Genomic DNA, 57671 nt, shown 5'->3' with positions numbered 1-57671 from the left:
GAATTACCATTTTGATAAAAGCAAAATTGATGAAGCTTTTCACCCGGTAACGATGACGGTTACAAGAGGACAACTGGATTATGAAATGAAACACCTCTTAAAGAAGCTGGAAACAAGAGACCGGAACCGGTTTGAACAATTACGTCAGCTTAAAATTGTAGAACCTGTATTATTCTTTAGCGTAATAGAGGGCCCGGTAGCGCATTGGGAAATTCAGGCCCCTGGAAAATAAAAGAATGAACGGGGAAGTAACATACCGCAAAATCATTCACATTGATATGGATGCTTTTTATGCTTCCGTTGAGCAAAGGGATTTCCCCGAATATCGCGGCAGGCCGCTGATCGTAGGTGGTTCTCCCGAAGGAAGGGGCGGTGTAGTAGCTACGGCCAGCTATGAAGCCAGGAAGTTCGGGGTGCGTTCTGCAATGCCTTCCAAAACAGCGCAGCGTTTATGCCCTGGCGCCATATTTGTGTTTCCAAGATTTGATGCCTATAAAGCTGTTTCCAAACACATCCATGAAATATTCCATCGTTATACGGATGTTATTGAGCCGCTTTCATTAGACGAAGCCTACTTAGATGTAACAACAGATAAACAGGCCATTGGTTCTGCAATGGAAATAGCTAAGTTTATTAAACAGGCCATTAAAGAAGAATTGCAACTTACTGCTTCTGCCGGTATCTCCGTTAATAAATTTGTGGCCAAAATTGCTTCTGATATGGGCAAACCAAATGGATTGACCTTCATCGGGCCGTCGAAAATCGAGGCGTTTATGGAAAAATTAGCTGTTGAAAAATTTCATGGAGTAGGCAAAGTAACGGCAGCGAAGATGAAGGCAATGGGATTGCATACCGGAGCCGATTTGAGAAAATTGTCTGAAGCAGAAATGACACAACATTTCGGGAAGCCGGGTAAGTTTTATTACCAGATTGTGCGGGGTATTGATGACCGGCCGGTACAACCCGGCAGGGAAACCAAATCGGTTAGTGTGGAAGATACTTACCAGGAAGACTTAATCAGTAAGGAAACTATGCTTGATGAACTGGAAATACTTTCCGAACGGCTTGCTATACGCCTGCAACGCACGGGCCTGAAAGGAAGAACAGTTACCGTCAAGTTCAAATTTCATGACTTTACCATAATAACACGCAGTTATTCACTTTCGGAACTGACCAATGATAAAACAGGTATTATCAACACAGTAAAAACCATATTGGATAAAACCGACTTAACCGGAAAGAAAATAAGATTATTAGGCGTGGGTCTTTCCAATTTTGAAATACCTGCTGACAGAAAAAAGGGCACTATTAAAGGCCAACTGAAATTATTTTGAATTAACCTCTAATGTACAAGAGGGATATTACATTTAAAAAGGAGGGCAGACTTAAAGGGTTGTACGCTGAAGCCCGATTGTATGATGTTGTAATTCTATTCTATTGTCCGATATGTTTTAAGGTTTAAATTATCTGACACAGTTTTTTTGCTGATAACGTAACACCAGCTTCACTATCTATCGTCAGTAAAATAAAGATGCGGCTCTGTTGGTTCTGCGTTCTTCGTGCGAAAAAATTTAAACATAGCAGCCTCTAAGAATTTTAATGCATTTACCCTGCAGTTACCGGGCTTCTGCCATAATTTTCTCACCGGGCTTTACCACCGTATCTATATAAGAGATGGTTTGCCCGTTGTTGTCCTTATCTGCAGCAGCTTTTTTATTTTTTCCATTTACAGCCACCTGTTTATGCAAACCATAAAATGCAGCCCTCCATGTAACCGTTTGCTTGCCATGGTTTACAAATGCTGTTTTCCCCTGTTCATGATGCACATCAATTAAATTTCCCAATACCGGAACATTTTTTACAGACGAGGTAGCTGTGTTATTATCCCGGTAAACAGTAGTTACCCGGTTATAGCGGGCATCGGGCTCAATGCCCATTAAGCCATTTACAAAACCAAGGATAACGCCGTAAGAAACTTCGGGGTATTCACGGCGCTTTGTGCCGGGATTGGTAAGCAGCAGCATATAATCTTTCGCTTCGTTCCAATACCCATTCCTGTAAAAAATACAGGGGAAATAAGACATGTTCTCCACATTCCACTGCCTGCCTAACAAATGTTCTATTGTTTTCTTTTTACGAACGCTATCCTTTAATGCATCAAACCACAGCAGGAACGTCTCCCCTTCATTTTTTCCAAACACGTCTTTATCACTGTAATACGTATTGTACACCCCTGAGGCTTCATCCCACCAGTATGTATCAATATGGCGCTGGTAAGCAACGGCCCTTCCCCTGTATAGGTTTGCACCAACCGCATTTCCGTTTGCGGCCAGTATGTCAGCATACGATAAAAGCCCCCTGTACAAAGCCGCTACCAGGTCAATGCCCAGCTTCAGGCCAGGCACGCCTTCAGAATAAGAGGGCAGGCCGCGGCAGCGCTGAAGGTTATCCCGTATATTGAATGACGCCGCTGCATTAGGGTGAGCCGGCCTGGTTAAAAGCGAGTCTGCCTGCAGCACCCAGCTATCTATATATTCATTAGCCGACTTATCGTGGAAGTTTTTAAATACAGGGCTGTTGATGTAATCTTTGTCGCCTGTCCACAAATAGAGTTTCCAGCAGGCAGTTAATATATCGAAATTTGCGTTCAGGTTATACCAGAAAGCGCTGTCGCTCCTGTAGTCTTCGGGAGCAGGCTTGCCATACTTATTGATCTCCCAATAGGAACACCAGTCTTTTGATGCAGATATGTTTTTTATGAAAGCAGTGAACATATTTCTATTGGCAGCGCTTAAACCCAGTATTTCGGCGGGTATGCTTTGGTGGGCTACATCCCGCATACAAAATGCGGAGCGCGGCGGCAGCGCCGATTCATACCATGCGCCCACCGGGTCGTCCGGCCTGCCCTTATAGCTTAGCGCCATTTCTTTTGCACGATAAAAAGCGGTTTGCAAGGCTGTATCGGATGAAGAAAACGATACATCGTTTTGCTGTGAAAAAACAGGGCTGACAGCATAGATAGCTAAACCAATGAGAAGGATCTTTTTCATATCTGAAGAATTATATTCGATGTTTATAAAAATGTGCAATGCCTTAATGTAAAACCACATAGATAACCAAGCCTAACAGTTGTGCAGGAATGTTCAAATTGTAAACATTGGTAAAATGAATATTGAGCATTCAATGTCGTTTAGTTTAACCTTGTTTGACCTCACCCTAAATCCCTCCCGAATGGCCGGGACAAGTTCTCCAAAGGAGAGGGACTTTACAAACGTTCCTTAACTAAACGACATTGATTGAGCATTGACTATTGAATATTTTAAAAATCAAGCCTTAACTAAACGCTATTGATTTCTATATGGTTAAAAACAGTTTCTGCATTTATCCGGCTCATTATTAAGGCCGCAAGGCTTCCGCGTTATTTAAGATTAACCTGTATGGGCTTAAGACCGGGCCAGGTGAATTTTTGCACCGCTCCCCCATCCTGTGCCACCTTCACTTCGTATTGTTTTCCCTTTCGTTCCACATAAATATCGAAATTTCCCTGAAAGGCGCGGATGTGCTTTAATGACATCTTTGTCCAGTTTTCCGGCATCAGCGGCTGCATCTCAAAGCTGTTAAAACCCGTTGCATGCATGCCGAATAAACCTTCTGTTATAGCGCGGCAGTATAAGCCGCTTTCCGCAGCAAGGTGTTGCTGGTTGCCTTCGGGCCAGGCTTCTATGGCATAAGGCACATGCTCGCCCAGCAGCCTTTTGCGGGAATATTCCTCCAGGTATTTTGCCGTGCTGTCTGTATAACCCGCATAAAAAGTGCCGCGCAGGGCATATAACAACGCACGGTCCCAATAGGTGGCCGATCCGGCTTCGGTGAGCATGCCGTTTTTAGTCCACAGATAGGGTGAATACAAAGCTTTTAACGTTTCTTCCTTCCGGTCAAAAATACCCATAGCCAGGGGCAGGCCTATCCAGGAGCGAAGCTTATCATTGCCATCATAATACCGGTAGGTTTTATATCCCTGCACGGTACTGCCAAAGTATTTTTCAATACTTTGTTTCAGCGCTGCCGCTTCTGATAATAAGAATGATGATGTGGAAGAATCTTTTAACGCCAGCGCCAGGCTGGCGGCATTGGTTAATGCGCCATACGCCAGCGTATTGGTTGATAAATTAATTTTCCCTGCCGGGAAACGGCCTTCCAGTTCATCGGCGTCAGATTGTATAACGCCTTCGGCTGTTTTCTTTCTTCTTAAAAACTCCAGGCACCATTCAATTAAAGGCCATAATTTTTTGGCTTCATCCCTGTCGGCATAAGCCAGTGCAAATGTGGAAGCGCCGTAAGCAATCATAGCCTGGTCGCCCCTGTCACCGGCCCCATCCCAGAAACCGGCACCTTCCGCAATAATGGAACTGGGTATAGGCTTATAATCTTTATTCATATATTTTGCAAACAGGCGGAAGCTGTTCATGGCAGATTCATTTCCTTCGGCATTGCCTAAAAACGGGAAAAAAGGGTTTGCATATTCCGCCTGGTCATTTGCCCAGATGGCTGCATAATAAGAACCGCCGCCGGGGCCATGCATCAGCCCGTTCTTTGTGTCGTATATGCTTTCCGTAACCCTTATTTTGGCAAACCCGAACATACTGTTTACAACCTCATCCGGCGTTTCAAGCACCAGGTTATTATTTGTATCGAACAGAAAAGCTTTCCGTTTTTCATATTCATACAGGGCTGAATACGTATATGGCTGGTCGCAGGATTTTCGCGCCGACCAAACGACTGAATAGCTTAGCTCATCGCCGGGCTTCAGCTCGAAGCTGCCGCCGTCATATACCGTTGTATTTAAAAAATAGCTGCCGTAAACGCCTTTACCGGGATTGGTGCTGTCTGAAAGGTTCAACTGCGGGATATTTATTTTAACCGTTGATGAACTGTTATTGATAACCTGGCATTTGTCCACCAGTGCGGCTTTGTCGGTTGACGGAAATACATGATGAACAAGCACAACATCCTTCGCCAGCTCCGAATTGATATTCAGCATGCCATTAAGGTTAAATGACAGCACGGTTTCCTCTGCCGGTTTATCGTTAATGGTTATGGATGCGCCGGCCTGTTCATCAACATTCCATTGAAGGCTTCCCCGCGTATCATTGGGAATGGTGCGCAGCATGGGAAAGATCAGCTTCTTTTTCAACAATAACCGCCGGCCTTCCTGTATTCCATACGTAATGATGGCCGACAACTGCTTTCCACTCATTTCAATATGGTCTGCGTGGGCCGTGTCTCTTGTTTTTACAACCCAGTCAATTGAACCATCTCTGCCCAATGCCCACCGGTTTTGCTGGCTAAACCCGCAACTGACTGTGCACGTGAACAGGAACAACATTACAATTCTTGTCATAGTATTATTTAAAGCTTAAAAAATTAATTATACCCGGGATTCTGCTCAATATTCGGGTTTATCTGTATCTCGCTTCTTGGAATGGGATAATAATAAAAGCTGGAAGCCCATGTTCTTTCTTCTATTGTGCTCACCTCATAAGTAAATGCGGTATCAGAAGAGTTGGTTGGGGTTATGGTAATGCCCAGCGCATCGCCGGCTCCTTCATCTGCAATGCCCCATCTTCTTAAATCAAAAAAGCGGTGCCCTTCAAAACATAATTCTATTCTTCGCTCCTGCTGTATTTTTTCAATAAGGTCTGTGGTGCCCGAAGCCGTAATATCCGGCATGCCGGCCCTTTGCCTGATCAGGTTCACATATTCCAAAGCTTCGGTGGTATTGCCCAGGTTAGCTTCTGCTTCCGCATAGTTCAGGTATATTTCGGCAAGCCGGAATACCACCCATTGCGAAGGCGCATACGGCACAGAAGAAAAGTCGTACGATGAATCAACCATCTTTAAAATGGTATATCCTGTTTCGGAAGCGTTCCATGAAGCGTAAGCACTTTGTTTGGAATCCAATCCGCCCACGTAAAACTCTGCTGCGCGCCCATGAAAAGAGGCGCCGTTATACAGGATGTCTGCATAAAAGCGGGGATCCCTGTTTTCGTAAGGGTTTGCCGCTTCTTCCGCATTATCCCAGCTAAAATCAGTGCCATCAGCCATTTGAAACGCATCTACCATCTGCTGCAGCGGATCATAGGCGCTGTACCCGTTTCCGTTATCATATCCATTCGGGCTTAAATCCCTGTTTACCGTATTATACCTGTCGTCATACACATTGCCATATACCCTGGCAAAGATCACTTCTGAATTAAAAAAGTCTGTGAATATCGTACCATACGTGGCAGAACTGCCATACAGCGAATAAAGGCCGAGGTCAATCACGGCTTTGGCCGCATCGGCCGCATCCTGCCATTTGGTGGCATCGCCTGCCGTATTGAAATAAGGGCTTGCAGCATACAATAACAGCCTCGACTTTAAGGCCAGTGCGGCGCCAATGGTTGCCTTGCCATAATCATCGCTGGAGACCGTTTCCGGCAGCATGGAGACGGCCTGCTCAATATCGCTCAATATAAATGCTTCCGTTTCGTCCCAGGTGGCCCTTGTTTCACTAAACTCCGTATCATCAATCGTATAAGCCTTGTCAACCAATATAACGCCGCCAAACCTTTTCAGCAGTTCGAAATAGCACAATGCCCGCAGAAAATATACCTGGCCGGTTATATTTTGTATAAAATCTTCATTGCCTTCTGTACTGAGCCTGTCTATATTTTCAAAGAATACGTTGATCTTGTTTATGGTGTTGTACAATGTTGTCCAGAAATTAAGCGTGCTGCTGTAATTTAAAGGAAAAGAGCTTGTTTGATTGTCGGCGGTTGCATCTCCCTGCACATACTGCTTTTCGCTGCACCAGTCAAAATTGCTGAACAATTCATCCGTTTGTGCGCCCCAGCCAAAACCGGCATCTTTATAGGCAAATACGCTTTCTGCGTATATCTCATTCACATATACCTGAACCAGGTCGGCGCTGGCCCACACCGTTTCATCATTATACGAGCTTGTGGGGGTTACATCCAACACCTTTTTGCAGGAAGAAAAGCAGGCAGTTAAGCCAATTATGGCGACTATCCGAAATATATTTTTCATTTTAATTATTTTATTTCGCTTAAAAAGAAACGTTTAATCCAAAGTTGATAACCCTTTGCACGGGATATCCCGTACCGGTGCTGCCGGAAGCGGCCGATTCCGGATCAAATGACGGCCCGTAATTATCTATGGTGAATACATTATTGGCGCTTACAATTATTCTCAGGTTTTGTATCCTGGCTTTTTCCGATATTTTTTGGGGCAGCGTATAACCCAGCTGAATATTCTTTAGCCTGAGAAAAGCGTTATTCCGGAGCCAGAAAGTTGACGACCATGTATTTGAACCATACGAAGCCCCGGTAGGGCCGTTAAAACTGATTGGGTATTTATTGTCGCCCTCTTTTTGCCACCGGCCTGTAAAAAATTCTTCGGCCATGTTCAGCCCGCCCGGCATTAAAAGAGTTTTAGCCCTTGCCTGCCCGCTGAAAAAGACCGTGAGATCGAAATTTTTATACGTGGCGCCAAAGCTGGTTCCAAACATTATCTGGGGAATGGCAGATTCCGTCATCCGCACTTCATCCAGTGCATCAATGCTGCCATCATTGTTTACATCTTTATAGCAGATATCTCCCGGCACAGCCCCGCTGTAATGGGCGGTTTTGTCAATTTCTTCCTGCGTTTGATATATGCCTTCGGCCTGGTATAAGAGGTAAGAAGCGGTAGGATAACCCGTGCTTTTTTGATAGGAAAGCACGGATGCAGCTTCGGCTATATCAATTACTTTATTAACGGCATACGTAAAATTTCCTGACCAGAAATAGGAGAAGGCTTTATTAACAGGCTTGCGGTACTGAAAGGAAAATTCAATGCCCCTGTTTAACACCTTTCCATAATTCACATCCGGCAAATCCAGCCCGGTATAATCAGGCACCACGGCCGTATTCTCCCTTAAAATATCAGACCGCATTGACCTGAATACGTCCAGGTTAATTGTAAGCCGTTGCAAAATCTGCATGTCCAATCCCAGGTTTGCATTCTTTGATCTTTCCCACGTAATGTTTGGGTTGGGAATGGGGCCAAGATCAAAGCCCGCATATTGCGTATAATCAGCGCCATAAAAATACCCGTTGGCCAGGTAAGTGCCGTTTTGCCCGGCCACCAGCGTATAGGTCTGCAAATATTGGTAAGCGTCAACCCGGTCATTTCCCAGCGTTCCGTAGGAAGCGCGCAGTTTAAGATCGGTTATTACAGAAGATTTAAAGAAGTCTTCCTTAGACAGCCGCCATGCGCCGGACAAACCGGGGAAGAAACCAAAGCGGTGGCCGGGCGCAAAGATGGAAGAACCGTCATAGCGGAGATTAATATCCAATAAATATTTCTCCCTGTAGCCGTATGAAACCCTGCCTATGTAATTCTGCCGGGAGAATTGATATGTGCTGGAACTGTTGGTTTCCCCATCGGTGCTGCCGGCATCTAATTCCTGCACTGTATTTCCAATAAAGCCTGTGCGGTATGCCGTGAGCGTTGTTGTTTTCTCGCTCATTTGTTCATACGCAGCAAAAACGTCCACAGAATGATATCCAAACTTTTTAGTGTAGGAGAGTTTAATATTATACAGCTGGCTGGGCTCTTTTTCCTCTGCCAGGCTGAGATTGGGTGTTTTGGTAGAACTGATCATGGTAAGGGAGTCGCCCGTTTTATCGTAGGCGTAGGCAGGAGGCGGGGTAGCATTAAATGTTTTGCTGTTATAATTATACAGGTCATACGCCATATACCCCTCCAGCTTCAGCCCTTTTGCAAGCGATGATAAATCCCAGCTAAAGGAAGTTTTTGTTTGCAGATAATCATACGCATTGTTTACATAGCCCAATGCGCCGTTTACCGTATATATGATTGAATTATCCGGGGTGCCGGAAATGCCAACTCCCACTTTACCATCGGCATATCTGGCCGTTAAATACGGGTACGCAAGCCACAGCTCCCGGAATATGCCGCCCGTGCCATAGGAATTACCCTGTTTGTATTCGTGCCTGTACAAGGCATCCACACCTATTTTAAAACTGCGGGTTGCCTGTATATCAAGATTTACCCTTCCGTTTTTATTTTCGTAATAGTCGGCACCGCCTTTATACATGCTGTTCTGGCGCAGGTATTGCCCTGAAATGAAATAATTCACTTTATCAGAACCGCCACTCAGCGATATATTGTTATTGGTTTGAAAAGTCCAGTTCCGCATTACTGCAGCCCACCAGTCGGTATTAGGATGGCCCAGCGGGTCTGAGCCGTCTTTGTAGGCTGCTATGTCCTCATCAGAAAAATAATGCTGCTGGCCTATATAATCGTAGTACTCATTTGTTGCCACGGCATATTGATACGAGTTCAGCATCTTCGGCACACGCGTTGGCTGCGTAATGGATTCATTCGTATTGAATGTTAGAGATGTTTTGCCGGCGCTGCCTCTTTTTGTAGTAATTAATATTACGCCGTTTGCAGCCCTTGCCCCGTATATGGCAGCGCTTGCATCTTTAAGAACCGTGAGGGAAGCTATATCATTGGGGTTTATCCGGTCGAGGCCGCCTTCCCTGTCGGGCACGCCGTCAATTACAATTAAAGGAGAATTATCGCCGAGCGTGCCTATGCCGCGAATGTATATGGAGGCCTGATCGGCGCCGGGCTCGCCGCTTGTGGTATTAACGATTAAACCGGTAACTGCGCCCCCCAGGCTGTTTGAAAGGGCTGCTGCAGGCGATTTAGCCAGCTCACTGCCTGATATGCTGGCTACAGAACCCGTTAATTCCGCCCTTTTCCTGGTGCCGTACCCTACCACAATTACATCGCCCAGGTTATCTGCAACATCTGCGGCAAGCGCTACCTTTATATTATCTGCGCCGGCTTTCAGATCAACTTCTTTTACAAAATAACCTACATGGGAAAAAACCAAAACATTGCTTTTGGGCGATACATGAATAATAAAATTCCCAAGCATATCCGACAGGGTTCCGCGGCTTTCCCCTTTAATGGTTATGGAAACGTTCGGCAGTGGCTCATTCTTTTCATTCATTACAATGCCATGCACGGTACGGGATTGAGCCATTAAAGAAGCAGGACAATGTGCAACCAGCAGGGCAAAGGCAATAGCAGCCATAACGCAGCCGGAGCCGCAGCGTTTTGTTTTCATTTTTTTATTTTTTATTTATTTAACAAGCAATCAACCATGAGCATGCCCGGCAAGCTTCACCCTGTAGTACAAGCAACTGTTTCATATTTTCTCATCTGCTGGCAAGCATCGCTGATTGTTTTAGGTCTATTCTATTCTATTCCAAAAATAGAAATTTGTTTTATTTAAAAAAATATTTTTTTATTTTTTTATTTTTTAAAATAGACCAGAACGAACTTATATTTGTTCTTACTTCTGAAAAACAGAAACAACCTAACATATACATGCAGGAAATATTAAAAAAGATAAACGATCTGAAGCTTATACCCGCTTATTCCAAACACGACCAGCTGGTGCAGGGGATTATAAACGCCATAGACGAAAAGATGGTAACCGCCGGCGGCCGCCTGCCCACTATTAACGAGGTTATTGGCAAACTGGGCTTTGCGAGGGAGACCGTGGTTAAAGGCTACAAAGACCTTATACGGCGGGGCATTGTTGAATCAAAGGGAAGAAAGGGGTATTTTGTAACAAACGGCGATACGGGCCAGATTGCAAAAGTAGCCTTGCTGATGTACCTGATGGATTCTTTCCAGGAACAGTTTTATCAATCATTCAGAACAGAATTAGGGCAAAAAGTGCATATTGATATTTTTTTCCACCATGGCAACATAAACATATTTGAGACGATCATGAATATGGTTAAAGGCAAATACTCCATGTATGTCATCTCGCCCATACCGCATCCCAAAACCAGAGAATTGCTGAACAGCATCCCGAGGGCCAGGCTTATTATGTTCGACAGGTTTGAGCAGCTGGACGGTGAATTTAACTATGTATGCCAGGAATTTGAAAAAGCTTCTTACAAGGCTTTTGCCGAACTTGCCGATAACATTAAGAAGTTTGATGAGATCATCTTTTTTCATACAAAAGATTCCCTTGACCCTGTAGAGATTATTAAATCGTATAAAAAGTTTGCAAAAGACTTTGGCGTAAAAGCGAGTATAAAACCCAGGTATATTTCAGGTTCGGTAAGCAACCGAAAAGTGTATTTTTCTTTAAACAACGCTGAGCTATGGGAAATACTGAACGATTGCAAAGCCGCCAAACTTAAGCCTGGCAGGGATATAGGCATTTTGTCGCATAACGATGAACCGGTGAAAAAACTCGTAGCAGACGGCATTACCACCTACTCCACCGATTTTAAGCTGATGGGCAAAAAAGCTGCACAGGCTATTTTAATGCGGGAGCCCATACATGAGATAATTCCCACCACGCTTGCAAAAAGAAAATCGCTTTAAGCTTTAAATTATGAGTGCGGCTGCTTTAATAAGTTTTGCGGGATTTATTGCAACGGTTATTTTAATCTCCTGGTTAAAAAGGCAGAAAAACAAAACCGCTATTAATCTTTTTTTTGCCGGCAGACGCCTTGGCTTTCTTTCAATAGGATGTGCGCTCTATTTTACCAATATAAGCGCCACGGAGTTTATTGGCGGCAGCCAAAGCGCTTACATAAATAATATGTCGGTAATGGCCTGGGGTGTTAGCTCGGTTTTTGCCATGCTGATTGTATCGGAATTCATCATACCTGTTTACCTGCGCGGGAAAATGCTGACTACGCCTGACTTTTTGCAGCAGCGTTACGATGCATCTACAAAAAAAATAGCCTCCTGCATGTTTCTTGTAAGCTACACAGGCAACATACTTCCTGTTATATTATATGGAGGCGCCGTGGCCCTGAACGGCATTTTTAATTTTTCAGGCACCCTTCACGCAGGGCATTTCAACACAATCTGCATCCTTATATTTTTTACCGCTTTTATCGGCCTCATTTATTCTGCCGGCGGAGGGCTGCACGCCATTGTTACATTGGATATGCTGCTTGCCCTGGGGCTTTTTACCGGAGGGTTCCTGTTTCTTTTTTTTGCTTTTAAACATTTAGGCAACGGCAGTCTTCAGCAGGGTTTACACACCTTATCATTATTGCATAAAGAGCACCTCAGTTCCATTGGCGCATCAAAAGATGCGGTGCCTTTCTCCACCATTTTTACCGGTATGATTATCATTAACCTGTTTTACTGGGGCACGGAACAGGTCATTGTGCAGCAGGCATTGTCAGGCAAAAACCTTGCTGAAATACAGAAAGGAATAGCGGTGGCCTGTATGGGTAAATTATTAAACCCAATGCTGTTTGTATTGCCCGGCGTGCTTGCCGTTCATCTTATGCCGGGCATTGAAAACTCGGTAGAGGTTTTTCCAAGAATGATAAGTTTGGTAACCCCGCCTGTTGTAACAGGCATTATCGGGGCTGTAATGTTTGGTTCAGTTATCACGGCATTCTCGGCCACTTTAAACAGTGCAGCCACCTTGTTCATCCTGAACATATATGTACCGTACAAAGAGCGGAATAAAATTCATTATACCGAAACAAACATAAAAAGCGTAACCAGACGTTTTGAGATATATGCCTGCCTGCTGGCCATGTTTATAGCCCCGCTGCTTTTCTTTATGAAAGAGGGTTTTTATACATATATTCAGAAAGTGAGTGGTTGTTTCAGCGTGCCCGTTTTTACCATCATGTTTATAGGATTTGCCACAAAATGGATTACTGCTTTTGCTGCAAAGGCCGGGCTTGTATTTTGCGCTGTTGCTTATGTATTAATGGAGTTTGTTTTAAACATCCCCATCCATTATCTGCATAAGCTTTTTATACTTTTTATTTTAACCATACTGATAATGATGATTGTAAGCAAACTATATCCTGGCAAAGCGCATGCAGAGGCTGCCGGGCATGGGCTTACATTACAAAACAACCGTTTGGAATACTGGAGGCACAGGCATATAGCAACGGCCGTATTATTATGTTTAATGATTGCTTTGTTTGTATTCTTTTCTCCTGCGGGCATTGCACATTAACCATTCGGTATTGAACATAAAAATATTAATGTCGTTTACTTAGGGGTTTACGAGTTTACAGGTTCACGAGTTGTTTGGGCAGGTTAATCCTTTTTTACGCATATAATAATTGGCACGGAATGATTAATTTATTTTGTCGCAACATTTTAAGCATTTGCCGTTTCTTCCTTAATTAAAAATAATCCTGTTATTAATATTGTTAACACTAAAAGCTTGCATAATGAAATCAACTAACATCATCTTCTTCTGCATTTGTTTTTTTACTTCCATCATTGCAAAAGCACAGCGGTACACGCTTGCATCGCCAGACAGCAAAACGAAAATCACGGTTGATGTGGGATCAAACATCGAATGGTCTGTAGCGTATAATAACAATGTGGTTTTACAGCCATCAGCCCTGTCGCTTGAGCTCGCTTCGGGCAAAACCCCGGGCGTGCATGCTGCTGTAAAGAAGGCTGTACATTCATCTGTGAATGAAACAATCACCTCTCCCGTTCCTGTAAAAAATAAAATAATACCCAACCTGTATAATCAACTGCAAATACAATTCAAAGGCGATTACAATGTAACATTTCGCGCTTATAACGATGGCGTGGCTTACCGGTTTGAAACCATGTTTAAAGACAGCCAGACAGTAAAGCATGAAACTGCAGCATTTAATTTTGCAGCCGGTTATGAAACCGCCTGGCCTTATGATGAACCTTTCGGCTTTGGCCGCAACAGCGGGCAAACCGCCAAAGAGCCGGGATTTGGCAGCAAAAACCCTCAAACGGGCAGGGGCGCATTTGGCGGCCCGCCGCCTTCCGGTACTGACAGCAGCAAAAAGCAGTCGCCGCCCAGAAGGATGACAATGCCGGCATCCAACCCTTTCAACATTTCTTATGAATATCTTTTCAGAGACAGTACGCTAAATGCTGTAACGGACACAGTAGGATTGCCGGTATATATGTCGGCAGGCAATGGCGTAAAGCTTGTATTGCTGGAAGCGGATTTATACGACTACCCCAACCTTTTCGTGAAAGGCACAGGCTCCAACAGCCTTACAGCCGTATTCCCGCCGGTGGTGCTGAAACAGCAATCAGGCATGGGCGGCATGGCAGGCATAGCCGAAACGGCAGATTATATAGCTAAAACAAAGGGCACGCGCACCTATCCCTGGCGTGCCATAGCGATTAGTGATGATGATAAAAAATTACTGGAAAACGAATTGGTGTATAAGCTTTCTTCTCCGCCGGTTATACCAACGGACTGGATAAGGCCGGGCCAGGTTGTTTGGGAATGGTGGCATGCCAGCAACCTGTACAATGTGAATTTTGAAGCCGGCATAAACACGGCCTCTTATAAATACTATATTGATTTTGCTTCAAAATACAATGTGCCATACATGCTGATAGATGCAGGCTGGCGCAATAACCCGCAGGTTAATATTCCGGAGATAGCCGATTACGCCAAACAAAAAAATGTGGGTGTAATGCTGTGGATGTCGTGGACCGATCTTACATCGGATATGGAAGGCATTCTTGACACGTTTAAAATATGGGGCATAAAAGGCGTGAAGATGGATTATATGAACCGGGCAGACCAGGCGATGGTAAATGTATTTGAAAAGGTGGCCGCCGAAACAGCCAAACGCAATATGCTCATAGATTTTCATGGCGCCTACAAGCCTTCGGGGCTGAACCGAAAATACCCCAACGTGGTAAATTATGAAGGCGTAAAAGGGCTTGAGCACGATAAACTGGGCAGCGTTAATATCACGCCATCCCATGATGTAACCATCATGTTCACAAGGATGGTTGCCGGCCCAATGGACTATACGCCCGGTGCGCTGAATAATGCGGCCTTTGGTAATTTCAGGAATATATCCTCCCAGCCCATGAGCCAGGGCACACGCGCACACCAGGCCGCCATGTATGTTTTGTACGATGCGCCTATACAGATGCTTGTTGACAATCCTTCCACTTACCTGAAAGAAGATGATTATACAAAATTTATTACATCATTGCCAACCGTTTGGGATACAACCATTGCCATAGACGGCAAAATAGGCCAGTATGCAATCGTGGCGCGCCGGAAAGATGAAAACTGGTATATAGGCGCTATGACAGACTGGAGTAAAAGGGAAATAGAAATACCACTCTCGTTTATTGGCAATAAAAAATACAAGCTCACCGCTGTGGCAGATGGCTTAAATGCGGATAAATATGGTTCGGATTATACAATTGAAACGAAAGATGTAAGCGGGAGTGATCTTTTGAAAATAAATATGAATAACGGCGGTGGATGGGTAGCAAAATTGGTTCCGGCAGATTGAGGTTGAATAATCCGGACTGCTAAACAGCAGGATGGATATGAATTTACCTGCTTTTTAAGGCGTGGCTCAAAGCAGAAGCGAATTGATTGTTCATTTGCTGCTTTGGGCTTCTTTTTTACAGGCGTAATACTGAAAAATATCAAACCAGGATAAGCATACATAATGCTGCATAATCGTTCCTCTGCCAAAATGTTGTAACAGTGGGCAACAAAACCTCAGAACTGCTAAACCGCTGCCAATCCCAATACTTCAGTGGAATGCTCCCTTACCCGCTTTAACAGGTCGCTGTCGTTTTTCAGGGATTTTCCATAAGAAGGAATCATTTCTTTCAGCTTTTGCTGCCAGCTATCCTGCTTTAGTTTTTCGGGAAAGCAACGCGCCAATAATTCAAGCATAATGGAAACCGCTGTTGATGCGCCGGGCGAAGCGCCCAATAATGCGGCAATGCTTCCATCGGCTGCATTCACCACTTCTGTACCAAACTCCAGTATGCCGCCTTCTTTTTCATCTTTCTTAATTACCTGCACGCGATAACCGGCCACCACAAGCTCCCAGTCATCAAGCCGCGCACCCGGGTAATATTCCTTCAGCGATTCAAGCCTTTCTTCAGGCGAGAGCATCACCTGTTCTATTAAATATTTCGTAAGCGGCATATTGTGCATGCCGGCAATAACCATCGGCCGTATATTATCTGTTTTAACCGATTTAAAAAGATCCATGGCAGAACCATGCCGTAAAAATTTTGTGGTGAAACCTGCAAAAGGGCCAAAGAGCAGTTCCTGTTTTCCTTTTATCCATCTTGTATCCAGATGCGGAACAGACATGGGGGGCGAGCCCACTTTGGCAAGACCATATACTTTTGCGTGGTGCCGGGGAATAACTGTTTCGCTTTTGCAACGCAGCCACTGGCCGCTCACCGGAAAACCACCATAGCCTTCCGCTTCGGGGATGCCCGATTTTAGCAGCAAAGGCAATGAGCCGCCACCGGCCCCCACAAATACAAACCTTGTAACGATGATGCTGCTTTCACCGCTTTGTTCATCTTTTATTTTTACGCGCCAGTAATTATGATGTTTTTCTATATCCTCCACCTCCTGGCCGTAATGCACCTGCACATCATCATAATGCAACAGTTTATCAAATATGCGGCGTGTGAGCGCACCAAAATTCACATCGGTGCCCAAATCCATTTTGGTGGCGGCAACAGGCTCATCCTGCATCTTCCTGTTTTCCATTACCAGCGGTATCCATTTTGCTATTTCCGCATCATCTTCAGAAAACTGCATGCCTTCAAATAAGCTGCTTTGCTGCAGGGCCATGTAGCGCTTTCTTAAATAATTAACGTTATTATCGCCCCAAACAAAACTTACATGAGGAATAGGGCGTATAAAGTCTTCAGGCTTTTTTACAATATTGTTCTCCACCAGGTAAGCCCAAAACTGTTTACTGGCTTCAAACGATTCAGCTATTTTAATGGCTTTGGAAATATCAATTGAGCCGTCTGCTCTTTCGGGCGTGTAATTCAATTCGCAAAAAGCCGAATGGCCGGTACCGGCATTGTTCCAGGCATCAGAACTTTCGGCAGCGGCGCTGTTAAGGCGTTCCACAATTTTTATACGAAGCGAATTATCCAATAACTTAAGCAACATGCCAAGTGTTGCGCTCATAATGCCGGCGCCAATTAACAATACGTCTGCCTTAGAAACTTTTTGCATACACGAAATTTTTAAATTATATGGTACAGCCTGTCTTGCATAAACCCAATGCACCAGCTTATTTATGCATGTAAAAAAGCCCTGCATAAAAAAGAAGCAAGGCTTTTATAAAATATTACAACACAAAACATCTTACTGTGCAAGGCTTAATTTTCCGTACCTGATACGATTATACACTGCTATAAACAGCGGTAAAAATATAAAAGTTGATATTAAACTGTTACGGTAAAACGGCAAACCAAAACCGTAGGATTGCCAGAGGCCGCTCACATCTTTGTTATATCCCAAAATGCCTGCCTGTGTTTTCCACACAATGAAATTGGAAAGCAGGAAGAATACAGTGGGGCCGGTAATTGCCGCTGAAACAACGCCTGCCGCTCTGTATTTTTTGAATGCAATGCCGGTAAGCGTAAGGCCGGTAAATAAAATATAATTGGTTATCTGCCCGCTGTAAAAACCCGCAAAAGGGAAGATGTTTGCCGCGTATAACCCTTGCAGCAAAACATCGCTCAGGAACAATGTTACAAGCGGCAGCAAGAATGCAAGTTTTTTATCCTGTATGGCTAAGCCGGAAAATAAAGAAACTGCAATTACGGCTGTAAACCCGCTGAGATTTATCTGTGGTGCGCAGATGAACTTTACAAACGTTGATACAGCAACCAAAACAAGAAAGAAGAATATGGTTTGTTTTGACAACTTCATACGATTTAATTAAAAACGCAAAAATACATAAATCAATCAAGGCACAAAAGCCTTGTAGGCAACCAGCCTGCCCGGCGTGGAAATGGTGTAGGCCTCTCCGGCTAAAACGGCAACGGCCTCTCCCCTTGCAGCGGTAAGTTTATTGCTGCCTTCCACTGTCAGTGCGCCTTCAATTATAACAATAATTTCAAGCGAGGCGGCTTCCGTTTTATATGTTTCGCCTGCCTGTAATTCTATTTTGCTGATGCCAAAATCGGGAACGGGGCAGGGATAATTTTTCTCGCCGCTTGTAAGGTCTATGCCATTCATCACGTTCGGCTCAATGCCTTCAAATATAATATGCTTTATTAATTCGGGCACATCAATATGCTTTGGCGTAAGGCCGCCGCGCAGCACGTTATCGCTGTTGGCCATAAGCTCTACATTCTGGCCTTCGAGGTAAGCATGCGGCAGGCCGGCACCCTGAAAAACCGCTTCGCCCGGGTTTGCCTTCACAATATTGAAAAAGTAAATGGAAAACAGGCCGCGGTCGAGGTGGGTTAAGCTTTGTTCCTCCCCATACAATTTTGCAACCCACCAGCCTGCATCGGCCTTTGTTAATTCATTATTTTTTTTACGGCCCGCTTCCCTTTGCACAAGCGGCGCAAGCAGTGCGTCCGCTTCATTTTGCGGCATCAGCATTACATGCTCATATAAGCCCTTGTAACCTTTATCCATCACAATGCTTTCCAGCCCTTTAAATTCAGGCACGGTTTGCAGCACCTTCAGCAATTTATCTTCATTTAAAAAACCATGCAACAGCCAGAACTCGCTTAAAGCCACCATTACTTCGGGCTTATGGTTTTTATCTTTATAATTACGGTTTGATGCATGTATGGCCACACCTTTTGCTTCTTCTTCAGCAAAGCCTTTTGCCGCCGATTCTTTTGAAGGATGCACCTGTATGCTGAGCATATCTTTTACATCGAGTATTTTAAAAAGATAAGGAAGCTCGCCAAAAGCCGCATGCACTTTTTCGCCTATGCATGCGGCTGCATCGTGCTGTATAAGATCATATAAGTTTTCTTCTTTGCCATTTACTTCAATTGTGGATGAAGCCGAAGGATGGGCGCCCATCCAATACTCTGCAAACGGCTTATTTTCCTTATTCTCTATGCCCAGCCAGTGCGGAATGTATTCCGTGCCGCCCCAGTCATAATGTTGTACTTTTCCTTTCAGTTTAAAAATTTTATCTTGTAGCATAATCTGCCCTTTTAATTATGTCAGGCTGGAACAAAACTACCGGAAACAATGGAGAAGACCTTGCCGCAATTTTTCTTTCTGAGAAAGGTTATGCCATTATTGAACGCAACTGGCGTTTTGGCTATGCAGAAGTCGATATAATTGCCGCGAAAGAAAACCGGCTTCATTTCTTTGAAATAAAAACAAGAACAACATCCAGATACGGCAAGCCGGAAGAAAGCATGAGCCATAAAAAAATGAAGATGCTGAAGATAGCGGCGGAAGAATATCAATACCGGCATCCACAATGGAAATACCTGCAGTTTGATGTGCTTGCCATTACAATAGAATATGGCAGACCTGCAGAATATTTTTTAATTGAAGATGTTTATTTCTGAAAGGCCAGCACAGCCTATCAATTTTTCATAACCGGTATAAATTTTCCATACCGATATTTATGCGCTCAGCATGCACGTTTCACAATGTATGCCCAGCCGCCACATCATGAGAAGAACCCTCCTTCTCTATTTGTACCGTCTCCGTCCAAACAGCATAATCATTGGGATAAATGCGCCGGCCTTTAAAATGCGCATAATTCTTTGTAAACGCCGAACCAAAGTATAAAATGATTGCGGAATAATACACCCATAATAAAATAAGGATGACGGAACCTGCCGCCCCATACGTATTGCCAATATTCCTGGTGCCAAGATAAAAGCTGATGGCAAATTTGCCCAGCATAAAAAGTAAGGCTGTGGTAATGGCGCCTGTAAACACATCGCGCCATTTTATTTTGGCATCGGGCAAAACCTTGAATATGATCGAAAACAATAAGGTTATAATTAAAAATGTAACAAAAAGATTAACGCCATAAGCCAGTTTCGTTTCAAGGCCGATATGAGGAAATAATTTTTCAAGATTGGGCAGTATCAATGTTTTTAAAAAAATATCTAAAACGGTATTTACAATTAATGATACCAGCAGGATGAAACTCACACTTACGATAATTGAAAAGCTTAAAAGCCTGTTTAATAAAATTTTTATCCAGCCTCTTTTAGGCTTGGCTTTTAAACCCCATATTAAATTAATTGAATCCTGTATCTCGCCAAATACACTGGTGGCGCCCAATATCAATGCAACAATACTTGCAGCAGATGCAAACAGGTTGCCTTGCTTTATGGTGGCTTTTTTAATCAGCTCCTGTATCTGCAATGCCGCATCATTCCCCACGAATGATTTTATTTCATGGTAGATGGATCCCTCAATGGCGCTTTTGCCAAAAAATATGGCAGACAGGCTGATGATTAAAATAAGAACGGGCGCTATGGAAAAAATGGTATAATAAGCCAACGCAGCACTCATGCGGGTTATACGGCAGTTAGTAAAATCATTGCCTGTATCTTTTAAAACTTTCCATAAGCCTTTAATGGTAAGTTTTATCTTTTCCGGGTTTTCTCTTACCATATTTTGATTAGGATTTTCCGTCATTCTACCTTGATTTATTTGAAAAATAGCTATTGCCAGATTATACACCTGCAATTACCCAGCAAAAAGCCGGCTAAAATTTAGCCGGCTTTTTCATTCATCATATCACCTGTTTAGTTTCTTTTATTATTATTGTCATCATGCTGTGTTTTTCTTTTAGCCGCATCATTATTGTTTTGCTTTTGCTGCTTTGCAGCGTTGCCCGGTTTTACCTTTTGCTGCGTCTTTTCTGTCTGCTGGTTTTTAGGCTGGTTGTTTTTATTTACAGATTGTTTTTTATCCTGCTGCGCTGGTTGTTTAGTTACTGCATTAGGCCTGTTAACCGTATTTGGCTTATTTACCGTATTAGGTTTATTTGCCTGGTTAGGTTGCTTATTTGCGGTTTTATTATTGTTTGTTACCGTTGTTTTGTTATTGCTGTTTTCATTAATTGTAACTTTTTTATCATTATTAATTACAGGCCTGTACACATTCACGGTATTATTGTTAACCACCGTTTTACCCGGCTTTGAAGAATTGGAAACCGTGTAAGTTGTAACTTTTACATGGCTAACCTTTTCCACATCTTCTCTTTTAGGGCCTGCTACATAATGCACGTTGTTTTTCACCGTAACATTGTTTACAACCGTAGTATTTTTAATGATGGTTACATTACGGGCGCGGGGAGCGTAATAACGGCTTACAGAAGGGCTGGTAATATACCTGTGCGGTGCAAATATCCACCAGCTTACCGGGATTGTGCTGTAGCTTATGCTTAAGCCCGGTGTTAACGGCGCCCAGCCATAATACTCACCACTTCCTCTCCAGGCCACCCATGCAGGCCCCCATTCATATCCAGGCACCCAGAACCAGCCTCCATAACTTGAGCTGTAATTCCATCTTCCGTAATGGAACGGCGCCCAGCCCCAGTCATAATCCGAAACCCATGTCCAGCCATAATCCGTATAAGCCCAATGCCCACCGGTAGAGTAAGGAACAAAATTCCTGTCGTTGCTTATCCAAACCTGTCCGTATGTTGAATTATCCACCCACTGGCCATAAGGTTTCAGTGAGTTGTAAAAAACAGAAAAACTTACGCTCACTGATTGGGATTTTGCTTCATTTAACTGTATCGTTCCTGTGCAAACTAAAATTGCAAACAAGCCTATTTTGAATAGTTTTTTCATACATGTTTATTTATGCTGTTAAAGATCGCTTTATATACAATAGGAAACAAAACTGCGCCAAAAGATTACAGGCTAATTGTTAAAAGATTTTTAGCGTTTTGCTGCCCGGTCATGGCATAAGCATTAACAAGTTCATTACTATACATTTGCAGCTATGTCACTTAGTTTCTGCCTGGAGGGCACAGATACCGGTTCAAAAGCAAGAGCGGGAAAAATTATTACAGCACACGGAGAAATTACTACACCCGTTTTTATGCCTGTGGGCACTGCTGGAAGTGTGAAAGCGGTTACACAGCAGCAGCTGGCTCAGGAAGTAAAAGCCTCAATAATTTTAGGCAACACATACCATCTGTATCTCCGGCCGGGCGTAGAAGTGCTCAATAAGGCAGCCGGGCTGCACCGGTTTATGCACTGGGATAAACCCATCCTCACCGACAGTGGCGGCTACCAGGTTTTTTCGCTCGCTCAAAGCAGGAAGATCAGGGAAGAAGGGGTTATATTTCAAAGCCATATTGATGGGAGCAGGCATTTATTTTCGCCTGAAAAGGTAATGGATATACAACGCCATATTGGCGCTGATATTATTATGGCTTTTGATGAATGCCCGCCCGGCCAAAGCGAATATAACTATGCCAAAAACAGCCTTCTGCTTACGCAACGGTGGCTCGACAGGTGCATCAGCCATCTTGATGCAAGCGGGCCATTATATGGTTATGAACAAAACCTTTTTCCGATAGTACAGGGCAATCAGTTTCACGATTTAAGAAAAGCTTCCTGTGAATATATTGCCTCGAAAGGGGCGCCGGGCAATGCTATAGGCGGCCTTAGCGTGGGCGAGCCGGAGCCGGTAATGTATGACATCACAGCCCTTTGCTGCGAACATTTACCGGCAGATAAGCCGCGTTATTTAATGGGCGTTGGCACGCCATGGAACGTCCTGGAATGCATCAGCCTCGGCGTGGATATGTTTGACTGCGTTATGCCCACGCGCAATGGCCGTAACGGCATGCTGTTTACCACCCAAGGCGTCATCAATATAAAAAATAAAAAATGGGCTGCTGATTTTACGCCCCTTGATGATGGCCTGCCAAACGAAATAAGCCATTATTACACCAAAGCTTATGTAAGGCATTTATTTGCAGCAAATGAATTACTGGGCTTAACCATTGCCAGCCTTCAGAATCTTTGTTTTTATTTGTGGCTTGTACATGAAGCCAGGAATGAAATAATAAAAGGAAACTTTAACCAGTGGAAAAATTCCATGACAGGCCAGCTAAAACAAAGATTGTAATGCCACACATTTCCCATCTTCCTGACTTCCCGGCTTCCGGGCTTTCTTACTTATCAACTAATTAACGTATCAACACCTGAACTATAATTATTTTTGCCTCCCTTTAATACAAATGAAAAAACTTGACTGGTACATACTCAAAAAATTCCTCACCACTTTTTTCTTTTGTATCCTTTTATTTACGGTTATTGCCGTTGTAGTAGATGTAAGTGAAAAAACGGATGATTTTGTAAAGGCCGGCCTTTCCGCCACACAGGTCTTCACAAAATATTACCTGGGCTTTATCCCATTCATTGATGCACTGCTGTTCCCTTTGTTTGTATTGATAGCCGTTATATTTTTCACCTCTAAAATGGCGGGCCGCAGCGAAATCATAGCCATACTCGCCAGCGGCACTACCTATAACCGCATGTTATTGCCTTACTGGGTAGGCGGCATTTTTCTTTCATTGCTGTTAATGTTTGCACTGGCATTTGTAATACCAACCGCCAATGTAAAAAAAACAGCCTTTGAAGAAAAATACATTAATGTAAACTCCACTTACAATCCGCTGGTAGAAAAACGCCAGCGCAGCATTTATTTCCGCATTGACTCATTTACTTATGCCGGCATACGCAATTACGATACGGCGTCAAAATATGGCGGCCCTTTTTTCATGCACCGCATAAAAGGCAATGAGCTTATTTACAACCTGCGCGCGCAGTCAATAAAATGGGATACAGCGGCAAAGAAGTGGAAGCTGACCACTGCGATAGAACGCTCTTTTTCAGGCATGAATGAAACGGTGAAAACGGAGGCTTCCAGGATGCTTAACCCATCATTCAAGCCCCTTGACCTTAGCCGGGATGAATATGCAAAAGACAAATTAAATTCTCCCCAGTTGCGCCAGTATATAAAAGACCAGGAGATGCGGGGCTCAGAAGGTTTAAATACACTGCAGGTGGAAGAATACCGCCGCCTGGCAACCCCTGTTGCTGTACTAATACTTACGCTTATAGGCGCCGTAATTGCCAGCCGCAAGGTAAGAGGCGGCAGCGGCGCACACATTGCCATCGGCTTTGTGGCCGGCGCCCTCTTTATTTTAATGGACAGATTCTCCACCATATTTTCAACCAAGGGAAACCTGCCCCCCATTATTGCAGCATGGCTGCCCAATATCATCTTTACCTTTGTTGCGATTTATTTTTACCGCAAAGCGCCTAAATAAACATTCGGGTTATTTTTTTTTAAAGCAGTATTAAGCTACAGGTAAACACTTTGATCCGGGTTTGAAACAGTCCGAAAGACAGGCGGTTTATAGCAACCAATCTGTGCATAAAAATCGTACAACGCATTAAACAAAACCATGCTTCTATTCGTGTAATCCGGCAGCAACTTTAAGCAACGGCATAGTGAATAATTTACATCCGGCAGCGAAACTGTTATTATAAATCCCTTAAACCGGCACAACCTGTTTTCACAGTGGTTCTTCTTTAAGACGGGATCAGTCTCCGTATTACCCTAAAAATTCTTTTACAACAATATTCCCTGCAAAAACAAATAAGCAATAGAAAAATAAATTACTATTCCTGTAACATCTACCAGCGTTGCCACGAACGGTGCAGATGATACGGCGGGGTCAGCGCCAAACTTTTTTAAGATTATCGGCAGCATGGAACCGCTCAATGTGCCCCACAACACCACGCCGATTAATGATATGCCAACGCTTATGGCAATTAACAGCCAGTGCTCTTTATAAAGGTCTTCAATAATGCCATGCTGCATCAGGAAATGCCAGATGCCGATCCGGATAAATCCTATTAAGCCCAGGATGCTGCCCAGCAGCAGCCCGCTTAATATTTCACGGCGCATTACACGCCACCAGTCAGCCAATATAATATCGCCTACGGCCATTGCCTGGATGATGAGCGTTGATGCCTGCGAGCCGCTGTTACCGCCACTGCTCATGATCAGGGGTATGAACATGGCAAGCACCGTGGCCTTTGTTATTTCATCATTAAAATGCGCCATGGCCGTTGCAGTTAATAATTCACCCAGGAAAAGCACAATGAGCCAGCCGGCGCGTTTACGCACAAGCTTGAATAAAGGCGTATCGAGATAAGGCTCATCGAGCGCTTCGGTGCCGCCTATTTTCTGTATGTCTTCGCTGAACTCTTCGTTGGCCACCCAAAGCATATCGTCAATGGTTACAATGCCCAGCAGAATGTTGTTGCTATCGGTTACCGGCAGGGCCACACGGTTATTCATTTTAAACACTTCATTGGCATGTTCCTGGTCATCGTTTACGTGCAGGGCAATTACACGTTCGTCCATCAGGTCTTCAATCTTTTTATCAGGCAAAGCCAGAATAATATCCCTTATCCTGAGGTCATCAATCAGTTCACCTTTGCGGTTAATAACATAAATAACATCTATCGTTTCTGAATTTTTACCAACCTTGCGTATAATATTCAATACCTGTTCAATGGTGTTGAAGGGATATACGTAAATATAGCCGGGCGTCATTAAACGGCCCACGCTGTCTTCCGGGTAACCCAGCATGGAAAGGGTTACTTTTCTTTCTTCGGGATCGAGCAGTTTTATTAAATCACGAATAACTTCTTTAGGCAGTTCTTCCAAAAAATCGGTACGATCATCGGCAGGGAGCTCATTTAATAATTCAGCCGTTTTAAAAGAAGGCAGTTCATGCACAATTTGTTTTTGACGGGCAAGGTCAAGTATCTTAAACACAGCCGCTGCACGATTAATAGCCATATTGGCTATGATCTGCGCCTCATAATCAGGATTCTCATAAATAAGGTCTGCAACATCGCTTATGTTTTGGTCATCAAGAAACCTGCGAATAGCCTGAAGGTCGTTTGCCTGCATCAGTTGCTCAAACTGTTCTGAAAGAGAAGGCTGTTCTAATTCAAAGCTCATACGCGCAAATTAGGGAAACAAACTTTGCCGCAAAGAAAATTCAATATTAAATGTATGGCAATCAGAAGCCGCATATTATATTGTTTATATTGTGGCCTTTAATTTTTAAGATTCATGATAACGTCTGTAGTTATTGACAAATCCCATAAACGGGGACGCGGCGTATTTGCCGTAAAAAATATTAAAAAGGGAACGGTAATAGAAATTTCACCGGTAATTGTGTTAACGCCTGAAGAGCGAAAGGCTATTGAAAAAACCCTGTTATATCATTATGTTTTTGAATGGGGCGACGATAAAAAGAAGGCCGCCGTTGCGCTGGGTTATGTTTCCATATACAATCACAGCTACGATGCCAACTGCGAATATGAAATGGAATTTGGCAAAAAACGCATGACCATACGCACGGTAAAAAATATAAAAAAGGGCGATGAGCTTTTTATAAACTACAATGCTACGCCGGATGATGCCACGCCGGTTTGGTTTGATACGAAGTGACGGCCCTCATCCATGAGTGGAGGAGGGAGCCTGTGTTCTATCGGTTTTATTTATTTACACAACGGGTCATTAATTTTTAAAATCGTGTTTGCAGCAGGCCAATAATCCTTTAACTTTACGACAGGCATTGAAGTATTTATTCCACCTCGGCTCTTCCAGCGATTTTTTTTATTTTGTATTCATGATTGCTTCGCAATTCGTTGCCATATTTTATGTTTTTGGTGAGGGATAAAGTTACGGATAGTATGGAAGGCTTCGATAGGTTTAGTTCAACATGGAGCAGGATGCTAATTTGAACCTCGTAAAATTCTTAACTTCGCAAAAAACTAAAAAATGCAGACTTTAATCATAGAGATAGATTCAAATGGCAAAGCGAAAGAGCTTTCATCTTTACTTTCATCTTTAAATTTTGTTAGAAAAGTTTCATCTGTACGTAAGACCAAATCTTTAATCGCTGCTTTGCAAGATGATGAAAATCTAAAATCTTCAATTGTGAAAAGAAAGAATAAAGCCATCGAAAAATATCTTTAATGAAAGTTCAACAAAGAGACATCATAGAATTAAATTATGAGTTGCCAAATGGCAGATTTAAGGCGCATCCGGCTTTAGTCATTTCAAATTCAAATGTTTTAGAAACAGAAGATATTTTTTATGCAGTAATGATTTCATCAAATCCGATGAATGAAGAATTTAATTTTGAGCTTAACAATTCAATGTTGCCCCCCCTTTCAAAGAAATCATTCATCAAATGCCAATTGATACAATCTTACTCGCCTGATGAAGTTATTTCAAAAACTTCTTCATTAAATCCAATTACGTTTGACAAAGTGCTAAAGAAAATTTTTGAAACAGTATTTAAACCGATTTAATGGTCACTAATCATAAAGCACCTCGCCCAACAACTGGTGCTATGCTACTTCAACACTTCCAGCGCTTTTTTAATCACCGGGTCGGAAGCGTTGGCAAACTCATAATAACCTTCATTGCGCCAGATCTGCCTTGCCAGTAAATTCTGCATCTGCTGCATCACAAAAGTTTTGGCCGATGCTTCCAGGTTTTTTATATCCACAGAATCCCTCAGCGCGAAGTTTTGCAATTGTTTCCATTCATTCTCACCCAATGCATATTTTTTCATTAATTCTCCGGGCGATTTAAACTGCTGCAACTGATCCCTGTGCCCTATATAATAGTTGTACACAAAATTTCGGAGTGTGCCGTTTGTAAACAATTGGATCACCTTTCTTGGCTGGGAAGAGGTATCGTAAGGAACGAAAATATCAGGTGTAATGCCGCCGCCGCCATATACCAAATGGCCTGAAGGTGTTTTAAATGCCTGCCCGGCAGGCTTTGAGGTATCGCCCACCAGCAATTCGCCATCGTGATAGCGGTTCATCAATTCCTGTTCATATTGTTCGCGGCCTTTATCGTAAGGCTTCTGAATGTTGCGGCCCAGCGGTGTATAATAACGGGCTATGGTAAGGCGCAGGGCCGACCGGTCGCTCAAATTAAACTGCTGCTGCACCAGCCCTTTACCAAATGTTCTTCTGCCCACAATGGTTGCCCGGTCCCAATCCTGCAAAGCGCCCGCTAATATTTCACTGGCCGATGCGGAGGTCTCATCCACCAGTACCACCAGCCTGCCTTTTTCAAATACACCGTCCTTACTGCAGCGGTAGTCGGCGCGGGGGGAATGCTCGCCCTGCGTGTAAACGATCAGTTTATCATCGCTTAAAAACTCATCGGCAATATTAACCGCCTGCTGCATAATGCCGCCGCCGTTTTCCCGGAGGTCAAGCACCAGTTGCTGTATATGCTGCGCGTGCAGTTTTTCCATGGCCTGCATAAATTCGCGGTAAGTGGTCTCTGCAAATTTGTTCAGCTTTATATAGCCGGTAACGCTGTCCAGCATATACGCTGCATCCAGCGAATACAGGGGAATAACGCCACGGGTGATCTTAATTTTTTTTGGTTCGCTGCCACGCACAATACCGATTGTTACTGCAGAGCCGTCTTCGCCGCGCAGTTGCTTGCGTATATCCGCTGTGCCTATATCCTTCCCGGTTAAATTCACCGTATCGTTCACGCTTATGATCTTGTCCCCTATCTGCACGCCGGCTTTAAAGGATGGCCCGTCGGGAATAACATTCATCACATTCACCGTATCATTTATCACCTGAAATTCTATGCCAATGCCCTGGAAATTCCCCTGCAGGTCTTCGTTCAAAGCCTGCAGGTCCTGCGCAGGTATATACACAGAATGCGGGTCAAGCCTGTTGAGCACGCCGGTAATGGCAGGCTCTTCCAGGCTGTCTGTATTTACATTATCAACATATTTATTCTTAATAAGACCCATTACTTCCTGCAGCGGAGATACATTATTGTTCTGCAAAAAAGAATTGCCGCCCGTGGTTTTTGCGCGAAGCTGGTAACCTATCATCATGCCGGCAGCCATAACAACCGAAAATATAAGGGGTAGCCAAACCTGCAGTTTTTTTCTCGCCATAAAATTTTTCTCTTTGTATCTTAAATTGAAAGCGCGAATATCGCGATTAGAATTAATTGTTCCCTGTTAAACGTAAATATGGCAGCAGTATTGATTGCAGACAGCGGCTCTACCAAATGTGAATGGAGGCTGGTGAAAGAAGGAAAAAGCAAAAAAATTTTTACCACCGGTATCAGCCCCTATTTTTTAAGCGGCGAACAGATACAGCTTTTATTGCAAAAAGAATTGCTCCCGAAAATTAAAGACACCATCATAGATGAATTATTCTATTATGGCACAGGCCTGAAAGACGATGCCAATAAGAAGTTTCTTAAATCTGTATTGAAAAAGGTTTTTCCTGCCACACCCGTTGAAGTGCAGACAGATTTGCTGGGCGCCGCAAGGGCATTAAGCCTTAACGAAAAAGGCGTTTGCTGCATATTGGGCACCGGCTCCAATTCCTGCTACTACAATGGGAAAAAAATTATAAAGAACAGCCCGGGCATTGGCTATGTGTTAGGCGATGAAGGCAGCGGCGCTTACTTAGGCAAAAAAGTAATACAATATTTTTTGTATAACACATTCGATGAAGAGCTCATGCATGCTTTCAATAAGAAATACAACACAAATGCCGATGAGATCATTACGAATGTTTACACAAAACCGCAGCCTAACCGTTACCTGGCTTCGTTTGCCTTGTTTCTTGCAGAAAACCGCGGCCACTATATGATTGAAAATATTATTGAAGACAGCCTGAACGATTTCTTTTTCACGCACCTTTCCAAATACACGGAAAGCTGGCTATACCCAATCCATTTCACAGGCAGCATTTCTTTCGGCTTTAAAGATGTTTTAAAAACTTTATGCAGCAGCTATGAAATGGAGATGGGCGCCGTATTGAAAGAGCCCATGGATGGATTGGTGAAATACCATTCAATGTAGTTCACTTAGATTTTACAGGTTCATGGGTTCGCCTGATTCATAATCAGCGCCTGTCTTTTGAGTTGAAAACACCCTTTCGGCCTCCCTGTTAAAAATTTGTAATTTTGTGCCCAATGAGTAAAAGCAACAGGAAAATCAGGATAGCAATCCTCGATCTTTATGAAGGCGCTGCTAACCAGGGCATGCGCTGTTTACAGCAAATAGTGGATGAGTGGGCTTTAAAAAATAATAAAGATGTTCAGCTTGATATTTTTGATGTAAGGCTGAAACTTGAACTGCCCGATCTTTCTTATGATGCATACATTTCAAGCGGTGGCCCCGGCTCGCCGACAGACACAGCCGACCTTGAATGGGACAAAAAATTTATGCACTGGATGGAGCGGGTAAATAACTGGAATAACAATTTTGCCAACTATCCCAAAAAGCATGTGTTCTTTATCTGTCACAGTTTTCAGCTTGCCTGCAGGCATTTTAAAGCAGGTGATGTGTGCAAACGCAACTCCACTTCATTCGGCACATTTCCCGTGCATCTTACGCAAGATGGCGCCGGTGAAATGGTACTCGCAGGCATGAAAGACCCATTTTATGCAGTTGACAGCCGCGACTACCAGGTTATTCAGCCCAATCACAACCGCTTAAAGGAAATGGGCAGTAAAATTCTCGCCATAGAAAAAGAACGGCCGCATGTGCCACATTACGAAAGAGCCATCATGGCTATCCGGTTTAATGATTATTTCATCGGCACACAATTTCATCCGGAAGCAGACGCCATGGGCATGACCATTCACCTGCATGCGCCCGACAGGAAAGAAACGGTAATAAAAAATTATGGCGAAGCAAAATGGCGAAGCATGATCGAACATCTGAACGATCCCGATAAAATTTTATGGACGTACAGCCATATCATTCCAAATTTTCTCAATATTGCAACAGAAGAATTAGTGCTGCAGGATTAGATTTATCCGATCTGCACAAATTACTTTAGCAGTTTGAGTCCGTCAATTGCATTAAAATGTCCCTCTGTAGTAAATAATGGCAAATTATGCTTTGCAAAAGGCAGCAATCCATATATCATTTTCCGGAATAGGTTTTTCCTTTTTTGCCAATTGTGCTTTTATTTTTCCATAGGCATCTGCAATTACTAACTCACCTTACGCAAAAAAGTTTCATTAAAAGTCTTTTATGCGTAAGGTGAGTAATTTAACCGGAATTTCCTATTGGTCCCACCAGAGGTGGTCTGTCAGCTCCACTGTTGGTATATTGCTGCTATTTGTTGAAATTTCATCAGAAGGATAATTCATCCTTCTTATAAATGTGCTTAATGCAGCGCTTACAGGCAGGGTAAAATCCTTGTAATCATAATCGGTGCGGCGCATGTCATCCCATGTTACGGGGCTTAAAAAAAGCGCTGCATATTTCTCTTTGAATATTAATTGCAGGGTAATATTGGAAGCGCCCACGGCAACAATTGAACTGGTTTTATAGCTTGTTATATCAGATGTGCTTACACCAATTTTTTGCATATTGGCATCAATGCCTTCCAGGTAAGCAGTGTAAGCGGCATCCTTATCTCCGTTTCTAAACTCGGCTTCAGCTTCTATGAATTTACACTCGGCATACGTGATGATCTGCAAAGGCGAGGCATCGCTTGAATACCATTTTCCCACAGTAAGGTAACATTCGTTATGAACGGTATTATTGCCCACGGCGCCGGCGCCGTTCACTGTTCCCCTGTAATCGCCATAGCGTGTGGTATCTGTAATAAGCGGAAGCCGCGGATCGAATAAGCCATAAGTAGTGCCATTCATGGCATTTACAAAATTGGCAGAGAGCCATCCGTCCAGCACCAAACTTGCATTGTTATAAGCTTCCTGCGCCCAGGGGTTATATCCGTCAAAAGCCGTTATCTCAGCATCATCATCGTTGCTGGTGTAAGCTTCTGCCAGTTCAGCTAAAACAGCATCCGCATCGTAAGAAGATGTTTTGGAAACCTGGTTCAGCATGCGGGCTTTCAGCGCATGCGCTGTTTTAATCCATGCACCGGCATCCCCTCCATGAATAAAATCGCTGCTTTCGTCTAATTCGCCGTCTGCATCATCCTGCCGGAGCGCTGTAATGCCTTCATCCAGCAATTTTATACAGGTATCATATAAAGCTTCCTGGCCGTCATAAACAGGGTGAATATTTTCAACTCCCAAAAACGCTTCTGCATAAGGAATATCCCCCCATACATTGGAAGCCATATTTATATGCAGGGCCATCAATACATCGGCTACACCTGTATATGCATTCAGGCCAAGTGCCTGCGCGTTTATTTTCATATCGTACAGGTCTGTCATTATATTATAATAGCCGTTCCAGGCGGTGCTTGCATCCACATCTTCATACGTGTCTGCGGCGCTTCCTGCACTGGGTGAAGCCAGGTATTGCGTATAATAAGAAGTCCAGTCTGCAATCCTGAATACATTAATGGCAGCCGTATTGGTCACATTTGCCAGTAAGCCGGTAATGGGCGGCTGCAATGCCGCGTTTGGATTCTGGTTTATGTCAAGGTATTTTTTACAACTGCCCAGCAAAAAAGCCATGCATCCAAAAACCAGTAAATTTTTATGTATGTTAAGTATGCTCATTTTTCTTGGTTTTAAATAATGTTATTCAATCAGAAACCTGCATTTAAGGAAAATATATAACTGCGCAGAGCGGGGTAGCTGAAACCGGTGCTTACATTAAGATTGCTCCCGGCCGCCGCATCACTGCGGGTTTCAGGGTCATATCCTTTATACTTTGTAATAAGAATAAGGTTTGTTCCGGTAAACGAAAGGGAAATATTATTGATGAATGAATTTTTTATCAGCTTTTCAGGCAAAGTGTAAGATAAGGTGGCCGTGCGCAATCTTACCCAGGAAGCGTCTTCTACAAAGTTTTCAGAAATGCCGCGGTAGGTATTCCTGTAGTAGCCTGCCCCGTAATCAACCCCGTCGGGCCCTTCGCCCTGGCCAAGCCATACGGCTTTTGTATTCTGACTGCCATCGGACAAAACACCATTAAATACGATTGTCTGGTCGCGGTTTAGGGTAATTTTAGATTCACCAAAAGCTGCCAGGAAGTTAGTAAACTGGTCATATTTCTGCACCCCTAACTGGGCGTCCCACATAAAATATAAACTCCAGTTTTTATACGTAAATGTATTGCTGAGGCCGGTGATCCATTTTGGATAAGAATTGCCCAGTATCTTCTGGTTGGTGGCATCAGGATAAACAGGGAAACCATCGTCGCCTATAAGCACCGGCAAATCTTTATTGGCACGCACGGCATCATCCGCTATAGCTGTATTATCGCCATAACGCATAACCGGCGTTCCCCAAATATTGCCAACCGGCTGGCCGGGCACATAATAACTGCTTACAGTTGACCTGCCATATCCAAATACACTGCCTATGAAAATGCTGCTCAGGCCTTCATAAACAGATAGCACTTTATTGCGGTTGGCTGAGAAATTAGCCGATACATCCCAACTGAAATCTTTCGATTTTACAGGGTTGCCAGTTATGGCCACCTCAATGCCTTTATTCTCAATTTCACCGGCATTTAAGGTAATTGAGCTAAACCCGGTGGTGGCAGATGTGGATACAGGGATGATCTGGTCTTTACTGTTGGATTTATACAGTGTTACATTAAGGCCGAGCCTGTTCTTAAAGAAGCTTAGATCCGTTCCTATTTCAAACGTGACTGTTTTTTCCGGTTTCAGATCGGCTATACCGGCTTCTGCACTCTGGCTCCAGAGAATAACATCTGTTCCATTATTGGTAATAGGAGACCCTGTTGGCGCATACGTTATGCTGGTGCTGTATGGCGGCGCATCCTTACCAATACCGGCGAGGGAAGCCCTGAATTTGCCATACGTAAACCAGGAAGGCATGGAAAAATGCTGGGAGAAAATGTAGCTCAGGCTGGCGGAAGGATAAAAGAAAGAGCGGTTATCCGCTTCCAGCGATGATGTCCAGTCGTTTCTGCCGGTAATCGTTAAGTACAGGTAATTGTTATATCCTAAAGTAAGATCGCCGTATAACCCGATTATCCTGTATTGCGACCTGTATTGATCAAGCAGGGTATGCTTTGCATTGGCCAGCGAAAACCAGTTATATACATCAAGCCCGCTTCCTTCGGCTGATATACGTTTCAGATTCTGGTCCAGCACATCGTTGCCAATGCGAAAAGTGGTTTGAAATTTATTGGCCCATGTTTGATCGAAGGTTAATAAAAGGTTTGAATTAACCTGGCGGTAATTTAACTGATAATCGTGAACAAAACCGGTACCATATTTACCGTCATAATCCTGGTTGTCTTCGGCAATAAATTCTCCCGGAAAACCAACCGCGCGGGGCGCTGTTGCCGTTCTGGCATCGCCATACTGATCAATACCAAGCAGGTAAGTTGCAGTAAACCATTTAACAGGTGCATACGCAAAATTTACGCTGCCGGTAATATGGTTAACCTGCGAACCGAATTTATTGGTGGCTGTTTGATAGACCGGGTTATCATTGCCATAGGTTTTCATAGTGCCCTGCGGTGTAAGATAATCACGCACATCCCATCTTGGCGCCCAGTAAATAAGGTCTTCATTATACCTGTTGGCATCATAAAAATTACCATTGGTATTGGTATAATAAACAGAAGCGCCCATTTTAAATTTCTCACTGAATTTAAGCTGTCCGTTCAGCCTTCCGTTAATCGCCTGGTAAAAAGTATTCGGGATAACGCCTTCCTGTTTTAAATAAGAAAAAGAGGAGGAATAGGTGATCTTTTCACTGCCGCCTGAAAAACTCAAGCCAGAGCGGAACTGGTGGCCGGTATTATAAGCATGCTTCCAGTCGTTAAACAATTTATCAGGATGTGTAGGGTCAATGGCTTTGGCTTCTTCCACAGTAGGGCCCCAGGCCGGCCAGAAACTGGTAGAATCATAAACACCCAGCCAGCCCTGCGTATATTTTAACTGTATATCGGGTATCTTATTTACGTTGTCAATATTGTAAGATGCATTAAAGCTTACGCGCATCTTGCCCGCGTGGCCCGATTTGGTTGTAATAGCTATAACGCCATTGGCGCCGCGCAAACCATATAAAGCTGTAGCTGCGCCGCCCCTTAATACATTTATGCTTTCAATATCATCCGGGTTTAAATCGGAAAGGCGGTTGGGCATGGTAGCGCCCCTGTCGCCTGTGGTGCCGGTTGTAAATGTACTGTTGTCAACAGGCAGGCCATCAATAACAAATAACGGCTGGTTATTGCCGGAAGGATTGATGGAGTTTACGCCCCTTATTAAAATACTGGCGCCTTGGCCCGGGCCGCCACCGGAAGAAGATATGGTTACCCCGGCCACCTTGCCCTGTAATGCATTAATCAGGTTAGGCTGTTTTGCCTGTGTAATCTGGGTTGCATCCACCTGTTGTGAAGCATAGCCCAGGGTTTTTACTTCGCGCTTAATGCCCAATGCCGTAACCACAACATCTGTTAAGGCATTGCCGGAAGGCTCAAGCTCAATATCCAGCGTTTGTGCATTACCGGCGCTCATGCTTTTGGTGCTATAACCCACATAAGAAAATACAAGCGTTGCATTGCTCTTCGATAATGAAATTGAATACTTACCTATGTTATCAGTCAGCACAGAATTTTTTGTGCCCTTTTCCTGCACAGCCACGTTTTCAAGCGGTTGCTTTGTGTCGGAAGCAGTTACCGTACCGGTTATGGTTTGCCCCGGTTGCGCATTTAAGCCGTAAAATAACAACAAAAAAAATCCTGTCATGATGGTAGATCTAAGCATGGAATTTGGTTTTAATAATAAATGAATAAAGGCAGATATGAGATTTTATGTTAGTTCATAGCTATAGGTGGTTACTTTTCTCAAGCGCCAAAATAACATTTCCATGACAAGACCTTAACATTAGAAGCTGCTTTTTTTACACGCTTTTTTATAAGCGGCTTATTTATAATAAGAATGCATTCTTTGAAAATGCAAAAGGCGCAATCTTTGTTTCTGCTGCCTGCATTTTTGTTACGCTTTTCCTTACAATATTCTTTTTCAAGATTATTCACAACAGCACAACCTTACCGGCCGCCGCAGCATTCAGCGATGGCTCAATCGCTACAGCAGTGGTTAAACAAGTGAATCCTGTAAAGGCAAACTGCACACGGTGCCAGCATGCCCGAAAAGGCTTGGCTTCTCAAGTATAACAATACCACGGAAAGCTGTTGCACGCGTGTAGGAAATACCGTTATTATGCCAAACAATAAAAAAGTAGTGACTGCTGCCTTTTTAGAACGTACCAGCAATGATCCTGACTTACGGCATTTGGTACAACAGGGATAATAATTACGGAATCGGGTAGGAGGAAAATGAAAGTTTTCTTCCTACTTTCATTTTCCGTCCTCTCACACCACCGTGCATACGGGTCTCGTACACGGCGGTTTACTATGACTTCGACTGACTTCTGTTTATTCCTGTTACCATCGCTTTTACACTTTGGCAACCGTTTACCTCTGGAGTATTCTCGCATACCTTTGACAGTTGAATAAGCAAATCTCTCAGTGTAAGTTCATCCTCTTTCTATTCACGTAGCCTCTTCATTTACGTTGTTACCGCCTGTACAGTATTGGGCTTTTGTTTCTTTTGCAACATCACCCCGATAACCTCGCCTCTTATGAAGTTTCCCTGCCCGTCCGGTCAGGCGGGTGTTCGTAGGCCCGAATATTTGCCGCCCGCTGCCTTCAGATTTCACCTCGCTGTGAACAACTCTTGCTCCTGGCTAACGATAAGTACTGCAACTCTCACTCGGGACCTCCACCCTATAGATGATGTACATGACTGACATACAAAAAGAATAACCCAAAAGGTTACTAATATTTAAACACTTTATCCCCCGCCATTACTTCCTGCGTTACCGGATCAAATGTTGCTTTCAAACCTGTATGCACGGCAGCATTGGTCATAATGGTGGCAATAGCGTGGCTGTATCCCGCTTCCACCGGCGCATTCGGCTGTTTGCGGCTGCGTATGCATTCCATCCAGTTGCGTATATGATTGGAAGTAAGCTGATCGCCACCTGTATTTGCCGAAGCCACAACCTGTTCCGTTTGTGTTAAACTCATTTCAGGCAATAAATTTGGCTGCAGATGCATTTCATCGGCAGCCTTTTTGGTAAGCCCTCCCGTTGGCGACACTTTATTAGTAATAAGGTTTAGCTCACCGCCATTGGAATAATAAATTTCAGCAGGATGCTCGTCGCCATTATGCATGCGGGAGGAGAAGGTAACCTGGAAACCTGAACCAGGATCATTTTCCGGCCCATAGTCAAAAACGGCTGTTGTAGTATCCCAGTTCCTCCTGCCGTCTTTCCACATATAAATGCCCCCGTTCGCTACTACGCTCCTTGGATGCTGCAGGCCGCTGAACCAATGTACGGTATCTATCTGATGGCTCATCCATTGACCCGGCTGGCCTGATGAGTAAGGCCAGAATAAACGGAATTCAAGATATTTTCTTGCATCAAAAGATTCAAAAGGCCGGTTCAGCAAAAACCGTTTCCAGTCCGTATCTTCTTCTTTCAGCAATGGCACCAGTTCAGGCCTGCGCCAGCGGCCGGGCTGGTTTACATTCCAAGTCAACTCTACCATGGTAATGGGCCCGAACTTTCCTGATTTTATGAAATCTGCCGCCGACTGATAATTAGTCCCGCTTCTGCGCTGCGATCCTATCTGCACAATCCTGCCCGAAGCTTTTATTGCTTTTAATGCAGCCCGGTTATCCTCCATGGTTTCTGCAAAGGGTTTTTCAACATACGCATCACAGCCCGCCTGCACGGCCTCGATAGCATGCAATGCATGTTGAAAATCGGCTGTACTGATAAATACAGCATCTGCCAGCTTTTTATCATATAGCTCTTCATTATTCCTGCAGGCAATTATATCGTGCCCCATTTTTTCCTTCCAGATGGCAGCGCCTTCTTCCCTGCGTCTTTTCCATATATCGGAAACGGCAACAAGATCAAAATTCAGTTCTTTATAATGGTTCATAAAACAAGGCAGGTGTGAACTGCGGTGGCGGTCAGAAAAACCAATAACACCTACCCGCACCCTGTCATTAGCGCCAATGATACGGTTATAACTCTGCGCGGTCCAGGCAATGTTTGAGGCCGCAATGCCTGCTCCTGCCAATGCTGTTTGCCTGATAAAATGACGACGTGATTTTTTCATATTGCAATATTAATTTGAGCTTTAAATATGAGAAAACTTCCTGTTCTTAAAAAATTTCTTTGCTGCCATTAACCTGAAAACACAGAAAGCACAGTTATTAACAGACAATCCGGGAAATAATGCTCTCCCTTTGAAACCTGTAAGTCTTCCTGCATTTTATCAATATCTTTTCACCCTTAAAAATTTTCACCACCGATTATGAAACAGCTTGATTGGCGATGCCACATCAGGCGGCTGGAGCACCGACACCGACATGATGTATAATAACGGTGACTCCACCTGGTCGGTTACGGCCACCTTAACCAGCGGAGACCTTAAGTTCCGGAAAAACCACGACTGGGGCACTAATTATGGAGGCTCCGGCGGCACGCTTGTTTCAGGCGGCGATAATATTGCCATAAGCGCTGCAGGCACATATCTCATTACATTCGACCTGCCAAACAGCGCCTATACTATTACTAAAAATTAATAACAGCCCTGTGCACTTGTTTTAACACAAACGGCCACCCGGATATGGCGGCCGTTTTTCATATTGAACATACAATGACGTTTAGTTAAGCTTGTTTAGACTTCACCCTAAACCCCTCCCGAATGGCCGGGACAAGTTCTCCAAAGGAGAGGGACTTTGCAAACATTCCTTAGCTAAACGGCATTGATTGCACCTATATCATTCAAACCAAGAAATAATTCAGATAACTTGCGGCTTTCAGAAATTATTATACCATGGTATATAGGGTAATTGGTTTAATGAGCGGTTCATCTTTAGACGGGCTTGATATTGTTTTTACGGAACTGGAAGAAACCCGCGGCACATGGCGTTATAACATACTTGCAGCAGATTGTTATGCGTATGATGATGCATGGCAGCAGCAACTCACCTATGCAAAAAATAGAAGCGCACAGGATTATTTTTTATTGCATGCTGCATATAGCAAATACCTTGCGGCTTGTGTAAACCGGTTTATTGAGGAAAACGGCTTGCATCATCGTGTGCAGTTAATCGCATCGCATGGCCACACGGTTTTTCATGACCCTGCCAATGGCGTAACAACGCAGCTGGGCTGTGGCGCCACACTGGCGGCGTTAACCGGCATTAATGTGGTAAGCGATTTAAGAATAACAGACGTTGCCTTAGGCGGGCAGGGCGCTCCCATCGTTCCAATGGGCGAAAAATTATTGTTTCCCAGCTTTGATTTTTACCTGAATATCGGCGGCATTGCCAATCTTTCTTTTCAGCAACAACATAATTTTATTGCCTTTGATGTTTGCCCGGCCAACCGCGTATTAAATATGCTGGCGCAACAGGAAGAAAAAAACTATGATGAAGACGGCCGGCTTGCATCAACAGGCGAAGTAAATATTTCTTTGTTTGAAAAATTAAATGCCCTTGTTTATTATAAGCAGCCAATGCCCAAATCGCTTTCCAATAACTTTGGAACGGATATAGTGTTTCCCTTAATCAAATCTTTTGAACTGAATACGGCAGATGCACTAAGCACTTATACCGAACATATTGCCAGCCAGCTTAAACAATCTATCCAGGCTATTGCCGATAAAAACCAGCTTTTATCAGCACCTCATAAGCTGCTTGTTACCGGCGGTGGCGCTTTCAATAAATTTCTTATTGAAAAAATAAAAGAAAATGTAGCATCTTTAAACATTGAAGTGATTGTGGGTGAAAACAATATTGTACAATATAAAGAAGCGCTGGTAATGGCGTTGCTTGGCATATTAAGATGGCGCGAAGAAAATACCGTGCTGGCTTCGGTTACCGGCGCATCAAGAAACAGCATAGGCGGCGCCGTGTGGATGGGACAGGAAGCCTGACGCTGAAATAAAACAAGCCTGCATATCGTTAATATACCTGAAACAGATTTTATGAAGTACCTGGCAGTTGCAATAAGTGTGTTGATCATGTTTTCCTGCAAAGAGAAATTTGATTCGAAAACTTATACGGAAAATAAAATAAGCCTTGCCCAGCGGGAAGGCGAACATCCTGAACAATTCATCCGTCTTTTATCTGATGACAAGCGGAATATTTTCGGCACTACTGTAATTAAGGGGCAGCTTATAAACACCGCTTCTGTGGCAGCCTATAAAAATACACGCCTTAAAATGCTGTGCTATAAAAACGGCATCCGTGTGGAAGAACATGAAGATGTTATAACCAATATACTCAAGCCCGGGTCAACTAAAAATTTCAAAATACGTTATCGCCTCCCCAAGGGCACAGACAGCCTGGCTTTGTCTGTTATGAGCGCAGATACGTTAAGCGAGGCCATTGCCTCTTCAAAAAAATGAAAAGGTATCGCCGTTGAACAAACCTTTATCGCTGAGTTTTATATGCGGAATCACCAGTAAGGCCATAAAGCTTAAGGTCATGAATGGCGCTGATAAACCTGAACCAAGCGCTTTGGCCATTTTATCAATTTCCGTATAATCCGCAGCAACTGTATAGCCATCATCCATGCTCATTAAACCAGCAACCGGTAAAGCAACTATCTTTTCATTACCTGCATCATCCACACAACTCACGCCGCCTTTTGCTTCAATAATTAAATTGATTGCTTTTGTTAATGATTTATCATCGCAGCCAACCGCAACAATATTATGGCTGTCGTGCGCTACAGAAGAAGCAATGGCGCCTTGTTTCAATCCAATATTTTTAATAAACGCTTTTGCAACAGGCGCTTTGCCGTAACGGTTAACCACTACAATTTTTAAAATATCATTTTCCACATTGCCTGCCGGTTCATTGTTCACTATCGTTGGTTCTACCAATATTTTATTGGTGATGAGCTGGCCGTTCAGCGCTTCTATCACCGGTATTTTACCATCAATTAAAGTAAAAGAACCGGTTTCAATCTTTACATCACTTTCGCTTATTACATCAATAGAAAAATTATTAATGGGTTTTACAGGAATGGATGGAAGTTTTGTGATTCCGTTCTCCGCAGCCAGCTCGCCGTTAATATACGTTTGAAGCACATCGAATGATGTAAGATCTTTTACAACAACAAAATCCGCAGCATCACCTTTATTTAATAAACCAATATCCAGCTTATAATGTTCAACAGGATTTACGCAGGCCGCCAGCAACACGTTAAAAACATCAATGCCTTTTGCAACCGCCCGTTCGCATAATTTATTGATATGGCCTTCGGCCAAACTATCCGGGTGTTTGTCATCGCTGCAAAACATTATATCGTTTGGATAATCATTCAGCAGATCAATCAATGCTTCAAAATTTCTGGCGGCGCTGCCTTCGCGTATGATGATCTTCATGCCATATTGCAGCTTATCCAGCGCTTCTTCTTTTGTAAAACATTCATGGTCTGTTGATATGCCTGCTTCAATATATTTTTTTGCGTCTTCACCGCGCAAACCCGGCGCGTGGCCGTCAACAGGCTTATTTAATTTTTTAGCAGCCGCAATCTTTTTTATCACTTCATCATCACCCATTAATACGCCGGGAAAATTCATCATCTCACTTAAATATTTTATTTCCGGTTTCTGTAATAACTGCTCAACATCATCACTATCCAAAGAAGCGCCTGCTGTTTCAAAAACCGTTGCAGGCACGCAACTCGGCGCGCCAAAGTTGAATTTAAATTTCACTCCTCTGCCGTTCTCAATCATAAATTCAACACCTTTCATGCCGCAAACATTGGCAATTTCATGCGGGTCGCTCACCGTGGCAACCGTGCCATGCACAACCGCTAACCTTGCAAATTCTGAAGGCGCGAGCATACTGCTTTCAATATGCACATGGCTGTCAATAAAACCAGGCAGGATGTAAGGCAATGCTTTGTTCTCCCCGCCATAAATTTCAACAAAAGCTATTTTTCCGTCTTCAATAAAAACCTGAGCTTCATGTATGGCTTTGGTTTTAATATTTACATAATTCCCTTTAACCGAAAATGTATTGGACATGCGACAAATTTATTGCTGTAAAATATTTTACAAAGATTGCCCATTTTTTGCAGAGGCTGCATCTCCTTTTATAATTAGATACCCTGTCAATAACCTTTCTTTTCTATGGCAGATATAATTTCTTTTTAACAGAGGCCGGCGTACTTTCATCAAAATTTTTTGAAATGACGATACGGCAAAAAATAATGAAACTGATTTACCCGCTTATTATGAAAAGCAACAAGAACAAAGGCGTTTGTTCCAATAAAGGACAGGTGAAACCTGTAACGCCAATCTATAATCTCAGCTTTGAACTGAATAATGGCAGGACGGAAAGCCTTTCTTCTTTTAAAGGCAAAAAATTAATGATCGTAAATACAGCTTCCGACTGCGGTTATACCAATCAATATGAAAATCTGGAGAAGTTGTATGAGCAATATAATATAGCCATTATTGGTTTTCCGGCCAATGATTTCGGGAAGCAGGAAAAAGGTAATGATGATACCATTGCCCGGTTCTGCAAATTAAATTATGGCGTAACATTCCCGCTGGCAAAAAAATCGGTTGTTATAAAAAGCCCGGATCAAAATAAAATATTTGAATGGCTGAGTAACGAACATAAAAACGGCTGGCTGAACAAAGCGCCGGTGTGGAATTTCAGCAAATACCTGATTAATGAAGCAGGCGTGCTTACGCATTATTTTGAACCGGGCATTGAGCCATTAAGCGGAGAAGTTATCAACGCAGTACAGTCGTAAATTGCATAACACATTTTATAAAATATAAAAGATGAGTTACCAAACATTACAAACATTATTGGAAGAAAATATTTATATCATCACCATTAGCCGGCCTGAAAAATTAAATGCATTAAACAGGACAGTGATGGAAGAATTAAGCGCTGCGATTGATGAAGTATATAACAATGCAGCTATTAAATCGGCCATTATTACCGGCGACGGCGAGAAAGCTTTTGTTGCCGGCGCAGATATAAGTGAGTTTCTGCAATTAGACAGTAAATCAGGCGAAGCGCTGGCAAAGAAAGGACAGGAAGCAGTGCTTGATAAAATTGAAAATTCTCCCAAGCCAATTATCGCTGCGGTAAATGGATTTGCTTTGGGCGGGGGCTGCGAACTGGCGCTGGCCTGCCATTTTATTATAGCCAGCGATAATGCAAAATTTGGCCAGCCTGAAATAAATCTTGGTATTATACCCGGTTACGGCGGCACACAAAGGCTGATGCAACTGGTGGGCAAAAACAGGGCGATGCAGTTAATCATGACCGGTGAAATGATCACAGCAACCGATGCGCAACAGTATGGCATAGTGAATAAAGTGGTTGCGCAAGCAGCGGTATTACGTGAGGCAAAAAAAATATTGGGTGTGATTAATTCGAAAGCGCCGCTTGCCATTGCAAAAATTATTGAATGTATCAATAATTTTGATCACACGCAGCAGGGATATGATTTTGAGATGAAAAAATTTGGCGAATGCTTTGATACGGCTGATGCAAGGGAGGGCGCTGCGGCTTTTCTTGAAAAGAGAAAAGCAAATTTTACAGGGAAATAATCAAATACATATAACAGGGTTGCCTGAATTTTTTTAGAGACAACCCTGTTTATTAAGCGCCTGGTATTATAAATTAGTGTTTCTTATTACCATGCCCTTCGCCGCCCATGTTCATAATATCCCTGTCAAATAAGTACAGGCCGCTTTTATCATCGCCAATTAATTCAAGCTTATCGTTGCATTCCCTTGCGAGCCTTTCTTCTTCCAGTTGCTCGTTTACATACCACTGCAGGAAATTATGCGTGGCATAATCTTTTTCTTTCAGCGACATATCAACCAGTTCATTAATGCTTTCGCTCACTTTTACTTCATGCTTAAAAAGCTCTTCAAATGCTTTTTTTAAAGAAACAAAAGTAAGCGTGGGCTGTTCCAAAGGAGGTACAATGGCAAAACCGCCACGTTCATTTATATAAGTGATGAGCTTAAGCATGTGCATGCGCTCTTCATCGCTGTGCTTGAAAAAAAATTGTGTTACGCCTTTAAGCCCCGGTTGTATATCGGCCCAGCTTGCCATGGCCAGGTACGCCTGTGAAGATTGCGCTTCCATAAGCACCTGGCGGTTCAGGGCTTCCTGCATCGTTTGAGATAACATAGTGTAAGTGTTTGATGTTAATGAATAAATTTATTTTACAAGTGTAAATAAATTTATCATAATACGGATCACCTGCTTTGCTGAGCAGGAATTACTTTCACTTTATTTACCATTGCTTTATCTCTTAATGTTGATGCCCTGTCAACAAGCTGAATGAATTCTTTTCTGTAACCATCTTCATCGTTATCAACAGCAGAGGCGGCTATATTTTTTACAGATAAAAAATCAGCGCTGCCTTTATATTCAGAATTGCGCAGCAGCATGCCAAACTCAGCCACCGAAGCCGCAAAGCGGAAATTATTTGAAGTGGAATGGAAAGCAATATTTTCCTCTTTTAAAGGATGTTCCATTAAAATGCTTTTATCACCATCCGGTTTTTTATAGCGCAGCTTTATGTTCATTACTTCATCATTAAAACCAGGCTGCGATAATGGCTTTGTTTTTTGATACCGCAAAGCGTCCGCCTCTTTCAGCATCGTATCTTTTATGCCGGCCGGGATTACTTCATACAAAGCGGTAACGGTATGGCCGCTGCCAAGCTCGCCGGCATCTTTTTTATCATCATTAAAATCTTCTTTATTCAATAAACGGTTTTCATAACCAATCAAACGATAGCCCTGTATCTTTTTCGGATTGAATTCTATCTGCAGTTTTACATCTTTGGCTATTGTAAATAATGTTCCGCCAAATTCATTTACAAACACTCTTCTGGCTTCAGAAAGATTATCAATATAGTTATGGTTGCCATTGCCTTTATCTGCCAGCAACTGCATTTTACTATCCTGGTAATTACCTGTTCCAAATCCCAGTACCGAAAGAAATATACCCGAGCTTCTCTCCTGCTCTATCAGTGTCTGCAGTTCATCTTCACTGCTCTGGCCCACATTAAAATCGCCATCCGTGCAGAGTATAACCCTGTTATTGCCACCCCTGATGAAATTTTTTTTCGCGGTTGCATAAGCAAGCTGAATGCCTGCTCCGCCTGCCGTTGATCCACCTGCTTCCAATGCATCAATGGCATCTTTAATCTTCATCTTTTCATCACCACTTGTTGAGGGCAATACCAAACCTGCATTGCCTGCATACACCACCAGGGCCACTTTATCCTGTGGGCGCAACTGGCCCACCAATAATTTTAAAGAGGATTGTACAAGGGAAAGTTTATCCGGTTCATTCATGCTGCCGCTTACATCAATTAAAAAAACAAGATTGGAAGCAGGGAGGTTTTGGGTTGAAATTTTCTTTCCCTGCAATCCAATCAAAACCAGTTGATGCTGTGCATTCCACGGGCAGTTTGCTACTTCCGTATTGATGCTGAATGGCGCATCTCCCTGTGGCTGCGGATAATTATAGCTGAAATAATTGATCATTTCTTCAATGCGCACCGCACCTGCCGGCGGCAATTGACCGTCATTAATAAAACGGCGCACATTAGCGTATGATGCTGCATCCACATCAATGGAAAAAGTTGATAAAGGGTTATCGCCGGCCTTCAGGAAAGGGTTTTCCACAATATGATCATAGCCTTCTGTATTGAAATTTCCGTTATAGCGCCATGATTTATCATACGCTTTTTTCTGCATGTACGAGGCTGAATAACGGAGGCTTTTTCTTCCTCTCATATAAACCCCGGCTGCACGGCCGGCTAATTGCTGAGACATTACTGGCGCAGCGTTTAAAGCCACATCGGCTGTTTCGGCTCCATAGCCAACCACAACAACTTCATTAAGCGCCGTTGTATTTGCTTTTAAAACAACGGTATAATCTGATTTATCACTGAGCTTAATTACGGTTGTTTTATAACCGACATAAGATACTTCAAGCGCTTTTGTTTTATCATCAACGACAATTGAAAATTTACCATTGATATCTGAAACAACTCCGTTTTTTGTTCCCTTGGCAACAACCGAAGCGCCCACAACAGGTATTCCTTTTTCATCCTGTATTGTTCCTGTAATTGTTCTGTTTGTTTTTGCAGTAAAGGCAAAGCCTATAAGGGCAAACAAAATGCCCGCAAAAAATATCTTTTTCATATTGATTATTTTACTGGTTGATTAACGGTCGCGCAATTACTTTTCTTTAGGTTTTGAGATGGGGATTCTTATTATCCCGTAATTGCCCGTTGGCATATTGAAATGTACAGTGTTGTCGGGTTTTATTACATACATATTATCCGGTTTTGCAGTGTAAATATCAAAATGATTGCTGTTTCCTTTATAGGTAAGTTTTATTGCTGGCAACCTTAAAACACCATTGCTTAAACTGTCTGCAAACGGATATGCCGGTTTTGCTTTTTGCTGCGCTTTTACTATTGAAAAAGAAAGCAGGGCCAACAGGATGCAGGTAATGATTTTCATAATAAAAATTTAATGATTGGGATTTCACCGCTATTGGCCTGACGCTTTGAAGCGTCTGACCACGTTACTGTATAAACAGATGCAAAAAATTTTTGAATTACATAAAGGCTGAATTTTTTTTTAAATCCTTTTTAAATTTTAACCACAATAGGCACGAAGGCCGCCAGGCTTTGTGCATCTTTGTGTTTTCATACCTGCATGCTAAATAATAAAAATTGCCCGCGCAGCTTAAACATATAAACGCCAGTGCATCTTTAACGGATGAAGCATTGCTGCTTGATTTTAAAAAGCATAACGATCAGCAACTGCTCGCCCAATTGTATCTGCGCTATACCGATCTTGTTTACGGCGTGTGCATGAAATATTTAAAAGATGCGGAAGCAGCGAAAGATGCCGTGATGGATATTTACCAGGAACTTTTAACAAAGCTGCCAGCGCATGAAGTGGATAATTTTAAAAGCTGGTTGTACGTAGTGGCAAAAAACCATTGCCTGATGCAGTTGCGCAAAGACAAAAAAATGGTGACTGTGGAATTTACACCAACAGTTATGCAATCGGAAGACTTTACGCATCTTGACAGTGTGCTTGAAAAAGAGAGCGAATTAAAAAAGCTGGAATTTTGTATAGAACATTTGCCGGATGAGCAGAGGCAAAGCATCCGGTTGTTTTATTTAGAGAACAAATGTTATAACGAAATAGTGGAGCAAACCGGTTATGAATGGAATAAGGTGCGCAGCCTTATCCAGAATGGCCGGCGTAATTTAAAAATCTGTATGGAAAAAAATGGCTGAGCCATCACAACATATCAATTATTCGTTTGAAGATATTCAGCGTTACCTGCAGGGCAAAATGCCGGCTGCAGAGATGCATGAACTGGAAAAGGCTGCCCTGCAGGATCCTTTTTTAGCGGATGCCATTGAAGGTTTTAATGAGGCTGATCTGAATACAGCCAGCCAACATTTGAATGAAATTAATGCCGGCCTGTTTGCAGAAAAGCAAAAAACAAAACTTGTTTCCTTCAATAAAAGAAAGCAATGGCTGAATATCGCCGCATTGGTTATTGTGCTGGCAGGCGCCGGGCTGACAATATCTTTTTTTATAAGGCCATCCTCTTCAACACAACAAACAGAGATAGCAAAAACACAACAGGAAGCTCCCAAAAACGGGCCCGTAAAAGATTCTGCCATAACAACCGCCAATACAACAGCATTGGCAAAACAGCCGGATACGAATTTACCGGCTGCTGAAAACAAGGCAGTGAAGCAGGCACCGCCATCAGCCGCAAAAAAGAAATCAGAAAACAAAAAAACGCCTGTCGCAGGCAATGAAGTTTTAAATGAAACGGAAGCAGAAAGCGATTCTTATAAAACAGAGGTGGCCAGCGCAGCAGCGCCTCCCCGGGAAAAAACAATGATGTCCCGATCATATTCCACCGCTTTTGCGCCGGTTGTAAATGCAGACAGCCTGCAGGCCAGCTTACAGGGAAAAATCAGCGGGCTTTCTGTTTTGCCTGCAGGTTTTTCGGGCAAAGTGGTTGATGAAAGCAATAAGCCTATTTCCGGCGTTTCGGTAGTGTCTGCAGACCAGAAGGCGGCTGCTTTAACAGATGTGAATGGCTACTTTAACCTGCAAAAAAATGATACTTTATTACATGTTACGGCGAGCACAGTGGGCTACGATTCCCGAAACCAGGCCCTGCGCCGGGGCTTTAATAAACCTATTGTTTTAAAACAAAATGCTGCCTTAAACGATGTGGTAGTTATTGGTTACGGCGCTCAGCAAAAAAGCAATATCACCGGGTCTGTTTTGCGTAAGCAAAAGAATATAGCCGGGGATTCTGCCATGCCTGTTGGCGGATGGCAGCATTTTAATCATTATGTGCTTACACAGCTTGATAAAGATACTACCGCATCTGCCATTACGAACCCAAATGATTTGGTAGAATTAGAATTTTTAATAGACAATTCCGGCAATCCATACAATATTCAGGTAACCAGATCACCTAATGATGCGCACAGTATAAAAGCGGTGGAAATACTCAAAAACGGCCCTAAATGGACGCCGCCTGCACATAAGGAAAAAACAAAGGTCATAATTAGTTTTTAGGGCAAGGCATATCTTACCGTTTTTCATTCTGCTGCCTTCACTGTTTTAAACCCTTGCAGCAGATTAGGATATGCAGATGCCTTGTATATCGCCGGCAGCACGGCCACTGCGGTAATCGTTACTGTAATAGTCAAGAAAATCATGAGGCGTCCCCGGCCTTTTGTAAACAACATTCATTTAACCGCAGCACATCAGCCGAAATCTTATTCTTTTTCTTCGGGGCACAGTTCTTCCGCTTTTGGTAATGCCGTCAGCCTTATGAAGGCATATCCCAAATGGTATGTTATAGTGCCATCTGTTATGTGGGCGGGCGCTGTTGGTTATTCCCGTTTATATCTTGGCGTGCACTATCCTTCAGATGTTTCGGCAGGAGCTTTATTGTGAACCGGTACTGCCCTATGCCTGGGTTTATGAGACGGTAGCTAATGAGTAATGAGTGGCGAATGGCGGGACATGGGTATTAGTAATAATCCTGAACTCTACAATCTTTCTTTTCTGATAAAACCAAAATATCGGCAAATGATGGTTGCGGAAATAAGATGACAGCCGTGATCGTGAATACATTGGTTAAAAATGCCAACAATGTAATTTTAAAAAAATTCCCTAAAATTTTTTTTCATTTTTGTTGTTTTATCATTTTGGCAAGTTGCAGGTTCAAAACGGAAAAAGCATCTGTTTATTCTAAATCAACCTTAACTTTTTAAAAAATAAATACTGATAAATCAATGCCGTTTAATTAAGAAAAACACTCAATATTCCGCGCCTGACCGAATCAGTCGGGGAATATGAATATTTTACAAAATAAAGCCTTACCTAAATGACATTGACTGATAAATAAAGATATTACTTATAATACACAATCACAGGCATCTTCCGCTCTGCCTTTTCAACCACAAATCCTATGTTTTCTATTGATTTTAAAATGCCTGCTTCATCCCGTTGCTCTACATTTGTCTTTATGTCGTAATATCCAGGTAGCCCTGTTTCATCAACAACAGGTAAGCCCAGCTCATTGTCAAGATAATCTTCCGCAAAATCTTTTACCAAAACTTTGGTGCCGTCATAACCTTTGCCACTAAAGCCGAAAGAAGATTCGTTTGCTTCAGATAAAGTTATTTTTAATGCACCTGCGTCTTTTCTTTTTAAAACGTAAACAGGCATAACCCTTTTTTCAGAGCGGGCTTTAACTGGCAAAAAAGCGTTCAGGTATTGTTGCAGGTAATAAAACAGGCTGTCTTTTTGTTCCGGCCGCATCAATAAATCAACACAATACAATGTGCTTTTGTTTTCAAAATCAGAAACATCTTTTTCCGTAACAGTGCTATCGTATAACTCTTGTACTTTATATGATTTTATATTATACGCTGTTCTGTACAATAAACCTATTGTTACATTGAACCAGCTAATGCGGCGGCCTTTGTATATTCCCGATAAATAGCGCTTACCCATTGTTTGTTGCCCTTTCTTATATCCCCTTATAGTAAAGCTGTGTTGCGTAAGAGAATCTACACCAAAAGCATCTTCATTTGCCTTAATCATAGATTCTTTAATACCGGCGCTCATTTTTACTGTATCGCGGCGCAGCAGCCTGTTAATCATTTGCTGGTTGATGGAGTCTGTTTGAACCAACGCTACAATCCTTTTATCAGGATTTATAATGGCGCTTTGTCCAACAGATATAAAGCTTAGCATATTGTAAAGCGTGTAGCCCGTATCTGTTGCCAGCCATATACCGGAAGGTTTGTTTTTAAGGTATTTAGATTTACGTTCCTCGTCATCGTCAGAAATGGCTATAACTTGTATTCTCTCTGCATTTTGCTTTTGCAGTTTTGCCAAAGTATCCATTTCGGGAATACAAGGACTGCACCATGTGCCCCAAAAATTCAGAATATAAAACTTATTATCCTTTACCTTATTTAAATAAAATTCCTTTATCGGTGCATTGCTGATATTGGCTATCATCATATCCGGAAAGCGGCTGCCCATGGACAATACAGGCTCCTGTCCGTAAGTGCATAAAGACACTATAAAAGAGATATACACAAATTTAACCTTCATGGCTTGATTGGTTACACAAAAGTAAATTCGGAGTAGCCCTGACTGTGTTAATCCCCGTTATTGAACGTTATCGTTTGTTAACGAACAGGAACAGTCCTGTTTAGTGTCTATTTTTATAAAGTGGCAAAAAATACCCGGATATTACTGGCTGTATGCCTGCTGGCAACAGCAGGAGTTATTGTGCTGCAGTTTTTATGGATAAGGAATTATTATAAAGTATCGCTTTTTAATTTTGAAAGAGCTATAAACCTTGCATTTGAAGATGCCATTAAAAAGGATTTTCAGTTGCGCTGCGATACAATAGAACAATTACTTGTAAAGCAATTGATGGATACATCTGCTTTTAAAATATCAGGTAAATACCTTGAATATGCAAAACGGCAGGCTTTTACAATTACCGATGTAAAAAACAAAAAAGACTTCACTACGTTCAGCCATTCGGAGTTAAAAGACGCTTTAAAAGAACAAGACACTTTGTATAAAAAACAAATTGCCATTCGTTTTGCCAAAAGCCTGAGAAATGAAGACCTGGAAAATCATATAGTGTATTACCGCACCCAAAGCCTTGGCAATTTTATGTTAGACAAAATACAGGAGTACGGCTTCGATACAAATCGTCTGCGCCCTGTTTTTCAGGTATATCTTAATAAAAGAGATATTCATGCTCCATTCTATTTTCATACAAGTAAAACAGATAGTACGTTTAACTATATCATCCATTCTGATTCATTGCTACATTCGGGAGCAATAGCCACAAAAGCTTTTTCTACCTATAAGTGGTGGACGTATAACGAGCAATATGTAAGAGCTGTTTTTAAAAACCCGGTAAGCTATGTGCTGTTTCAAATGAAATGGGTATTAGCCGGGTCCTTATTATTAATACTGCTTGTAGGATGCTGCCTTATGCTGTTGATAAAAGCATTATTAAAGGAAAAACGGCTTGGCGTTATTAAAAATGATTTTATTAATAATATTACACATGAGCTTAAAACGCCTATAGCAACAGTATCTGCTGCTGTAGAAGTGCTGCAGGACGCTGATTTCAGCAGGGAAAAAGATAAAACAACCCGTTATTTAGGCTATGCTAAAAGTGAGCTTAACAGGCTGGCAAAACTGATAGATAATATCCTAAACATCTCCATCTATGAAAAAAATAAAGTGGCTTTACAAGCAGAACCTATACTCATAGAAGCCAGCATAAAAAATATAATAGAGGCCTTAACATTAACAGCAGGCAAGCCCGTATGCTATACTTATGAAAATAAATCAGAAACAAACATGATTCAGGCAGATAAATTATTATTTCATCAGGCAATGATAAATGTGTTGGACAATGCCATTAAATATTCTGACAATAAAGCCAAGATTGAGATTACCTGTTATAACAGAGGCAATAATTTTTGCATACAATGCACAGATTATGGAGAGGGTATTGCAGCCAGGTCCCTGCCACATGTTTTTGAAAAGTTTTACAGAGAGCCTAAACCCAATCATACTGTGAAAGGCTTTGGCCTCGGATTAAATTATGTGCAGGAGATAATGACTGCGCATAACGGAAAAATAGAGTTAACCAGTGTTAAAAGAAAAGGCACCACCGTAATTTTATATTGGCCGTTATGAATTTGGGAAGAGTACTTTTTATAGAAGATGAATTAACGTTGGCAGAAATTGTCCGCGAAAGCCTTGATGCAAAAGGGTTCGATGTAACACACGTCACTGCTCTGTCAGCCGCCACATTACAGTATCATAAAAACCTTCCTGATATTATTGTAGCAGATGTTATGTTGCCTGATGGTGATGGCTTTGACTGGGTAAAACAATTAAGAAAATCAGATACAACAACTCCTGTTATATTTTTAACAGCAAGGTCGCAAACAGAAGATGTTGTAAAAGGCTTTGAGTTGGGCGGTAATGACTATTTAAAAAAACCATTTAGCATAGCGGAACTGATTGCACGGATGAAAGCTTTATTGAAAAAAGGGCAACCATTTTCAACCCTCTCAAATTCAGAAAGCATTATATGGACTTTAGGGCAGTTTATTTTTTACTATCCCGCAGGAAAGCTTATATCATCATACAGAGACGTGCAATTAACATCCCGCGAAGCAGATTTGTTGCATCTTTTACTGCTGAATCTTAATTATACCGTTAGCAGGAATGATGTATTGCTGCAGCTTTGGGGTAATACAGATTATTTTTCCGGCAGAAGTCTTGACGTTTTTATATCCAAATTAAGAAAATACCTGCGTGCTGATGCATCTGTAAAGATTATCAACATAAGAGGTTTAGGCTATAAGTTAATTACGTACTAACGTTATGCTAATAATAACCATCTGTTTTTTTGCTACAGTTTACAAATTAGCCTGCTTCAGGTTAAAGCTGCCTGTATTTTTAATACATGTAACAAACAACCGGAAACCTTTAATACATTCTGCAACGTTTTCGTAAATAAATATGCAGATGATATGTATTTTTCCGAAATTTAAATATCACTGGCACAAATTGAATTGATTAGCTCATTAAATACAGATATGAAACAGCATTATTATATTCCACGCTGCATAAAATGTGCATTCATTGATTAGCTGAATTACAAATCCGGTCAGGCTGTGCAGAAGTGTTGAGAAATCTTTTGATGTTTAGAAACAAAATATAGAAGCTCTATAGAACCTTTTTCTTTCGTTCTCCTTTTATCGTTTCCGCAAGCTTCAGTGCATTGTAAGCATTTACAATGCCACCCGTTCTTGATAAAGTGCCGAACTTAACCGGATCGCTGCTGCCTGGGTTGATCACCACATCATCAGGCAAAGGCGTTACCGAATGTTCAATTACATACTTCAATTGTGTTGCACTGAGTTTGGGATAATACTCCAAAACAAGCGCGGCAATCCCGGTAACAACAGGCGCCGCCATGCTGGTACCGCTGAAAGATGCATACTTACTGCCGGGTATGGTTGAATACACATTTACACCTGGCGCAAATACATCCACTTCTTTTGAGCCGTAATTGGAAAACGGGGCAGCTAACAGGCTGTCCGGGCCACCTGCGCTGGCGCCAACAGTAATGTAATTAACAGCCTTGCCTGTATTGTTTAAAAATTCAGGGCTTGGAAAATCATTTGATGTATCAATATCCTTACCATCATTACCGGCGGCATGTATGATCAGCACATCTTTTGCAGCCGCATATTTTACGGCATCATCCACCCATTGTTTTCCGGGCGACCAGGGCTTGCCAAAACTCATGTTAATAATCTTTGCACCGTTATCAACTGCATAGCGAATGGCCAGCGCAATATCTTTATCCCTTTCATCGCCATCAGGCACTGCCCTTACCGGCATAATCAGTACATTGTCTGCAATACCATTCATGCCAATATTATTATTTCTTGTTGCAGCAATAATGCCTGCCACATGTGTACCATGTGTTGGCGTTCCTGCATCTATATTATTATTACCGTAATTTTTATCATTGATATCATTTGGATTATCCTTTACAATATCCTGCCGCTGTGCATCGGGGTCTGTTGCAAAACTGGCCAGCAACTGTTGCTGCTGCTGAACATATTCATTTGCTTCGGCAGCTAATTCTTCAAGCGGTACGGTTTCCGGTATTCTTCTTTGAGCATAAAAATCAAGCACCAATTTTGTTGAGCCGCCAGTTGCTGCACTGTCTGCCGCGCTATCATTTTTTATATCGGCAACAGTTATCGTGTCCTTGTGCAAAATGTTTTTCCAGGTGCTGTCTGTTTCATTGAACATATTTACCAGTGGCGTAACCCTTGATATAATAACGGTTGCTTTAACTGAATCCTGCGTATGCTGCTGTTTAAGCTCCTGCCATTCGCTAAACTCTTTATTGTTTTCAGGCGTTGCTGTGCTATCAGCAACATTTCCAAATAATTTATTCAGGCGATAATATTCCCTGTACGATTCAAGGCCTTCCTGTTCAATATTTTTTCCGTCTTTTCCGCCTAAAAAATTCCAGCCATGCACATCATCCACATAACCATTTTTATCATCGTCAATACCATTGCCGGGTATTTCTTTGGTGTTGGTCCATATATGCCCAACCAGGTCTTCATGCGCTGTATCAATACCGGCGTCAATTACAGCCACTACAACCTGGCGGCTTGTTTTGCCCTTCAATAATTCATCATAGGCTTTGGTAACACTGGCGCCATATATGCTGTCTTTGGCAAGGTCCGTTAACTGCCAGTCTTTGGCTGTATATCTGCCTATATCTTCTTTTGCATCCTGCGCCTGCATTGAGCTTATAAATGAAAAAGTGAAAATATAAACGATAACCCTGATACATTGTTTTTTAATGCTGACTGATAATAAATTCATGTAAATGTGATTGATGAAAAATATTCGGAATAAATAGTAACGTTTTATGCTGTTAAAAGCTGAATTAGTATTTTGAGAGCAGATGCCCAATCTATATCGGGCATGACGGGCAAGAGCGTGCATTTGTACTTGCTTTATAATCGTGTAAGATATCAGCTCAGCCTCTTACACAGTCCTGCCCCGGATTATTTCGGGGTAATTCCCGCGATCTGTCCGGGCTTGATTCGGGAAGGCGGGAACCTGCTTTTCCCTTGATAAATTACAATTTTTTTATTTAAAGATTTAATAGTACAACAGATTAAATATTATTCAGAAGATTTCAAAGTAAATGTATTTTTGTAACATGGTTGCAAAAATTGATAAAGGTTTAACAGTTACCAGCCGGTGCTTTATGCTGTTCGTAACACTGCTTTATGTATCAGCATTTTCACAGGCCCAGGATACAGCAAAAAACCAATATGGTTTGTATGTTATCAGTTCAACAGCCCGGTTGCAAAAAACAATTGATTCCGACAGCAATAAGGCTTTTGTACATTTAAAAAAATATGTACCGGGTATTGTGCTTGACATGAAGTATGCCACCACGCAAAACCTTATGTACACCAAAATGTACGACAAGGCTTCAGATGTAATCCGCCTGCCGGTTGCCAAAGCGCTGGATTCTGCGCAGCAGGAATTTAAAAAATATGGCGTTGGCATAAAAGTGTATGATGCTTACCGGCCATATACTGTTACCTGCTATATGTATAAGCGCATTCCCGATTCAAACTATATTGCAAAACCCTGGCGGGGCAGCCGGCATAACCGCGGCATAACGGTTGATATGACATTAATTGATTTAAAAACGAAAAAAGAGCTTGACATGCCAACACCATTTGATTGCCTTGCACCGGTTGCCAATTCGGATTATCCCAACATTAAAGACAGTGTTGTATTGCGTAACAGAACATTGATTATTTCTGTAATGACAAAGTATCATTTTAAAGTAGCGCAATCTGAATGGTGGCATTACGATTACCTGCCTGCGCTGGATTATGAACTGGTAGATATACCGCATGGCGAGCTGGAAAAGTTTGTAAACAAGTCAGAGCGCAGATAGTTTGCAGTAATTTTACGGGACATTATAGTTCCGTGATAATTATAAATTGCCGTATCTTAAATGAGTGATGAGTGTGCATGCCTAAAATAGGTTCAACACTGGAAATTTGAACTAATCACATTCTGGACCATTTGATTTTTCTGGAAATGCAAAAGACAATCGTTTCTTAATTAACCATGCTTGATTTTACATTTATCGTTTATAAACTATCAGTTGTCATTTCCTTACATTTTTTCAATTAATTTTTCTGTTACAAGCTGAAATGCTTCATCCGGATTGTATTTTTCATCTGGCCTGAGCAAAGCAATAGTGTCGCCTAAAAATTCATTGTCAGTTTTCTTACGTTCAATATTCAACAGAAATTCTTTTTTGGTCGGTACCGGTTTACCCAAAGAGAACTTTATATACGCTTTATAGCATTGTATTATCAGGCCAGCATTGGGATTCGCGTTTGTTAATGCTTTCCATAAATCGTATAAATCCCTGCCTTTTCTTCGTTGATATAATGCCCGGAGTTTTGTTCCTAAAAGTTCTTCCAATTTGTAAGTTGTTACTGGACTTTTTCCGTTGAACCAACCTGACGTTACTTCATAGTCTTTTTTCTCCCAGCCTAAAACAGAAAAATGCTCCCTGCAATTGGTTTCCACCTTCAGTTTTAAAACCTGGACAGGCGCAAGTTCCGATTCAAATTTGTAGTAAATTGTATTGTTGTCCTTCCTCGGCGTTACGTTTGATTTTCCTAAAAACAAAAGCGTTTTCTGAAGTTGTTGTATAGTTTCTTTTATTGGTTCTGCCCGGATTTGAACCAGGTCAATATCCTCTGAATACCTTGGTTGTGGTTGCAGGTAAAGTTTATGCAAAGCTGTTCCACCTCTGAAAGCTAAACTGCCTGCCAAAAATTTATTGCTGAAAATTTCTGTCAATGCCCGGCAAATAACAAGGTCTTGTTCAACCTGCTCATTTGTTTTCCAGGGAACGATGTTGCCCCATTCCGTTATGTATGCCCGGGGTATCATTATTTTTTAAAATTTGATTTTCGTTTTGCCTAAATCAATCGTCAAGCTCAATGTCTGTATTAATCATTATTTTCCATTTGTCATTCACCGGCTCATTGTTTTTCCCGCCTGATGCCTTCAATAGAATGGAATAAAACTTAACACCTGATTTTTTGCAAAGTGAATACAGTTTACCGGCGAGGCCTTGTTCATTAAGTATTTCTTCCAGAATAAACCCAAAGCGCTGCAATGATGTAGTATTGGTATAAGCAACTAATTCCTGTGTGATGTCTTTGCGTTTGATATTTTCCAACAGTTCATTGATTACGGTTACGGCACGGCTTAATCCGCCGATTCTCTTTTCGTAATTGACCAAATCAATGGCTGTCAGTACCGGGTTTGAAACGTTGATATAACCTGTTTCTGTTTTCTTCTTTTCAATAAGCGTGGCAGGTGGCAGTTGCCTTGTACTGATATAATTTATTTTAATCCCTTTTTTATTGGTTGGCCTTAAGACAGGATATTCCGTTACTACAAAATATTCCTGCG

Annotated in this window: 46 protein-coding genes (1 of these 46 running past the window's edge); 24 read left to right on the top strand and 22 right to left on the bottom strand. The window is 42.4% G+C overall.

The window, feature by feature from the left end; genetic code table 11:
* Together QM629_RS12205 and dinB are read left to right on the top strand one after the other, a co-directional pair.
* A protein-coding gene (locus QM629_RS12205; protein WP_415160156.1) for a pyrimidine dimer DNA glycosylase/endonuclease V crosses the window boundary here: on the top strand, positions 1–232 show its 3' portion. The gene continues 209 nt to the left of window position 1, outside the view; 232 of the gene's 441 nt are visible here — the last part of the coding sequence; its start codon lies off the left edge, out of view; it ends in the stop codon at positions 230–232.
* A 4-nt stretch (positions 233–236) separates the two neighbouring features.
* A complete protein-coding gene (gene dinB, locus QM629_RS12200) occupies positions 237–1334 on the top strand; it encodes a DNA polymerase IV (protein WP_415160155.1) in 1098 nt (365 codons plus the stop codon).
* 282 nt (positions 1335–1616) lie between these two features.
* Here the strand turns inward: dinB and QM629_RS12195 are convergent, their stop codons facing one another.
* The 4 genes from QM629_RS12195 to QM629_RS12180 form a co-directional block, all read right to left on the bottom strand.
* The gene (locus tag QM629_RS12195; RefSeq protein ID WP_415160154.1) at positions 1617–3050 is read right to left on the bottom strand and encodes a hypothetical protein; all 1434 of its coding nucleotides are present in this window, start codon (positions 3048–3050) and stop codon (positions 1617–1619) included.
* A 368-nt stretch (positions 3051–3418) separates the two neighbouring features.
* Positions 3419–5401, bottom strand: coding sequence for a hypothetical protein (locus QM629_RS12190; RefSeq protein WP_415160153.1), 1983 nt, complete (start codon positions 5399–5401; stop codon positions 3419–3421).
* Between the two features lie 23 nt (positions 5402–5424).
* Positions 5425–7089 (bottom strand): RagB/SusD family nutrient uptake outer membrane protein, encoded by a 1665-nt coding sequence (locus tag QM629_RS12185; protein WP_415160152.1) that lies wholly within the window; start codon positions 7087–7089, stop codon positions 5425–5427.
* A 19-nt stretch (positions 7090–7108) separates the two neighbouring features.
* The gene (locus QM629_RS12180) at positions 7109–10207 is read right to left on the bottom strand and encodes a SusC/RagA family TonB-linked outer membrane protein (protein ID WP_415160151.1); all 3099 of its coding nucleotides are present in this window, start codon (positions 10205–10207) and stop codon (positions 7109–7111) included.
* Positions 10208–10470: 263 nt separating this feature from the next.
* On the opposite strand from QM629_RS12180, the gene QM629_RS12175 reads away from it, so the two are divergent.
* From QM629_RS12175 to QM629_RS12165, 3 genes are all read left to right on the top strand, one after another.
* Positions 10471–11487 (top strand): GntR family transcriptional regulator, encoded by a 1017-nt coding sequence (locus tag QM629_RS12175; RefSeq protein ID WP_415160150.1) that lies wholly within the window; start codon positions 10471–10473, stop codon positions 11485–11487.
* A gap of 10 nt (positions 11488–11497) precedes the next feature.
* Positions 11498–13102 carry a solute:sodium symporter family transporter gene (locus QM629_RS12170; RefSeq protein WP_415160149.1) on the top strand — a complete coding sequence of 535 codons (1605 nt, stop codon included), beginning with the start codon at positions 11498–11500 and terminating at the stop codon, positions 13100–13102.
* Between the two features lie 220 nt (positions 13103–13322).
* Positions 13323–15416: a glycoside hydrolase family 97 protein gene (locus QM629_RS12165; protein ID WP_415160148.1), complete on the top strand. Its 2094-nt coding sequence runs from the start codon at positions 13323–13325 to the stop codon at positions 15414–15416.
* Between the two features lie 224 nt (positions 15417–15640).
* On the opposite strand, the gene mqo is transcribed toward QM629_RS12165, so the two are convergent.
* From mqo to manA, 3 genes are all read right to left on the bottom strand, one after another.
* Complete coding sequence (mqo, locus tag QM629_RS12160) at positions 15641–17131, bottom strand: malate dehydrogenase (quinone) (RefSeq protein ID WP_415160147.1); 1491 nt, start codon at positions 17129–17131, stop codon at positions 15641–15643.
* Positions 17132–17263: 132 nt separating this feature from the next.
* Positions 17264–17833, bottom strand: coding sequence for a DUF6580 family putative transport protein (locus QM629_RS12155; RefSeq protein ID WP_415160146.1), 570 nt, complete (start codon positions 17831–17833; stop codon positions 17264–17266).
* 36 nt (positions 17834–17869) lie between these two features.
* Complete coding sequence (manA, locus tag QM629_RS12150) at positions 17870–19075, bottom strand: mannose-6-phosphate isomerase, class I (protein ID WP_415160145.1); 1206 nt, start codon at positions 19073–19075, stop codon at positions 17870–17872.
* Between the two features lie 17 nt (positions 19076–19092).
* On the opposite strand from manA, the gene QM629_RS12145 reads away from it, so the two are divergent.
* Positions 19093–19452: a YraN family protein gene (locus tag QM629_RS12145; protein WP_415160144.1), complete on the top strand. Its 360-nt coding sequence runs from the start codon at positions 19093–19095 to the stop codon at positions 19450–19452.
* Between the two features lie 79 nt (positions 19453–19531).
* Here the strand turns inward: QM629_RS12145 and QM629_RS12140 are convergent, their stop codons facing one another.
* Together QM629_RS12140 and QM629_RS12135 are read right to left on the bottom strand one after the other, a co-directional pair.
* A complete protein-coding gene (locus QM629_RS12140; RefSeq protein WP_415160143.1) occupies positions 19532–20542 on the bottom strand; it encodes a YihY/virulence factor BrkB family protein in 1011 nt (336 codons plus the stop codon).
* Between the two features lie 110 nt (positions 20543–20652).
* Positions 20653–21705, bottom strand: coding sequence for a DUF6600 domain-containing protein (locus QM629_RS12135; protein WP_415160142.1), 1053 nt, complete (start codon positions 21703–21705; stop codon positions 20653–20655).
* Between the two features lie 154 nt (positions 21706–21859).
* Here QM629_RS12135 and tgt point away from each other — a divergent pair, with 154 nt between their 5' ends.
* Positions 21860–22996, top strand: coding sequence for a tRNA guanosine(34) transglycosylase Tgt (gene tgt / locus QM629_RS12130; RefSeq protein WP_415160141.1), 1137 nt, complete (start codon positions 21860–21862; stop codon positions 22994–22996).
* 112 nt (positions 22997–23108) lie between these two features.
* Positions 23109–24203, top strand: a complete 1095-nt coding sequence (locus tag QM629_RS12125) for an LptF/LptG family permease (RefSeq protein ID WP_415160140.1) — start codon at positions 23109–23111, stop codon at positions 24201–24203.
* Positions 24204–24508: 305 nt separating this feature from the next.
* Here QM629_RS12125 and mgtE read toward each other — a convergent pair whose 3' ends face one another.
* On the bottom strand, positions 24509–25915 hold the full coding sequence (mgtE, locus tag QM629_RS12120; RefSeq protein ID WP_415160139.1) for a magnesium transporter: 1407 nt from the start codon (positions 25913–25915) through the stop codon (positions 24509–24511).
* Positions 25916–26029: 114 nt separating this feature from the next.
* On the opposite strand from mgtE, the gene QM629_RS12115 reads away from it, so the two are divergent.
* The 3 genes from QM629_RS12115 to QM629_RS12105 all read left to right on the top strand — a co-directional run bounded on the left by QM629_RS12115 (position 26030) and on the right by QM629_RS12105 (position 27279).
* Positions 26030–26410, top strand: a complete 381-nt coding sequence (locus QM629_RS12115) for an SET domain-containing protein (protein WP_415160138.1) — start codon at positions 26030–26032, stop codon at positions 26408–26410.
* 333 nt (positions 26411–26743) lie between these two features.
* Positions 26744–26941, top strand: coding sequence for a hypothetical protein (locus tag QM629_RS12110; RefSeq protein ID WP_415160137.1), 198 nt, complete (start codon positions 26744–26746; stop codon positions 26939–26941).
* A complete protein-coding gene (locus QM629_RS12105; RefSeq protein ID WP_415160136.1) occupies positions 26941–27279 on the top strand; it encodes a type II toxin-antitoxin system PemK/MazF family toxin in 339 nt (112 codons plus the stop codon). The genes QM629_RS12110 and QM629_RS12105 overlap by 1 nt, the downstream gene beginning before the upstream one ends.
* A gap of 44 nt (positions 27280–27323) precedes the next feature.
* On the opposite strand, the gene QM629_RS12100 is transcribed toward QM629_RS12105, so the two are convergent.
* Positions 27324–28913 (bottom strand): S41 family peptidase, encoded by a 1590-nt coding sequence (locus QM629_RS12100; protein WP_415160135.1) that lies wholly within the window; start codon positions 28911–28913, stop codon positions 27324–27326.
* A gap of 78 nt (positions 28914–28991) precedes the next feature.
* Here QM629_RS12100 and QM629_RS12095 point away from each other — a divergent pair, with 78 nt between their 5' ends.
* Both QM629_RS12095 and QM629_RS12090 read left to right on the top strand, forming a co-directional pair.
* On the top strand, positions 28992–29834 hold the full coding sequence (locus QM629_RS12095) for an N-acetylglucosamine kinase (protein ID WP_415160134.1): 843 nt from the start codon (positions 28992–28994) through the stop codon (positions 29832–29834).
* Between the two features lie 113 nt (positions 29835–29947).
* A complete protein-coding gene (locus QM629_RS12090; RefSeq protein WP_415160133.1) occupies positions 29948–30790 on the top strand; it encodes a type 1 glutamine amidotransferase in 843 nt (280 codons plus the stop codon).
* Positions 30791–31048: 258 nt separating this feature from the next.
* On the opposite strand, the gene QM629_RS12085 is transcribed toward QM629_RS12090, so the two are convergent.
* From QM629_RS12085 to QM629_RS12075, 3 genes are all read right to left on the bottom strand, one after another.
* Positions 31049–32464: a SusD/RagB family nutrient-binding outer membrane lipoprotein gene (locus QM629_RS12085; protein WP_415160132.1), complete on the bottom strand. Its 1416-nt coding sequence runs from the start codon at positions 32462–32464 to the stop codon at positions 31049–31051.
* 29 nt (positions 32465–32493) lie between these two features.
* Complete coding sequence (locus QM629_RS12080) at positions 32494–35655, bottom strand: SusC/RagA family TonB-linked outer membrane protein (protein WP_415160131.1); 3162 nt, start codon at positions 35653–35655, stop codon at positions 32494–32496.
* Between the two features lie 1073 nt (positions 35656–36728).
* Positions 36729–38084: a Gfo/Idh/MocA family protein gene (locus QM629_RS12075; RefSeq protein ID WP_415160130.1), complete on the bottom strand. Its 1356-nt coding sequence runs from the start codon at positions 38082–38084 to the stop codon at positions 36729–36731.
* Positions 38085–38292: 208 nt separating this feature from the next.
* Here QM629_RS12075 and QM629_RS12070 point away from each other — a divergent pair, with 208 nt between their 5' ends.
* From QM629_RS12070 to QM629_RS12060, 3 genes are all read left to right on the top strand, one after another.
* Positions 38293–38553 carry a SusF/SusE family outer membrane protein gene (locus tag QM629_RS12070; RefSeq protein WP_415160129.1) on the top strand — a complete coding sequence of 87 codons (261 nt, stop codon included), beginning with the start codon at positions 38293–38295 and terminating at the stop codon, positions 38551–38553.
* Positions 38554–38807: 254 nt separating this feature from the next.
* The gene (locus QM629_RS12065; RefSeq protein WP_415160128.1) at positions 38808–39911 is read left to right on the top strand and encodes an anhydro-N-acetylmuramic acid kinase; all 1104 of its coding nucleotides are present in this window, start codon (positions 38808–38810) and stop codon (positions 39909–39911) included.
* A gap of 51 nt (positions 39912–39962) precedes the next feature.
* Positions 39963–40385 (top strand): hypothetical protein, encoded by a 423-nt coding sequence (locus tag QM629_RS12060; RefSeq protein WP_415160127.1) that lies wholly within the window; start codon positions 39963–39965, stop codon positions 40383–40385.
* Here the strand turns inward: QM629_RS12060 and ade are convergent.
* Positions 40374–42017 carry an adenine deaminase gene (ade, locus tag QM629_RS12055; RefSeq protein ID WP_415160126.1) on the bottom strand — a complete coding sequence of 548 codons (1644 nt, stop codon included), beginning with the start codon at positions 42015–42017 and terminating at the stop codon, positions 40374–40376. The genes QM629_RS12060 and ade overlap by 12 nt on opposite strands.
* Positions 42018–42181: 164 nt before the next feature.
* On the opposite strand from ade, the gene QM629_RS12050 reads away from it, so the two are divergent.
* Both QM629_RS12050 and QM629_RS12045 read left to right on the top strand, forming a co-directional pair.
* Entirely contained in the window at positions 42182–42754 is a 573-nt protein-coding gene (locus QM629_RS12050; protein ID WP_415160125.1) for a glutathione peroxidase, read from the top strand.
* 31 nt (positions 42755–42785) lie between these two features.
* Complete coding sequence (locus QM629_RS12045) at positions 42786–43565, top strand: enoyl-CoA hydratase-related protein (RefSeq protein ID WP_415160124.1); 780 nt, start codon at positions 42786–42788, stop codon at positions 43563–43565.
* Between the two features lie 73 nt (positions 43566–43638).
* Here the strand turns inward: QM629_RS12045 and QM629_RS12040 are convergent, their stop codons facing one another.
* The 3 genes from QM629_RS12040 to QM629_RS12030 all read right to left on the bottom strand — a co-directional run bounded on the left by QM629_RS12040 (position 43639) and on the right by QM629_RS12030 (position 46514).
* A complete protein-coding gene (locus tag QM629_RS12040; RefSeq protein ID WP_415160123.1) occupies positions 43639–44157 on the bottom strand; it encodes a ferritin in 519 nt (172 codons plus the stop codon).
* 68 nt (positions 44158–44225) lie between these two features.
* Positions 44226–46190: a YfbK domain-containing protein gene (locus QM629_RS12035; RefSeq protein ID WP_415160122.1), complete on the bottom strand. Its 1965-nt coding sequence runs from the start codon at positions 46188–46190 to the stop codon at positions 44226–44228.
* Positions 46191–46226: 36 nt separating this feature from the next.
* Positions 46227–46514 carry a hypothetical protein gene (locus QM629_RS12030; protein WP_415160121.1) on the bottom strand — a complete coding sequence of 96 codons (288 nt, stop codon included), beginning with the start codon at positions 46512–46514 and terminating at the stop codon, positions 46227–46229.
* Positions 46515–46729: 215 nt separating this feature from the next.
* On the opposite strand from QM629_RS12030, the gene QM629_RS12025 reads away from it, so the two are divergent.
* The 3 genes from QM629_RS12025 (at position 46730) to QM629_RS12015 (ending at position 49004) form a co-directional block, all read left to right on the top strand.
* Positions 46730–47305 carry an RNA polymerase sigma factor gene (locus QM629_RS12025; protein WP_415160120.1) on the top strand — a complete coding sequence of 192 codons (576 nt, stop codon included), beginning with the start codon at positions 46730–46732 and terminating at the stop codon, positions 47303–47305.
* Positions 47298–48620 (top strand): carboxypeptidase-like regulatory domain-containing protein, encoded by a 1323-nt coding sequence (locus QM629_RS12020; RefSeq protein ID WP_415160119.1) that lies wholly within the window; start codon positions 47298–47300, stop codon positions 48618–48620. The genes QM629_RS12025 and QM629_RS12020 overlap by 8 nt, the downstream gene beginning before the upstream one ends.
* A gap of 81 nt (positions 48621–48701) precedes the next feature.
* Positions 48702–49004, top strand: a complete 303-nt coding sequence (locus QM629_RS12015; protein WP_415160118.1) for a phosphatase PAP2 family protein — start codon at positions 48702–48704, stop codon at positions 49002–49004.
* 459 nt (positions 49005–49463) lie between these two features.
* Here QM629_RS12015 and QM629_RS12010 read toward each other — a convergent pair whose 3' ends face one another.
* Complete coding sequence (locus QM629_RS12010) at positions 49464–50678, bottom strand: redoxin domain-containing protein (RefSeq protein WP_415160117.1); 1215 nt, start codon at positions 50676–50678, stop codon at positions 49464–49466.
* 120 nt (positions 50679–50798) lie between these two features.
* Here QM629_RS12010 and QM629_RS12005 point away from each other — a divergent pair, with 120 nt between their 5' ends.
* Both QM629_RS12005 and QM629_RS12000 read left to right on the top strand, forming a co-directional pair.
* Positions 50799–52298: a sensor histidine kinase gene (locus tag QM629_RS12005; RefSeq protein WP_415160116.1), complete on the top strand. Its 1500-nt coding sequence runs from the start codon at positions 50799–50801 to the stop codon at positions 52296–52298.
* Positions 52295–52990: a response regulator transcription factor gene (locus QM629_RS12000; RefSeq protein ID WP_415160115.1), complete on the top strand. Its 696-nt coding sequence runs from the start codon at positions 52295–52297 to the stop codon at positions 52988–52990. Before QM629_RS12005 ends, QM629_RS12000 begins: the two co-directional genes overlap by 4 nt.
* A 349-nt stretch (positions 52991–53339) precedes the next feature.
* Here QM629_RS12000 and QM629_RS11995 read toward each other — a convergent pair whose 3' ends face one another.
* Positions 53340–55028 (bottom strand): S8 family peptidase, encoded by a 1689-nt coding sequence (locus QM629_RS11995; RefSeq protein ID WP_415160114.1) that lies wholly within the window; start codon positions 55026–55028, stop codon positions 53340–53342.
* A 343-nt stretch (positions 55029–55371) separates the two neighbouring features.
* On the opposite strand from QM629_RS11995, the gene QM629_RS11990 reads away from it, so the two are divergent.
* Entirely contained in the window at positions 55372–56127 is a 756-nt protein-coding gene (locus QM629_RS11990; protein ID WP_415160113.1) for a M15 family metallopeptidase, read from the top strand.
* A 224-nt stretch (positions 56128–56351) separates the two neighbouring features.
* On the opposite strand, the gene QM629_RS11985 is transcribed toward QM629_RS11990, so the two are convergent.
* Together QM629_RS11985 and QM629_RS11980 are read right to left on the bottom strand one after the other, a co-directional pair.
* Positions 56352–57143, bottom strand: a complete 792-nt coding sequence (locus tag QM629_RS11985; RefSeq protein WP_415160112.1) for a nucleotidyl transferase AbiEii/AbiGii toxin family protein — start codon at positions 57141–57143, stop codon at positions 56352–56354.
* Between the two features lie 34 nt (positions 57144–57177).
* Positions 57178–57671: type IV toxin-antitoxin system AbiEi family antitoxin domain-containing protein (locus QM629_RS11980; RefSeq protein ID WP_415160111.1), on the bottom strand; the 494-nt coding region annotated here is incomplete at its 5' end.

The sequence above is a fragment of the Parafilimonas sp. genome (assembly GCF_047606085.1).
Classification (GTDB): Bacteria; Bacteroidota; Bacteroidia; order Chitinophagales; family Chitinophagaceae; genus Parafilimonas.
The sequence above is the reverse complement of the archived record's forward strand: the minus strand, read 5'-3'. Positions and strand labels throughout refer to the sequence as shown.

Bases quoted from the DNA above. Each gene is read 5' to 3' on its own strand.
- QM629_RS12180 (WP_415160151.1), bottom strand. From the start codon at position 10,207: ATGAAAACAAAACGCTGCGGCTCCGGCTGCGTTATGGCTGCTATTGCC.
- QM629_RS12050 (WP_415160125.1), top strand. From the start codon at position 42,182: ATGACGATACGGCAAAAAATAATGAAACTGATTTACCCGCTTATTATG.
- QM629_RS12125 (WP_415160140.1), top strand. From the start codon at position 23,109: ATGAAAAAACTTGACTGGTACATACTCAAAAAATTCCTCACCACTTTT.
- mgtE (WP_415160139.1), bottom strand. From the start codon at position 25,915: ATGAGCTTTGAATTAGAACAGCCTTCTCTTTCAGAACAGTTTGAGCAA.
- QM629_RS12020 (WP_415160119.1), top strand. From the start codon at position 47,298: ATGGCTGAGCCATCACAACATATCAATTATTCGTTTGAAGATATTCAG.
- ade (WP_415160126.1), bottom strand. From the start codon at position 42,017: ATGTCCAATACATTTTCGGTTAAAGGGAATTATGTAAATATTAAAACC.
- QM629_RS12170 (WP_415160149.1), top strand. From the start codon at position 11,498: ATGAGTGCGGCTGCTTTAATAAGTTTTGCGGGATTTATTGCAACGGTT.
- QM629_RS12110 (WP_415160137.1), top strand. From the start codon at position 26,744: ATGCAGACTTTAATCATAGAGATAGATTCAAATGGCAAAGCGAAAGAG.
- QM629_RS12095 (WP_415160134.1), top strand. From the start codon at position 28,992: ATGGCAGCAGTATTGATTGCAGACAGCGGCTCTACCAAATGTGAATGG.
- mqo (WP_415160147.1), bottom strand. From the start codon at position 17,131: ATGCAAAAAGTTTCTAAGGCAGACGTATTGTTAATTGGCGCCGGCATT.
- tgt (WP_415160141.1), top strand. From the start codon at position 21,860: ATGTCACTTAGTTTCTGCCTGGAGGGCACAGATACCGGTTCAAAAGCA.
- QM629_RS12040 (WP_415160123.1), bottom strand. From the start codon at position 44,157: ATGTTATCTCAAACGATGCAGGAAGCCCTGAACCGCCAGGTGCTTATG.
- QM629_RS12080 (WP_415160131.1), bottom strand. From the start codon at position 35,655: ATGCTTAGATCTACCATCATGACAGGATTTTTTTTGTTGTTATTTTAC.
- QM629_RS12195 (WP_415160154.1), bottom strand. From the start codon at position 3,050: ATGAAAAAGATCCTTCTCATTGGTTTAGCTATCTATGCTGTCAGCCCT.
- QM629_RS12135 (WP_415160142.1), bottom strand. From the start codon at position 21,705: ATGAAAAAACTATTCAAAATAGGCTTGTTTGCAATTTTAGTTTGCACA.
- QM629_RS12030 (WP_415160121.1), bottom strand. From the start codon at position 46,514: ATGAAAATCATTACCTGCATCCTGTTGGCCCTGCTTTCTTTTTCAATA.
- QM629_RS12060 (WP_415160127.1), top strand. From the start codon at position 39,963: ATGAAGTACCTGGCAGTTGCAATAAGTGTGTTGATCATGTTTTCCTGC.
- QM629_RS12090 (WP_415160133.1), top strand. From the start codon at position 29,948: ATGAGTAAAAGCAACAGGAAAATCAGGATAGCAATCCTCGATCTTTAT.
- QM629_RS11990 (WP_415160113.1), top strand. From the start codon at position 55,372: ATGGTTGCAAAAATTGATAAAGGTTTAACAGTTACCAGCCGGTGCTTT.
- QM629_RS12145 (WP_415160144.1), top strand. From the start codon at position 19,093: ATGTCAGGCTGGAACAAAACTACCGGAAACAATGGAGAAGACCTTGCC.
- QM629_RS12140 (WP_415160143.1), bottom strand. From the start codon at position 20,542: ATGACGGAAAATCCTAATCAAAATATGGTAAGAGAAAACCCGGAAAAG.
- QM629_RS11985 (WP_415160112.1), bottom strand. From the start codon at position 57,143: ATGATACCCCGGGCATACATAACGGAATGGGGCAACATCGTTCCCTGG.
- QM629_RS12175 (WP_415160150.1), top strand. From the start codon at position 10,471: ATGCAGGAAATATTAAAAAAGATAAACGATCTGAAGCTTATACCCGCT.
- QM629_RS12065 (WP_415160128.1), top strand. From the start codon at position 38,808: ATGGTATATAGGGTAATTGGTTTAATGAGCGGTTCATCTTTAGACGGG.
- QM629_RS12190 (WP_415160153.1), bottom strand. From the start codon at position 5,401: ATGACAAGAATTGTAATGTTGTTCCTGTTCACGTGCACAGTCAGTTGC.
- QM629_RS12075 (WP_415160130.1), bottom strand. From the start codon at position 38,084: ATGAAAAAATCACGTCGTCATTTTATCAGGCAAACAGCATTGGCAGGA.
- QM629_RS12155 (WP_415160146.1), bottom strand. From the start codon at position 17,833: ATGAAGTTGTCAAAACAAACCATATTCTTCTTTCTTGTTTTGGTTGCT.
- QM629_RS12185 (WP_415160152.1), bottom strand. From the start codon at position 7,089: ATGAAAAATATATTTCGGATAGTCGCCATAATTGGCTTAACTGCCTGC.
- QM629_RS11995 (WP_415160114.1), bottom strand. From the start codon at position 55,028: ATGAATTTATTATCAGTCAGCATTAAAAAACAATGTATCAGGGTTATC.
- QM629_RS12010 (WP_415160117.1), bottom strand. From the start codon at position 50,678: ATGAAGGTTAAATTTGTGTATATCTCTTTTATAGTGTCTTTATGCACT.
- QM629_RS12035 (WP_415160122.1), bottom strand. From the start codon at position 46,190: ATGAAAAAGATATTTTTTGCGGGCATTTTGTTTGCCCTTATAGGCTTT.
- manA (WP_415160145.1), bottom strand. From the start codon at position 19,075: ATGCTACAAGATAAAATTTTTAAACTGAAAGGAAAAGTACAACATTAT.
- dinB (WP_415160155.1), top strand. From the start codon at position 237: ATGAACGGGGAAGTAACATACCGCAAAATCATTCACATTGATATGGAT.
- QM629_RS12085 (WP_415160132.1), bottom strand. From the start codon at position 32,464: ATGAGCATACTTAACATACATAAAAATTTACTGGTTTTTGGATGCATG.
- QM629_RS12115 (WP_415160138.1), top strand. From the start codon at position 26,030: ATGATAACGTCTGTAGTTATTGACAAATCCCATAAACGGGGACGCGGC.
- QM629_RS12165 (WP_415160148.1), top strand. From the start codon at position 13,323: ATGAAATCAACTAACATCATCTTCTTCTGCATTTGTTTTTTTACTTCC.
- QM629_RS12000 (WP_415160115.1), top strand. From the start codon at position 52,295: ATGAATTTGGGAAGAGTACTTTTTATAGAAGATGAATTAACGTTGGCA.
- QM629_RS12045 (WP_415160124.1), top strand. From the start codon at position 42,786: ATGAGTTACCAAACATTACAAACATTATTGGAAGAAAATATTTATATC.
- QM629_RS12105 (WP_415160136.1), top strand. From the start codon at position 26,941: ATGAAAGTTCAACAAAGAGACATCATAGAATTAAATTATGAGTTGCCA.
- QM629_RS12100 (WP_415160135.1), bottom strand. From the start codon at position 28,913: ATGGCGAGAAAAAAACTGCAGGTTTGGCTACCCCTTATATTTTCGGTT.